This is a genomic window from Bifidobacterium xylocopae, assembly GCF_003315615.1.
GTDB lineage: Bacteria > Actinomycetota > Actinomycetes > Actinomycetales > Bifidobacteriaceae > Bombiscardovia > Bombiscardovia xylocopae.
Genome location: NZ_PDCH01000005.1, coordinates 1 through 57671 on the forward strand (window position 1 = coordinate 1; position 57671 = coordinate 57671).

Here is a 57671-nt window from a genome sequence, read left to right on the forward strand (position 1 = left end):
GGCGGTGAGGGTGGGGTGATGGTGGTGTGGGTGCCGGCCGTGTTGGCGGGGCCCTTGGTGGGGGAGAGGGTGAAGCCGTCTACGGTTTCACTGGCGGGTACTCCGCCGCGGAGGAGTGGGTTGGTCTGTGCGGGGTCAGCGTGGGCGGGACGGGCTGTTAGCAGACCCCCCCCCCCCAGGATAATCATGGATATGAGAGCTGTGAGAGCATTCACGGTATGGCAGCGGCGCATGTAACCCCTCCGGTCGGGCTATGGCGTTCGCGCACGCCATAGCCCGGCGAAATCGTTTTGTTTCCATCCCGGAGCCTACGGTTCCCCAGCCAGATGCTTCGGATTTTTCCAATAGATAGTCACCATGTTAACAGCAGGTGCCGGCCGGACCGTTGAAATGACGACACGTGTGCGCTTTGGGGCCAGGAAGGGGCGAAGCCCGGGCGGTGCGGCTAGAATTGGCATACGGGCCGTGCCCTTGGGTGCGCGGCAGGAACCAAGGAGGCTTACGATGGGTGATTTGAACTTAGGGGACGGACTGCGCAAGGTGATGCTGGCGGGTATCGGCGCCCTGGCCACTGGTATGGAGAAAGGCCAGGAAATCGTGGACCAGCTGGTCGAGAAGGGCGAGCTGACAGTCAACCAGGGTAAGGAGCTCAACACCGAGCTCAAGCGTAAGGCCGACGCCAAACGACAGGAAGCCAAGGATGCTCGTGCCAGCAGGCCGGGCGCGGGCGCGGATGGAGCCGGAAGCGCCAAGGCCGAGGCTGAGAATCATCCTGCGTCCCCGATCCCGACCCCTACACCTGGCACTGTCTACAACATAAAGACCGAGGACTGAGCCGGGCCTTTCGCTGGCCGGATGACACGGACCCGGGCGTGGCCCGCAAGTCCGGACGGGCGTGCGGGTGTCAGTCATATCGGACAGCAGAAAGCCGAAAGGGGTAGGGCGGATGGACAGCACCGATACGGACGCGGCAGGTTCCGGCCACGCCGATTCCGACCCTGCCCGGATGGAATCCGTGTGGACCGGCTCCGCCCGGACCGAATCTTCGCAGGTCCCCCCTGCCAGGCCCGGTACCAGTCAGGGCAATCCCCCTCACAGCGGATCGGGGCCGGCAGCAGGATCCGGCACTGCTTCCCCCGCCGTTTCCAGGCAAAGCCAGTTTCACGCCCGGGGGGCCGCCAGCCGGCCGGAACCCACGATCGGGCTCTTCGGGTTGAGTGGGCAGGGTCCGGACCATGAAGTGGACGGGTACCGGCCCACCAGGCGGGCGCGGATGAAGCGTCTGCACCAGATCGCGCGGATCGCGGCCCACTTCGATGCCTTGCACGGGCTCACGCCGGTGACCATGCGGCTCATGTTCGAAGCCCTGGGGCCCACCTTCGTCAAGATGGGGCAGATCCTGTCCATGCGCTCGGAGATCCTTCCCGATGCTTTTTGCCACGAGCTCTCCAAGCTGCGTGCCGATGCCGATCCCATCCCTTATGCCACGGTCATGGATACGCTGGCACAGGAGTACGACCGGCCGCTTGAGCGGATCTTCGCCTCCATTGACCCCACGCCGCTGGGTTCCGCCTCCCTGGCCCAGGTGCACCGGGCGCGGCTGGTGACCGGCGAGGACGTGGCCGTCAAGGTGCAACGGCCGGGCGTGCGCGAGACCATGGTGCAGGACATCGACATCATGCGCACCTTCGTCAAGTGGGCCGGGCGGGTGGCGCCCAAGCGGGCTCAGGTGGTGGACATCAAGGGCGTGGTCGAGGAGCTCTGGCAGACCTTCCAGACCGAGACCAATTTCGTGGCCGAGGCACATAATCTGGAGGAATTCAAGCAATTTTGCCGGCCCTACGCCTATATCGACTGCCCCAAGCCGTACCTGGACCTATGCACCGAGCATGTGGTGGTCATGGACTATGTCGAGGGCATTTCGGTCTCCAAGCCCGGACGATTGGTGGCCGCAGGCTATGACCTGGGCGAGATCGGCACCAAGCTGGTTGACAACTATGCCACGCAGATCCTGGATGCCGGCTTTTTCCATGCCGACCCCCACCCGGGGAACATCATCATCCGCGATGGCCGGATAGTCCTCATAGACCTGGGTATGGTGGGGCGGTTGGATGCCAAGACCCGAGCCGTCCTGCAGGACATGATCTTCGCCGTGGGCAAGGAGGATTCGCCGGCCCTGGCCGAGGGGCTGCTGCGCTTCACCGGCACCGCCGAGACGCGGCCCGACGACTATTCCACGCTGCTCAGCGATCTGGATGCGATCGTGCAGGAATATGGCAAGGTGGACCTGGCCGACCTGGACATCGCCGAATACATCAGTTCGATCATGCTCCTGGCCCAGAGGCACAACATCAAGGTGCCCAGTTCGGTGACCATGGTCGCCCGCTGTCTGGTCACGCTCGAAGGCCTGCTCGACGAATTCCTCCCCAATGCGAACATGGTGCAGATCATCACCCAGCATGTCACTTCCTCGGTGAGCATGGGTGACCGGCTCAAGCAGGGTGGCAGGAAGCTTGGTCTGGAGTCCGACCTGGCCGTCCACGGGCTGTTGGGGGCCCTGGCTGAGTCGCGCACCGCCGCCCGCATGCTCACACGCGGACAGCTACGGGCCAATGTGCAGATCGTCGGCTCCGAGGAGCCCCTGCGCCAACTGTCCGACATGGTCAACCGTCTGGCTATGGCCCTGATTGTGGTGGGGCTCTATGTCGGCTCCTCGATTGTCTACTTCGCCCGGATCAAGCCATTCTTCTTTGGCATCCCCCTGGTCGGGCTCTTGGGCTACGTGGTGGCTTTCATCCTCTCCGCCTGGATCGTCCTCGACATCCTGCTCAAGAACCGTGCCTCCAAACGCCGCCAGACCAGGCACAAGTCCAGCTGAGCGGCACACAGGGGCCCAGGGGCTTGCGTATGGGGGGGGGGGGTATGACCCGTCTTTTGGCTAGGATAAGTGGGCGGAGGTGCGCGATGGGGAGTATACGGCGGGTGGCCAAGGTCGGGGAAGCGCTGATAGGAGCCGGACTGGCCGCAGGGGCGGCTGGTGTCTGGGCGCTGGCACCGCGGGGCGATTCACTGCGCAGGCTGCAGTGCGCCAGCGAGATGCCTGTGGCCCACTATGCCCATCGCGGTCTGCATGATGCCGGATCGGGGATTGAGTCCGATCGGACCCGGGCCGGAGCGGATGAACGCGCATATGTGGAGGCAGCCCGAAGGGCCGCCCGGAACGAGGACGGGCACCGACATGCGGGTGCGCACGCGGCGGGTGGGCATTCGGGTGTCTGGCCTGAGGCGATCACGCAACAGGTGGCGGCAGTCGGATCGGGTCCCTCCGACATCTCCGTCGCCCCCGAGAACTCGCTCCCTGCTTTCGCGGCGGCCTGCCGGCTGGGGTACGGCATCGAATTGGATGTGCGTCTGAGCAGGGACAGGCAGGTGGTGGTTGTCCACGACGACGACCTCAATCGGGTGGCCGCGGACGGGCGGAAGGTGGCCGATCTGACCTACGAGGAACTGTGCCGGATACCGATCGCTTCCGGGCCGGGTGAAGGCGGATCGGTGGAGGCCGGGGGAGGGAGGGGCCGCCACGCCAAACGGTCCGAGGTCATCCATGTCCCCCTACTGGCGGACGTGCTGGAACTCGTGGCCGGGCGGGTGCCCCTGATTGTGGAGTACAAGATGGGCCGGGAACTGGACCGGGAGCTCATGGAGCGGGCCGACGTCCTCCTGGCCGCCTATGAGGGGCCTTATGTGATTGAATCCTTCAATCCCCTGGCCCTGGCCTGGTACCGGCGTCACCGCCCTTCGGTCCTCCGGGGGCAGCTGGCGGCGCCATACCATGGGCGCGTGCGGTCGGGCTCCGACCTGTTGGAGGCGGCGGCCGGCGCTCTCCTGCTCAACTGGCTGGGCCGGCCTGATTTCATGGCCTATGAGTGGCACGGCGGGCGCAGCCTGCCCATGCGCCTATTCCGGGCCTTGGGCGGCACCCCGGTGGCTTGGACCGTGCGCTCGCGCCAGGCCGAGCGAGAGGCGGCGTCCTCCTTCGACCTGTGCATCTTCGAGTCCTACCTGCCCGCCGTCACGTATTGAATCGGCCGCCGCAGGAGGGACTGTTGACGGGCGACATCCCCCGGGTGAGGTCTGGGCGTGGAGCCGCTCTGCATACGCCGCAAAGGCGGGACGGAGGTCTGCGCCTGCCGGTTCTTATGGACCTGGATCGATGCGGGCCGGTCTGTGCGGCCTGTACCCGGGGGAGCGCAGCGTTTGTCCTATGGATAATGCACACAATATCCACACATTCCCTTTACATTCGCCTGCGGCATGTTGACTTCCGCCCCTGTCTATAGTGAAGCTACTCCTTGAGGGTGTACGGGCCAACCAAACGTCGCTATAAGGCTGGGCGAAGATGAGTTTTCATTCGGGTGTACGGGTCGTCAAGGGCGGTATGCGCGCGCTCCATGGGGATGGAACGGGCATGGGGGGCCGTTTCCGTATGCTGCGGGCCGGCTTCGGCAAGCTCTACCGGTATGTCACCCTCTCGTTCCCCCCGAGCCTGGCCCGGATCCTGCTCCTGTGCTGTGCAGCCCTGTGGGGTGGCTCCTATCTGATGGCCAAGGTCGCCATCAGTGCAATCAGTCCGCAATGGCTCATGTTCCTACGGATGTCGGGCGCCTGCCTGCTCATGCTCGCCGCCTTCCACAAGCGGATCCTGCCCCATCTGAAGCCTTCGGTCATCCTGCCCTCGCTGGCCATCGGGGGGACCTACTACCTGCACATGTGCCTGCAGACCATAGCGCTCAGGGACGAGGAACCCGGCCGCAGCGCCTTCCTGACCGCTTCCTACTGCGTCCTGACGCCGTTCGCCATCTGGGCCATCTTCCGCCATCGGCCCCGTATGGTGAACATCATCGCCGCACTTGTCTGCCTGGTCGGAGTCGGATTCGTGGCCCTGAAACCCGGGTCGGCCTCGCTGTCCCTGTCGGGGGCGGATGTGATGACGCTGGGTTGCGCCCTGGCCTACGCTTTCAATCTGGCCCTGATGGCGCACTTCGCCCGTTCGTTCTCGCCGCTGTCCATGACCTTCATGCAGTTCGCGGTGGCCGGTGCCTGCTTCCTGGTCGGCGCCCTGCTCACCGAACCCGCGCCTTCGGCCGCCTGGTTCAGGACACCGGTTATCCTGAGCTTCCTCTACCTGGTTCTGTGCGCCACCTTCGCTGCGCAGATCATGCAGAACGTCGGGCTGGCACACGTGGCTGCGGGGACCGCTTCTATCATACTGTGCACGGAATCCCTGTTCTCAGTAGGTTTCTCCGCGATATTCATGGGTGAACGCATCACCACCACCTCCCTGATCGGGTTCGTGCTGATCTTCAGCGCCATCCTCTTGTCGGTCGTGCACTTCGGCCATCGTGTGCCCAAGCCGGTCCCCAAGCCCCAGGTCGTCTCCGTCAGCTGAGACGCGACGGAATCGTCCTCCTTAGAGATGGGGCCCCCGGATCGATGCCGAGTCGATTCGGGGGCCCCGAGCCTGAGCGTGTGTATGCTCAGTCGATGACGCCGTAGAGACGGTCGCCGGCGTCGCCCAGGCCGGGGACGATGTAGGCGTGGTCGTTGAGCTTCTCGTCGACCGCGCAGACCACGACCTTCAGGTTGATCTTGGGGTCCATCTCGGCTTTCAGCCGTTCCAGGCCCTCGGGAGCGGCCAGGATGTTGATCGAGGTCACGTCCTTGGCGCCGCGTTCGGCCAGGTAGTTGGTCGCGGCAATCAGGGTGCCACCGGTGGCCAGCATGGGGTCCAGCAGGAAGCACTGGCGGCCGGAGAGGTCCTCGGGCAGGCGGTTGGCGTAGGTGATGATGTCGAGCGTGTTCTCGTCGCGCTTCATGCCCAGGAAGCCGACCTCGGCGGTGGGCAGAAGGCGGGTCATGCCGTCAAGCATGCCCAGTCCGGCGCGCAGGACCGGCACGACCATCGGACGAGGGGAGGCCAGCTTTTTGCCGATCATCGGCGCTACGGGGGTCTCAATAGCGGCATCCTCGATATCGAGGTTGCGGGTGGCTTCATAGGCCTCGAGCATGACCAGCTCGCTGGTCAGCTCTCGGAAGGTGTTGGAGGGGGTCTTCTTGTCCCGCAGTACGGTGAGCTTGTGCTCGATGAGCGGGTGCTGTAATACGTGGAGTTCCATGCCTCCAAGCCTAGCGCAAGGTGGGGCCTCGGCTTTGCGGGCGTTCCCGCATACAGTGAGCCCCGGCCGGGATCCGCATGGGATGTACCTGCCGGGGCTGGGGGCTGACGGTTACTCTTCGCCGCCGCGCTCGTAATATTCGGAAGAGCAGACCTCACCGACGATTGAGAAACGGCCGTCCTGGTAGGTGAGCTTGGTCACCGTGGCGTTGTCCGGGTCCGAGAAGTCGGCGTGGTGGTCCACCACATACAGGAACTGGCGGATGCTCAGGCCGGAGCTTATCACCAGTACGTTGCCGCCGCCGTCCTCCACGGTCTTGCGGGCGATGCGGGTCATGGCCGCGTTCATGCGATCCTGCACCTGCGCCGATGATTCCGCCCGGTCCTTCGGGTCAAGATCGGTCTTGAGCGTGTCCGCCCGGTCCATTTCGTACAGGGCGTCCTGGATGTCCAGATGGACCTTGCTGCCTCTGTCGGCCTCGCCCTCGGCCATGGTCGTGTAACCCATGTGTTCTATCGCGGCCTGCATGGAGCCGGAGGTGCTGTGGCCTTCGAACGAGCCGAAGTTGTCCTCGCGCAGGTCGGGGTCCATCTGGATGGAAACCCCCTGGTTGCCCGAACCATCCAGCACCCCGCGGGCTGTCTGGTAGTGCCGGGGGAGGGTGCCGCAATAGGCGGCGGTGAAGTCGATCCCACGCATGCCCCGGCCGAGGCGGCGGATGATGCCGCGCCCTACCTGGGTTACCGGGAAATCGGACCAACCCTGCATGATGTCCATGATGTTGGAGGTGGTCTGCGTGTGGCGTGCCAGGTAGATCGTCACCGGCCGCTGCATGCCTTCGTCGCTCATCGTTCAGTCCTCCGTCTTCTTCGCCGCCGCGAGTTTCCTGGTGCTCCTGATCTTGCGCTCCTCGTGGACGGTCACGATGATCTGCAGCAGGAAGGAGCAGGCAATGGCCCCATACAGGAGTGCGAATGTATCGTTCCAGCCGTGGAAGACATGGCCGAACATGGTGATGCCGGAAGCGGTGGAATCGGCGATCCGGGCAAGGACCAGCTTGCCGGTGGAGTCGCCGAGCAGGTAGGCGAAGGCGCCCAGGATGCCCCCGGCCAGGGCGGCGGCTTTCTTCGGCACGACCGCGAACTGCGAAATGGCGATCAGCACCTGCGGTCCGAAAGCGAACATGCCCAGGAAGAAGAGGGAGACCATGACCGTCATCGGGGTCTTGGCGAACTGGTAGGCCACCAGCGGGATAGGTGCCAGGCCCAGATCGATCAGGGACACCAGGCCGGGGCGGCCACCGAAGGCGTCGGAGATGGCGCCCCAGATGATGCAGCCGATCATAGAGCCCATGCCGAAGTAGAAGATGGCCTGGGCGCCGACCTCATTGGAGAAGCCCAGCTGCTCGGTCACGCGCAAGGAGGACCAGTTGTCGATGCCGACCCTCAGTACGTAGGCGAACACATCGGAGAAGCACAGGACCCAGACCAGCGGGTTGGCCAGCAGGTACTTGCGGAACAGCTCCCAGGTGGAGTCGTTGCTGGATTCCTGGTCCTCGGCTTTCGGCGGCTCGTCGAAGATCTCCTCGGCGGTGCCCCAGCCGAGGTCCTCGGGCCGGTTCTTGCCTACGAAGAAGCAGACGAACGCGACGACGAACGCCACGAGCGCGGGGGCGATGAACATGCCGTACACATGGCCATGGAAGAAGGTCTGTGCGCACCACAGGGAGAAGATACCGGCCAGACCGCCGCCGATGTTATGGGAGGCGGACCAGGCGCCGTAATAGCGCCCGTAGTTCTTGGATGTCGTCCAGTTCAGGATGGTGCCGGCGCAGGCGGGTCCCGCCGCACATTGGATGACGCCGTTCACTGCCCACAGGGAGAGCAGCCAGCCGAAGGGCACCTGGCTCATGGTGAGCAGGAAGCCCACGCACATGACCACCACGGAGGCTGCCAGGAGCATGATCGAGGCGACCTTCTTGTTGTCCTTGTTGGTCACGATGTAACCGACGACGATTTTGCCTAAGCCGTATGCCACGGAGAAGGCGAAGCCCACCAGGCCCAGCTGCTGGGTGGTCAGGCCCATCTGCTGCTTCAGCAGCGGCTGCGCGGCCTTGAAATCGTCGCGCACGAAGTACATGGTGCTGTAGAGCAAGGTCACCATGATGAACGGCTTCATGAATTCCTTGAACCAGGCCTTGCGCTGGTCGGAGAGAGGCAGGTCCACTTTGGGGACATGCTTCTCGAAAGCCAGACTGAATGTGTATTTGGACACGGCGGTTGACCTCCTTGTAGAGCCGCAGCTTGGAGCGCTGACCGGTTCCGTGATGAACAGGCGCCCCCGATGCGGGGCAATCTCCCTCTCGATTGCAACCGCAACGATTCCGCATGTTTTCGCCATAGTAGGCATTACGCAGCAAGTCAGCAGGCTTAATAATAGCGCTTGCACACCGAGGGTCAAATCAGGGGATAGGCAGGTCGACGTACAGGAACGAAGGGTGATGGCGGAAGCGCGTGAATTCCCGTCGCCTCATCGCGGCATGCGAATCCATGTGTATTTTTTTTGGGGGGGGGGTCTCGCCAAGATAAGGCAAGACGAATGAAAACGCCGGACCGCGAAAGCGCCTGTCGGCGCAAACGCCGCTCGAAGCGGCAACAAACGGAGCCCGGGGCTTAAGCACGGCCCGACGCACATCCCATATTACTGCCCCCGGGCCTCCGGTTGCCAGGTATGGCCGATTTTTCGCTCAGCGCCAGCCCTCCGGGCGTGTCCAACCGGTGGGTGGCGTGGTGGCGGGGGTGGAATGGTGCATCTGGGCCTGGAGCACCCGTGTCAATTGAGACCGGGGTGTTTAAGCGGATGACTGTCGGCGTTCGCAACCGCTGTTGTGGGGCCTGCTACTCCAACCGGCCCTGCCGCCAGAGGAGGGCGGCCTTGGCGAAATCCTTGGCTGTGGCGGTCAGGGCCGAGACGGTCTTGCGGGCGGCCGCCTGGTTCTTGCCGGCCTGACCCGCGTCCTGTGAGGCCTGCAGGTGCTGGACGGCTTGTGGGGCCTGTTCGAAGGTGGGGATACCGGCCTTAAGCCCCCGGGCGATAACCTCGCAGAAGGCGGCTGCGCGGTCCAGGGCCAGCGCGAAATCACCAGTGAAGGCACCTGAGAGGATGGAATCGGCCGTGCGTGCCATGGCGGCGGCATCAGGGGCCGCATCCACGCCGGCGATGGCGGACGCAGCGGTGTCACGGGGCTCGCCGATTCGCCACAGCTCGCTGATCGCGTGGCCCTGGCGGCGCATCCAGCTGCGCAACAGGTAAAGTCTCCAGAGGATGCCGGGCAGGGTGTCGGGGGCGGCGTCGGACCAGAGTTCGGCCACAATGTCCACGCCCTCGCGGTCTACCAGAGTCACCACCCGCCGTACCACCTCCGGGTCGGTCGTGTGATGGACTTTATCAAGTAAAGAGGCCGCGGATACGTGGCTCATCTCGCTGACCTGCTGCGGGTCAGCGCCGCCGGAGATCTGCTCGATGACCGCCGGGTCCAACTGTCCAGGCCGTGAAGGGCGGGAGGGGCCGGAGGACACAAAGCCCGAGCGGGAGGAAAGGATGGAAGAGGAATCGAAGCTGTTAGTAGACAATGGGTATCGCCTTCTGTATATCGATGATGCTGGGGCCTTCCCGCCCCTGAACGAAGTGGAGGGCCAGGGCTGTGCCGGTGGGCATGTACGGGGAGCGCTTGGCCAGGAGGCGAGCCACGGACTTGGATGCGCACAGGCCGCGCAGGTGGTCGAAGACGCCGCCCAGGACTGGCCGGTGCATACACACCAGTGTAGTGGAGCGCCGGTTCAGGCAATCCTCCATCAGCGCATCCAGCCAGGCGTAGGCCAGCCCTGGTTCGTCGGCGAAGGCCGTCTCGGTCAGGCAGGCAGCCTCCTCGATCGGCTGTCCGGTCTCGGACGCATACGGGCGCACGGTCTGCAGGCAGCGGGTCCAGGGTGAGGAGAAGAGGGTATCCGGAGCCCAGCAGGCCAGTTCCCTGTTGAGGGCATAGGCGGCGGCGGCACCCCGGGGGGTGAGGGGACGTTGGGCGTCGTCCCCGCTCCACTCCTTGCGGGCCACGGATTTGCCGTGTCGCACGATAATCAGTGTCGCACCGGTCAGCGCCCCCTGCTTGGCCCGCTCCACGAACAGGTCCAGGATCTGCCGGTCGGAGGCGTGGGTGAGCCGTTTGCGGGCCTTCTTGACACTGACCCATGCCACCTCATCCACCTCGTCCGGGTCCGGGGAACCCACGCGTCCGATCACGGCCTTGAGGCGGTCCGCGCGCTCCTCACCGGCCAGGCCGGCCATCCAATAGACGATGTGCTTGCGCCTCCCATTGCCCCGGGAGGTCCGATGGCCGCCTTCGCTTGACAGTGGGTATTCGGCCTCGCCCAGGTAAGGGCCCATGCGAATCACGCGTCCGGTCTCCTCGCCGACTTCGCGGGCCGCCGCATGGGCATGGGTCTCATGGGGCTCGAGCTTGCCTTTGGGCCACGACCAGTCGTCGTATTTGGGTCGGTGGACCATGCACAGGCGTACCTGACCCAGCAGGTCGTGCGGGTCCGTGCCGGGCTTGGGGGCTTCATCCACCTGGCCCCGTCCTTGCCCCTGCCAGCGGTAGAGTATGGCGCCGGCCGCTTCGACTGTAGCGCTCATGGTGTTCCCCCTCCTATGCCCGGTGGCCCGGTCAGTGGCGCCGGCCGCCCCGTGAATGCCTGTCGATCAGGAATTCCTGGCAGTCGGTCAGCGGTCGGCCTTGGTCGTCGCGTGAGTGGCGCACATAGGAGCCGTCCGCCTGCATGTGCCAGGAGGAGGTGGAGTCGGCCATCTGCAGGTCGATGTACTTGATCAGCGTTTCCACTTCCTCGGGGGCCGATATGCGTACCAGGGCCTCCACGCGTCTGTCCAGGTTCCGGTGCATCAGATCGGCCGAACCGATCCACACCTCCGGTCCTGAGATGGGGCCTTCGCCGATTTGCGGGCCCTGGGAGTTGGCGAAGGCGAAGACCCGGGAGTGTTCCAGGAACCGTCCCAGGATCGAGCGTACGCGGATGTTTTCGCTCAGTCCCGGCACTCCGGGTTTCAGGGAGCAGATGCCGCGTTCGACGATGTCCACCTTGACGCCGGCCTGGCTGGCCCGGTAGAGCGCGTCGATGGTCTGCTCGTCCACGATTGAATTGACCTTTATCTTGATCCAAGCCTCGTGGCCGGCGCGGGCGGCCTGCTCCTCGCGCCGGATGCGCGCGATCAACCCTGTGCGTACGGTGCGTGGGGCCACCAGGAGGCGGTGGAAGCTGGATTTGGGTGCATAGCCGGACAGCTGGTTGAACAGGCGGGTCAGGTCCTGGCCGACCACAGGGTCGCAGGTCAGGAGACCGAGATCAGTATAGGAACGGGCGGTCTTGGGGTTGTAATTGCCGGTGCCCACATGGCAGTATCGTCTGAGGCCGTCGCTTTCCTGCCGCACCACCAGTGAGAGCTTGCAGTGGGTCTTGAGCCCGACGATGCCGTAGACCACATGCACGCCGGCACGCTCCAGCTTTCGGGCCCAGGCGATGTTGGCCTCCTCATCGAATCGCGCCTTGATCTCCACAAGGACCAGGACCTGCTTGCCGGCGTGGGCCGCGTCCACCAGCGCGTCGATGATCGGCGAGTTGCCGGAGGTGCGGTAGAGGGTCTGTTTGATGGCCAGCACGCGCGGGTCGGCCGCCGCCTGCGCCAGGAAGGCCTGGACGGATGTGGAGAAGGAGTCGTAGGGGTGGTGCAGGAGTATGTCACCCTCGCGGATGGAGGCGAAGATGTCCTGGGCGCGGCTGGACTCCACCTGTGCGATCTGCCGGTTGGTGGTGGGGATGAAAGGCCGGAATTTCAGGTCGGGCCGGTCTATGGACTGGAGCTCATAGAGCACGGTCATGTCCAAGGGGGCGGGCAGGCGGTAGACCTCGTCGTTGGACACGCGCAGCTTGCCGGCCAGCAGCTGGGAGAGGAAGGGGGATGCCGTGTCGGAGATCTCCAGGCGGATGGGCGGACCGAAACGGCGCTGGAGGAGTTCCTTCTCCATGGCGTTCAGCAGGTTCTCGGCATCGTCTTCCTCCACGTCGATGTCTTCGTTGCGGGTCAGGCGGAAGGAACGGGCCTCTTTGATCCGCATGCCCGGGAAGAGGGACTCCAGGTGGGCGATGACCAGGTTCTCCATGGTGATGAAGCCGTAGCGCTCTTCGCGTGCCTCCTCGTCGGTCAGGTCGTCGACCGCCACCAGTCGGGGCATGTTGTCCGGGATCTTGACCCGCGCGAAGTGGGTCTTGCCGGAAGTGGGGTTCTCCACCAGGACCGCGAGGTTGAGCGAATTACCGGAAATATAGGGGAATGGATGGGCGGGGTCCACGGCCAGCGGGGTCAGGACCGGGAAGACCTGCCGGTGGAAGAAGCGGGAAAGCCGCTCCTGCTCGCCTGCGGTCAGCTGGCTCCACTTGAGTAGGACGATATGCTCGGCGGCCAGGGCCGGCAGGATCGTGTCAATCGCATAGTGGGCGTGTTCGGATTGGAGCTTGTGGGCCTGCTCTGAGATTGCGCGCAGCTGCTGGCGGGGGCTCAGACCGCTGGCGGCGGGCACGGCGATACCTGTGTCGACACGGCGCTTCAGGCCGGCGACGCGTACCATGAAGAACTCATCCAGATTGGAAGCGAAGATCGCTGCGAAATTCGCCCGCTCCAACAGGGGGATGGACTCGTCCTGGGCCATCTGGAGCACGCGCTTGTTGAACTTGAGCCAGGAGATCTCCCGGTCGAAATAGCGGTCCTCGGGCAGGGGCCCGGCGTCGTCGGGCACGACCTGGTGGCGGTCGGGCTTCTCGCTCTCCGCTATATGCTCGGCGATTTGGCGTTTGAGGATCGCCTTGGTGGGCGCGTCGAATTTCTGAACCATAGTACCGTACTGTATGCGCTGGGCCGACGGCTTGCAAACACAAGAAAACGGCCCCTTCAGGGGCCGTTTCCACAAGGCTCGTATTCCAAAGCGGAACTCTTCACAACTTCATCGTTGCGACGGTAAGCACCTGTTCTTCACACGCCCGTCCAACGTATTGATCTTTGTGACCATACACTTTTGTGGGCTTCCGCTCTGTTCAATTCGACCTTGTGCTTCCTATTATCGCAGGCTTCTGACGCTTGGCAAGCGGGCTGTGGGCTTTGAAGGGCTGCGGTGCACAAGTGTGCGCTCGTGTGCGTTCGGACAGGACTGGCTTGGCTTGTTGTGCGTTTGGGGCCGGCGGGTGTGCGGACTTGTCGCTTTGGGGTGGCTCGGTCCAGTGGAATGGCTCCATTCGAGGCGTGTCGCGGTTTAATCCACGTTTGACCACATTGTCGGAGGGGTTTGGTGCTTATGTGGTTGGACGGGTGTAATCGGAGCATGAGCTATGCAAAGCATGAAAGCCGGCTGGGTTCGAGGCGGGATGGGCGTGCGGCGGTGGGGGGCCGTGGGGTCGCCTCCCGCCGCCCGCCCCGGCACCTGCTCTATGAGGACAGGAAGCGAAGGGTTACGCAGGCGATGGCCGCTGGTGATGGGGATAGACCGGGAAACAGCGGAAGGCAGGCCGCTGGATCGGCGGTGGTCTTCCTCTCGGCTTGCGGTGGGGCGGGGCTGTCGACCTGTCTGGCCCTGTGCGCCAAGACGCTGGCCGGACGGGGGCATGCTTGCGCGATTGTGGATGCCGACCGTGCTGCCGGTGGCATGGATGTGCTACTGGGCTTGGAATCTGACCCGGGCCTGCGCTTGAGCGAGTTGGAGGCGCCGCTGGGACGGATGGACCCGGGCGCTTTGGAACACGAGCTGCCCAAGTGGGAGGGCATGGCTGTGCTGAGCTCGGACCCCTGGACGGGGCCTGCTCCCCAGGCCTGGGACCTGGACGCGGCCCTTCGGGCGCTGGAGGAGGGGGCCGAGCTCGTGCTGGTGGATGGGGCCGATGGGCGCGGTCTGGACGAGTTGGAGTCCTTGGCGGGGCAGCCCCGCCTGGTCCTGGCTGAGATGACCGTGCTGGGTTTGGCACGCACCCGGGCCCTTCTGGCCCGTTTGGGCGCCGACCCGGTCGTCGGTGGACATGCTGACGGCCGCACCCTCCTGGTCGGTCTCGTGCCGCGTGGGATGCGACGTCCGCCGCCTGTCGACCGCGCCGAGGCCGAAGGCTTCCTGGGGCGACCCCTGGCGGCCGTTTTCAGACCTGACGGCGGTCTGGCTGCGAGCATCATGAACGGGCTGGGTGTGGATCGCATACCCAGGTCCTACCGCAAACCGTTGGAGGGTCTGGCCGATCGGATTGAGGAAGCGGCTGGACTCGAACCGGTGGGGAAGGGGCGGGCATGAGAGCGGTTGCGGAGGGCCTCCGGTCGGACGCTGGGCTTGCCTTCGGCTATCTGCGTGAGTTGGCCGAGGACCCGAAAGTGACCGACATCGCGGTAACGGGGGATGGGCGCGTCTGGGCGGATGCGGGTGCGGGGATGAAGGAGCGCCGGATCCATCCGGGTTTCACCGGGCCTGCCATGGTGCGTGAGTACGCGGTGCAATTGAGCTCACAGCTGGGCAGGCGTTTGGACGATTCCTGCCCCATCGCCGACGCTTCCACCGTCGGGGGGATTCGTATCCATGCGGTCATCCCGCCGCTCGTGGCCGAGGGCGCTTCCATATCCATCCGTCTGCCTGACCGGGCGCGGCCGGGGCTTGTCGCCCTTGCGGCGGCCGGCCTGTGTCCGGCCCCCTGGGTTGGTGTGCTCAAGAACCTGGTCGCCGGACAGGCGACGCTGATGGTCACCGGGGGTACAGGTGCCGGGAAGACCACCCTGCTCAAGGCCCTGCTGGGTGAATGCCGGACCGATGAGCGAATTGTGTCGGTGGAGGAGGTACGGGAACTGGGGGCGCTTCCAGGCCATGGAGATCACGTGTCCCTGGCAGCGCGCGAGGCAAATGTGGAGGGGGCCGGGGCCGTCGGCCTGCCCGAGCTCATCAAGGCCACGCTGCGGATGCGGCCCGACAGAATCATCCTGGGCGAATGCCGGGGTGAAGAGGTGGCGGACCTGTTGCGTGCCTTCAACTCCGGGCACCATGGAGGAATGGTCACCCTCCACGCGGACGGGGTGGGTCGGGTGCCCTCCCGCCTGGCCACGCTGGGGCTCCTGGCCGGACTGGACCCGCGGGCGCTCGCAGCGTTGACCGAAGGCGCCTTCGATGCCGTCATCCACCTGGAGCGTTCAGGCGGCCGCCGTAGGATCGCCCAGATAGGTCTGCTGGGTCTGGATGGCCAAGGACGATTGACGGGGCGGCCCGTCTGCACCTGGGATGGGTCCAGTGCCCCCCGATATGGGGATCTATGGCCCATGTTCGCCGACCGCTGGGGAATCACCGGGGTCGTCCCTTCCGCTGTCGCTGAAGGTTCGCCGGGTTTGGCCGCCCTGGCCCGGGCACCCGGTGTCGCCCGTCGGACCGGCCCGCCGCCGCGGCCGCTTGAGGCCACCGGGGGTCGCGCTGTCCGGACGGGTGCCGCAGGTTCGGTTTTCGGTGCACCGATTCGTCGCAGGCCGGTACATGCGGCGGGGGGCATATGATGACATCCATGGCCCCCTCCTCTTTCTGGGCGGCTGTCTGGGCCGCCCTGGCAGTGCTCCTTGCTTGGCCGCATTCTTCCTCCGCTTCCCGTCTCAGAGCCTTCGGGGCCCGCCGCGGCGGTGAGCTGACCCGTATTGGCATAGCGGCGGTCATCTCTTCACTTTCCGCATATATGCGCAACGGTGGGACTCTCGTCGGTGCCTTCGAGGAGCAGGCCGGCCGGACGTTCGCCACCCGCCGGGTCAGCTACGGGCGTGTCAGATCCATGCTGGAAGCCCGACGCATGCCCAAGGAGACCGTGAGCCAGGTGTCTTCGGTCGCTTACGCCTTGGAGGTCTCCTGCTGCTTGAGCGAGCGCCTGGGGTGTCAAGCCTCCCGTTGCCTTGATGCAGTCGGCGCGTCCTATCGTCGGATGGACCGATTGGCCCGGGCGCGTGGAGCAGCCTTCGCCATGCCCAAGGCCACCGTCAAACTTCTGTCGGCCCTGCCTGTGCTCACGCTGGTTTTAGGATCCCTTCTGGGCGCTCACCCCTTGGCCTTCCTGCTCAAACCGGGCGCGGGCAGCATCTGCCTGCTCCTGGGTGTGGCCTGCTATCTGCTGGGACTGCTGTGGATGCGGGCCTTGCTCAAAGACATGGATGAGCAGGCGGGTGAATGACATGACGACGGTGCTAAATGCGCTCGCCGCCCTGTTGACCGCTTGTGCGGTGGACCTGTTGCTGCGGCGGCCGGCTCGTTCCTTGGCAGGGTTGAACCCGGCTGCCGGGGATCAGGACATGCCCCTGACCCTCCTCTTGGAGATGCTGGCCGTGTGCGTGCGCCAGGGAGCCTCCGTCCCCCACGCCTTGGAGAGGATTGGCTCGGTGGTCCAGGCCGACCTGGGTGAACCCATGGCCGGCGTCGCCCGCCTGCTCAACCAAGGGACCGACTGGTACTCGGCGTGGGCCCAGGCTTGCTCCCATCCTCGCTATGGGCATCGGTTCCGGATCATGAGTGACTGCCTGGAGCCCTCCTGGCGGCATGGGATATCGCCCCTGGGCCGGATCGAGACCACAATCGAACAGGTGGACCAGGCTCAGCGACGGCGGCTGGACGAGGCTTCCGCCGCTTTGGCCGTCAAAATCCTCCTGCCGACCGGCCTGTGCATCCTCCCGGCCTTCATCCTGATCGGCGTCCTGCCATGCATCGCGGCCTTCGCCGGGGGGCTGTCCATCTGACCATGACTGTGTGAGGCTCGCCGCTCCCATCCGATTTCGGAGCTGGGGAAACTTATCCACATACGGCACGTTTGACCACATGCCTTCGCTGGGCTTCGATCCCCGACCGTTCGGCGGCAGAGTGGGATCACCGGATGGGACGGCTGGAATGAAGGGCGTCAGTCCGGGAACGGAGGCCGTACGGTCCTCCGTGGAAGTGGTCGGAGACGACCGAATACAGAGAAAATACAGAAAGCACGGTGTTCATCATGACTGTCATGCAATTCATCCCATCGGCGATTGCGACCCGGCCGTCCGAGGTTCTGACTCCCTCCCAGGAGGTCGAAAGCCCGGGCCGTTCCGTGGGATTATTCGGTTCTGGCCGGCGGTTCATGGCACGGGTGGCCCGACGTGCATGGAAGGTTGTCGGCCGCTTGCGTCGCTCATCGGCAAAGGCGGCCACGCGAGCCGTGTGCGAGATCGGGTCAAGAGTGCGTAAATTGGCCGTCGAGCCTGAGTCGGGAGCCGCCACGGCAGAATATGCGGTGGTCCTTATCGCAGCCACCGCTTTCGCCGGACTCCTCCTGGCCATCATGAAATCGGGTACGGTCCGTTCCCTCCTGCTGGCCCTGGTCCAGCGAGCCCTCAATGTGGCTTGATCATGCCGGGGCCTCACGGCGGAGTGGACGCCCCGAGCCGGCTCCTATCCTGGGCTGGGTCACGCTTGCGGGGTTGGTCTGGTTCCTGCGTCCACTGGCTTCGCCGCCAGGATCCAGGCGCCGTGACAGCCGAGTTCGCGGTGATTCTTCCTGCGGTCGTAGCGGTGGCTGCCCTGTTGCTGGGGCTCACACAGGCGGTCTGCGTATCGATGAGCTGCCAGGACGCGGCCCGAAACGCGGCTCGGGAGGTCGTCGTCCACCGGGGCGAGGGCGATCCGGCAGGGGTGGCCCAGCAGGTGGCCGGAACGGGGGCGGCCACCTCCCTCGAACGGTCCGGTCAACAGGTGAGGGTCTCCGTGACCTGTCCGGTAATCTCGACCCCCCTGGGCGTCCTTCCGGGGCGGGTGTCGGGCTCAGCGGTGGCGATGCTCAATGAGTGACGCACATCGTCCCGGCACCATCCGTCCGCGCATCCCAGGTCGTTCCGATTCCGGATCAGGCACGGCCATGGGTGTCATGCTGGTGGCCATAGTGGCCCTGGGGCTGGCCTTGACCGCTGTGTTGGGCAACATCCTGGTCTGTCAGTCCCGGGCCAGGACAGCCGCCGACGCGGCCGCTCTGGCCGCCGCCTCCGCCCTGGACGAAGGGTCTGACGCACCCTGCGCCCAGGCTGCTACGGTGGCGTCAGGGAACAAGGCCAGCCTCTCTTCCTGCCTGGTCGAGGGGGCGGATGTGAGGGTGCGGGCCCAGGTGGATACCCAGGTGCCCTTCGCGCCGCAGGCCGTCAAAGAGGCCAGGGCTGGCCCGCGGGACTGCCCGTGATGGCCGGTGGAGCAGCGTCCCCTTCAGGCCCTCAGCCGGGGACGTTGGCCCGTGTCGCAAGAAATGGATACCGTAGAACCATGGCATTAGCACTGTATCGCCGCTACCGGCCGGACACCTTTGATGGGGTAATCGGCCAGAAGCAGGTCACCGTCCCCCTTTCCCGCGCCCTCGACGGGGGGAAGCTGACCCACGCCTACCTGTTCTCGGGACCGCGCGGCTGCGGCAAGACCTCCAGTGCGCGTATCTTCGCCCGCGGCATCAACTGCGTCAAAGGCCCCACCAGCCATCCCTGCGGTGAATGCGACAGCTGTCGTGACCTGGCCACCGGCGGGCCGGGTTCGATAGACGTGGTGGAAATCGATGCGGCCAGCCACAACGGTGTCGACGACGCCCGCGAACTGCGGGAGCGTGCAGGGTTCGCGCCCGTGCGTGACCGATACAAGATCTTCATCCTGGACGAGGCCCATATGGTCACCCAGCAAGGATTCAACGCCCTGCTGAAAATCGTGGAGGAGCCGCCGGAGCATGTCATGTTCATCTTCGCCACCACGGAGCCCGAAAAGGTCATCTCCACCATCCGGTCCCGTACCCACCATTACCCCTTCCGTTTGGTCCCGCAGGAAGTGATGGGCCCCTATCTGGAGCAGATCTGCAAGGATGAGAAAATCGAGACCGAACCCGGTGTACTCAAACTGGCCATGCGGGCCGGCGGTGGTTCGGTGCGCGACACCCTCTCGGTCCTTGACCAGCTCATGGTCGGCGCCGACGAAGGCACGATCAGCTACGATTCGGCCGTGGCGCTCCTGGGCTACACCCCGGAGGCGCTGATCGGCGATGCCTTCGACGCCATGATCGACAGGGACGGCCCCAAACTCTACGACGTGATTCAGAAAGTCCTGGTCGGGGGCTTCGAACCAAAGCGCTTCGTCGAGGACCTCCTGCAGCGGGCGCGTGATCTGATCGTCATGGACCTGGCCGGTCAGCGGGCCGAAAGTGTGCTGAAAGATGATGCAGGGGCCGAGAACCCCGGTGATCTGAAACGGCAGGCCCAGGCCCTGGGTATGGGCAGGCTGACCAGGATAGCGGACATCCTCGATGAGGGGCTGGCTTCGATGTCAGGGGCCATATCGCCGAGGATGCGGCTGGAACTCCTGGCCGCCCGACTCCTGGTGCCGGACTCCGGGGCGGCGCCCGCCGCAGGCGCGGGTGTTTCGAGTGCGCATGGCGCATCCTCCTCCGGCACACCCGCACGTAGGGGTTTCATCGCGGCGGGCAAGGTGGGATCAGCGGGAGCCAATCGACCGGTTTCATCACAGCCGGCCGCCCCGGTTCAGACCGGTGCCCAGTCGCAGCAGGAGGTGCCGAAGCAGACTGCCGTAGGTCCTACTCCGTCCGCGTCCATGGGCGCGGAAGAACAAGCCGCCGTTTCGGGCCGGCCCCCGGCTTCCGCCGCCGAAGAGCAGGACGGGCGGAGTGTGGACCAGCGCTGGGATGCGGTGGTCAAGGGCCTGCCTGATGGGGTGAAGGAATATGTCGGCCGGGACAAGGTGCCCACGGTTGCTTTGGGGCGCAATGCCAAAGGGCGGGCTGTCCTGTCCATGACCTTCGACCAGCCCCTGAGTCAACATGCTTTCGCGCTCGCTGTCGCCTCCCAGACGGTGGACGGTGAGAACAAGGTGCCCAAGATCGTGATGCTGCGTGCCCGGCAGGAGTTCGGGGCCGATACGATGATCGCCCCTTCGGGTGTGGCGGCCAACGGTGAGAAAGTCGAGTCGGTGGCCCGGATGAGCCCCGAGCGTCGTTCCGAAGTCAAGAAGCAGATCGCCTTGGCCCGCGCCAACCTGTCCGCCTTGAACCTGGGCGCAGGTGTGGCCCCACACACGGCTAGCGATCAAACCGGCCAGTCCCGTGCCCGCAGCCCGCAGCATTCCGGCGATGGCGCTTCCGGGACAGCCGAGTCCGCCGGCGACGCATCCGATTCGGACGACCATCATGCCGATCCATCGGGCCCGGCATTCGAGCAGCAGGACACCGTCCGGTCGACAGCACCGGCGGAGTCGGATGTGGATGCTCCCGCAACAGGTGCCCCGGTGGAAGATGCGTCTCCCCTGCCGGCGGCTGGGTTCGCCTCGACCGAATCCTACGTCAAGCCCGATGACCTCGACGATAACGACCCTTGGGCCCATCCGACCCCGCAGACCGTGAACCTGGGCCCACAGCCGGGTGCCGAAGGCAGGCAGTCCGAGGCCCAGGAGGAGGCGGCAGCCGAACGCAAGGTCCGCAAGATGGGCCTGCCGGATCTCAGCGATGGGGAGGATCCCTGGGCGCACCCCCAGGCGCCCACAGGTCAGGGGCGGCCTCCACAGGGCGGATCCGCCGTGGACACCGCAGCTGCCGATATTGGTGCCGGCACGGTTGCTGACCGGACTGCAGCCGATACCCGGACAGTCCAAGAGCGGCAGTCCCAGGCAAGGGTGACCGAGGGTCCGGCGGTCCGGACTCAGCCCATGGAGGATGACACTGCTTCCCAGGCGCCTGAGGTGGATAATGGAGGCTTCGGGCCGGCATCAACCGAGCCTGCGCGACCCGAGGTGCCCCCCGAGGACGATGAGTATTCCCTCGATGATGCCCGGCAGGGTGAGGATTCGTTGATGGGACCCAAGGAGCTGGCTCAGATGTTCGACGTCAAGCAGGTTGAGGATCTGGCGGCGGACAATCCGGAGAACCCCCTCAATGCCGGCCGGCGAAAGCGGCAGCAAGGATTTGATGAGTAATGGCAGTGTCCTATGACGGAGCGATTCAGCAGCTGATCGACGCCTTCGCGCGCCTGCCGGGCATCGGCCCGAAAGGCGCACAACGCATCGCCTTCTACATCCTGGGCGCAGACGAGCGCGAGACCCAGGAGTTGGCGGACGCGATCGTCGCCGCAAAGGCCAAAGTGCGCTTCTGCGAGATATGCGGAAACGTGTGCGAGACCAGCCCCTGCCCCATATGCGAGGATCCCCGCCGTGACCGGTCTATCATCTGCGTGGTGGAGGAGCCCAAGGATGTGATGAGCATAGAACGCACCCGCGAGTACCGGGGCCTGTACCACGTGCTGGGCGGGGCGATCAACCCGATGGCGAACGTCGCCCCCTCGGATCTGCGTATTCCCGGCCTTTTGGATCGGCTGAGATCCGATGAGGTCAAGGAGGTCATCATGGCCCTGGATCCCAACATCGAGGGCGAGGCCACCACCACGTACCTAGGCCGTCTCCTGGGGCCGCTCGACATCAAACTCACCCGCCTGGCCTCCGGTCTGCCGGTGGGCTCCGACCTGGAGTATGCAGATGAGGTGACCCTGGGCCGCGCCTTGACGGGCCGCAGCGAGGTGTGAGAGCAAGGCCGGGGTGGGGATTCCGGCCTCCGGGAGAGAGCGGTCAGGAGGGAATCCCCGATGGGAACCAACGCCAATAACACCAATGGCATCAACACTGGGCATGCTGCCGCTGTACCCGGGCATGCACGGCCCACCGCCTACGAGCTGATCGACTCCCGGCCGTTGACAGGCCACCAGAAATCCATCATCGGTCTGGCCATCGCCGGCAACATCTCCGAGTTCTTCGACATGTTCCTGATTGGTTTTGTGGTATCCCTGCTCACCTCCGCCTGGCATCTGACCGGCACTGCTGTAGGCGTCATCCTGGCCTGTTCGGGCCTGGGTACGGTCGCCGGCTCAATCCTGTGGGGGCGCCTGGCCGACCGTTACGGTCGCAAGCGAACCTTCTGCTGGTGCGTGCTCTGCTTCGTGGCCTTCACTGTGGTTTCCGCTTTCCTGCCGGACGGGGCCTGGGTGCCGCTGGCTGTCCTGCGCGTGGGAGTGGGTGTCGGCGTAGGTGGGCTGAACGTCGTGTCCATTCCATACGTGCAGGAGTTCATGCCCGCCAAGCAACGCGGCATGCTCTCCGGCCTGGCTTCCGTGTTCATCCCCATGGGCCTGCTGCTGGGATCGGTCGCACAGTCGCTCATTGGCGGCAATTGGCGGATCCTGGTGGCCTTGGGCGCCCTGCCGGTCTTTCTGCTTGTCTGGTTGGCGGCTGTACCGGAGTCGCCCCGTTTTTGCCAGTCAGTCGGTCGCGACGACCAGGCTCGCAGCGCACTTGCCTGGGCTTTGGAGTTGCCTGCCGACGAGCTGGGCGCCCTGCCTGAAGTCAGGGAGGAGGGCACAGTGTCTTACGCCATGCTGCTCTCGAATCATCTGAAACCTGTAGTGGTCATCTCCCTGGGCACCTTTTGTTTTGTTCTTGGCTCATCCGCCATCCAAACCTGGGGCCAGACCCTGATGAAGGACGGGTTCGGCTTCTCCACCCGGATGGTCGCCTACCTCTTTATGGGCGTATCCCTGGTGGACTGCCTGGGCCGCTTCGCCTCCGCTTGGCTGGCCGACCTGATCGGGCGCCGACGGACCGTGTTCATGTTCGGCGTCATCGCAGCAGCCAGCTGCTTCTATGCCGCCCGCTTCCACTCCAACGGCTGGCAGTTCTATGCCGCCGTGCTCGTCATCATGGCTTTTGCGGACGGGGTTTTCGGCATCCTCAATGCCTTCGGCGGCGAGCAGTTCCCCAATGATGTGCGTTCCACCGGCCTGGGCCTGGGGTATGGGATCGGCGCCAGTGCCAAGATCGTCAGCCCCATTCTGATGGGTGCCTTGGTCGGTGGCGGCTACGTGTCCACCAACATCGACCTCTCGGTCATCTCCAAGGCCTTCACCTTTTTCGGCGCTTGCCTGCTGATCGGTGCCGTCATTTATCTTTTCGCCCGCGAAACCAAGGGCAAGGACCTGGAAAGTCTGTAACCCGCGTGCGCTTCCCCCCCCCCCCCCGTTTTGGATACCAGGATCACCAACCGGGGTGGCGGGTGGCCGCTCGTCCGCGAGCTCTTGAATTAGACTGGGGGCATGACTACTTCTTCGCAGGAAGCCCGGCGGCAGCTGGACCGGATCGTGGCGTTGGGATACCCGGATGTGGCGGACCTGTCCGCGGCGGCTTTTCGTTCCCTGGCCCAACCGCTTATCAGCGCCCTGGAACAAGTGGAGCTGGGTGAGAAAATCCTGCTGGTGCCCACCCGCGAACTCGTCACCCCGGAGTCCTTGATCGCCCGTACTTCGATCGGTCGTATGGCCGGCTTCACGACCATGCCCCCACGCGACATCGCATCCTTCCTGCCCCAGGACGGCTTCGAACCGCCGGAAGGCCCCTTCTACATCGTGGTCGAGCCCCACACCGGCACCCGTTACACCAACCGCGAACCCGATGTGGCCCGAAAGCTCATCGACTCCGACGACCATCTCCCGCTCACCCTGGAGGAGGGCCTGGCAATCGCCACCCAGCATCCGGATTGGCTGGTCAAAAAGAACGGTTTCAACCTTCTGGGCTCGCGCTCGGCTGACGGCCGGGTCCCTAGCATCTGGATGAGCCAGAACGCCCCCCGTCTGGGTGCGGTCTGGCCCAACTCCCGCCATACTTGGCTGGGCAACGCCTTCTGCCAGACCCGCCGTGGCGTCTCCCTCTTCCGCTAGCCTGCCGCCCTCGATCCCAAGCCCGGCCACCCTGTGCAGGGGTGGGTGCTGGCGAGACGATCAGTCCCTCCGGGGAAACCGGCCGCGCAACGGGGGTATAGCCGCAATCGTCAGGAGTTGATCCGGTAGCGCAGCCAGACAGTGCTCTTGCGTTCCTCCACGGATGTGAGGGTGAAACTGACCGGTTGGGTATCGGACAGGCCCGGTACCGCTTGGAATACGGCGGGCGTGTCGGGGGACCCGTCGGCGGCGGGGGCGAGCATGAGGCTGAGTTCGTCGCATAGGCCTTGCTTAATGAAAGACCAGTTGAGGATTCCTCCCCCTCCAAGCATGATGGTCTCCATGCCGAAGAGGTCCTTGAGCTTGCTCAGGGCCAGAGGCGCATCCAGTTCCTTCTCGCCGGCGACGAGGTAGGAGATGCCGATGCTGCGAAGGAAGGCCTTGTATGCGGCGCCGGTCCGCTCGGTGAGGATTTCGATCACGGCTGCGTGCGTTTCCCCATAGTCGATTGTCGGCCGCTCCCATCCAAGAACCCCATGGGTGTCGATGGAGATGTAGTACTTGTCGGCCGTGTCGTCCGCTATATAGTCCCCGGCCGGCACGGAGGCCGTCGGATCCAGTCGCGGCTTGCGGTGGTCGGTGAAGTTCTCCTCCGTGGTTTTGCGGCCTGAGAGCCAGCCCTGCATCCGGTAATGGCCATGCTTGCTGAAAGCTTCTTCGTAGAACCAGCCATCGTCACCGGTCCCTATGTTCATAAAGGGGCCGGTGATTTTGCCGTCCAGGGATGTTTCCATATGGCAGAACACATATGGTCTATTCATTCTTGCGTCTCCCTTGCATCTTCTCGGTCTGTCCCGTTCCTGCATGGAACGCTTATCGGGATGTGGAGGGCGGCCAGCAGCTGCTTGGCCAGTTCAAGTCCGAAGCCGGAGCTGATGCCGGTGATGAACCATGTTTGTTTGCTCATTGTCTCTCTTTGTGATTATGCGGTCGCTGATGTGCTGCTTGTCGGCACTGCGGGCCCCGTCAGGGGCCGCTCTGTCCTTTCATCGGTCGCCTGGCGGACGCATTTCAACGCGTTCCGACTTCGTGGATAACCGATGAAGGGCACGTTTTGGGAGATTATGGCGATGAGGAGGCCCTTGTCGTTGCCGATCCTCATGTTTGCGGCTGCCTGGCAGACCACTTCCTTGAGTTGTATCGGGCTTAGGCCGAAGTTCAGGGCCGCAGGAATCATGGCCTCGAACTCGTCGATGCCCTGGCAGCCTATAAGCGTGGCCAAGATGGACATGAAGCGGGTGGGGGCGTCAAGGTCCCCCTGGTGGACAGTCTCGTCGAATGCGAAGTTGTCGAAGCGTTCGATGAACTCGGGGTCCGTGCCCAGGAGGTCGGACTGGTAGCCCGGGAACATGCGCTCGTGGTAACCACGGGCGAATCGGGTTATGGGCAATGGGGCCTCCCTGGTATCTTGCGGGTGGCCTGCTGGTCTCCCGGCTCTACCCGTATGCTAGGAGTGCCGGTGCCGGCGAACAATCTCGAATTAGGACGTTATTGATAAGTTCAGCTTATGGTTTCGGGGTCGCTGAAGGTGCCGACCCGGCAGGGGAGGCAGAGGAAACCATGCGGTTCTGCACGAAGGCTTCCTTGAGCGTGAGGGCGAAAGCCTCTACATAGTAGCCGGAGTTCTCCTTGCTCCAAAAGGCGTAGTACTTTCGCAGAAGCGGTTCACCGTCGCGGGTGAGTGCCAGGGTCCTGCTCACCCGGGGGTGGAGGTTCGTGCAGGCGTTTTCGTCAAGCAGGAGGAAGCCCTTGTTGGCGGCGAGCAGCATTTGTGCGTCCTCCCTGGAGGACGCGAAAAGGTAGCGGCTGCGCACGCCCAGGATGTTCCTGTGGTATTCCTCCTCCGCTGCGCGCTGATCATCGCCGGCCACCAGTATGCAGGGCAGGTCGGCCAGTTCATGTATGTCGATGCTCCCCTTGGCTTGGGGCAGGGCTTGCTTCGCCAGGGCCGCCCGCAGGCCGGCTGATGTCAGGTGCTCGTTGACGTAGTCCTCTGACAGCGCCCGTCTCTGGTCGCTGAAAACCAGGTCCGCCTTCCCTTGTGTCAGCAGATGGTAGAGGGTTTCGTGGCTGCCGGGCTGGAGGTGGAGGTCGACTTGTGGATAGCGCTGGGAAAAGGTGGAGACGGCCTGGAGGATTTCGTTGGAACCGAAGGTCTGAAGATAGCCTACGCTCAGGCTGGTCCGGGATTGGCCCGCGATCTGGGCAGTGCGCTTGCTGGCCTGGTCGAGGGAACGCAGGATGGCCTTGCTCCTGTCGTAGAAGTACTCGCCGGCGGCGGTCAGCTCGAAGCTACGTCCCTTGCGTCGGATGAGCTGGGCGCTCAGTCTCCCTTCCAATGATTTAATCTGCTGGGAGACGGCCGACTGGGAGATGTCGCAGCGCTCGGCGGCACGCAGGAAGTTATGCTCCTCGACGACGGCTATGAAATATGCCATCTGCTGGAACATGGTTCACTTCCTTCGGTGCTCCGGCCGAAGAGTGGTGCTACTGGCCGGAGTTTGGCTGAGTGCGTGGTTGGGTGGATTGCTGGCCTTGGTTCGGCGTGACCTGCTGGCCGCCTTGGTTGCCCTGGTTGTTGTAGTTGTTGTAGTTGTAATTCCTGTATCCGTTGCCGTTGCCGTTCCCATTGCCATAGGGGCGCTGGTAGCCGTACCCGTAGCCGTAGGAGCCGCGGCCTGTGCCCCAGGTGCCGTCCGGCCCGCCGATTCTGCCCCCGTCCTTGGCCGCCGGGAACTTCTCGTCGGGTGTGTCGGCCAGTGCCTGCTTCATGTACTGGGTGAACAGGTAGGTGGGGTAGCCGGAACCGTGGGGGTAGCCGGCGAAGTTGGGCACCTTCTGGGCCGAGCCGTCCGGTCCGGGCTGCCAGATGCCGAACGTGGTCAGCACCGAGGGGGTGAAGCCGGCCATCGATGCCGCGGTGTCGTCGTTGGCGGTGCCGGTCTTGGCGGCCAGCGTCCTGCCCACCGCGCGGGCCTGGGTGCCTGTACCGTATTGGACGGTGCCGGTCATGGCCTTCTGCAGGAGGGCCACCTGGTCGGCGTTGAAGACCTGCTCGCCCCGGGTGGAGGCGGTGTAGAGCTCCTGGTCCTTGCCGTCCCTGACCTGGCTCACCAGGTGCAGGGGGATTTTCCTGCCTCCGTTGGCTATGGTCTGGTAACCCTGGGTCAGGTCCCAGTCGGTCAATGCGTCCACGCCCAGGGTATCGAAGGTGGTGGTGTCGTCGATCTTGCCTTCGATGCCGGCGGTGTGCGCCACCTGCGCGGTCTTTTGGGGGGTTACGTGCTCGTTCAGGTCCATGAAGGCCGTGTTGACCGAGTTGGCCAGGGCCGAGTACAGGTTCACGTACCCGTAGCTGATGTTCTCCGCGTTGGCCACGGATTTGCCGACCGAATGGAAGGTGCGTGGCGAGTTTCCGTTGAACACGGTGTTCAGGTTCACGCCGGACTGGATGGCTCCCAGCAGGGTGAACACCTTCATCGTGGAGCCCACCTGGAAGGTCGCCTGGTTCACGTTGTTCAACTGTTGTTTCAGATAGTCGTCACCCGCATAGAAGGAGATGACCGAACCGTCCTTGGGGTTGACCGACAGGGCGCCAACCTGCAGACCCCCTGGCAGATGCTTGCCGCCGGCTGTGGGGGAGGCCACCTCGTGCATCAGGTCCTGCTTGCCCTTGTCGATGGTCGTGACGATCCTGTAGCCGCCGGTGTCCAGCTCGTCCGCGGTGAAGGGCGCCTTCTTGCCGTTGGACAATTCGTTGTGCACCATGCGAAGGATGTACCCGTTGGGGCCCTGATAGACGTTCTGGGGTGAATAGTCTATGGTCTTCGGCGGGGCCTTGACCGCAGCGGTCCTGTCCTTGGCCGAGATGTAGCCGTCCTCCTGCATGATGGACAGCACCCGTCTGTAGCGCGACTCGGCCTGCTTGGGGTTGACGGCCGGATCCCAGGTGGAAGGCGCGGGTATGATGCCTGCCAGCATGGCCGCCTCGGGCATGGTCAGATCCTTGGCTTCCTTGCCGAAGTAGGACTGGGCCGCTGCCTGGATGCCGTAGGATCCGCGTCCCAGGTAGATGGTGTTCATGTAGTTGCACAGGACCGTGTCCTTATCCTCGGTCTGCGCGATCTTGAGTGAGAGCATGGCCTCGCGCAGCTTGCCCGAGTAGGAGGTCGTCTCGCCCAGGTAGTAGCGCTCGGCGTACTGCTGGGTGATCGTGGAGCCGCCCTGGCGGGTGCCGTGGGTCACGTTGTTGAGCAGGGCGCGGCCGATGCCCTTCAAGTCGATGCCGTTGTCGGAGTAGAAGGATCGGTTCTCCGAAGCCACGATGGCGTTACCCACGTATTTGGGCAGGGCCGAGCAGGAGATGATCTCCCGATTCTGCTCGGCGAATGACCCCACCGGTGTCGTCCCGTCGGAATAGTACACGGTCGTTTTCTGCGCCAGGGCCTGTTTTTCGGGCGGCACCACCTCGGTGGTCAGGTACAGGTAGGCGAAGGCACCCACTGCGGCCAGGATTACGGCACCCAGTATCCCCAGGAGCCACTTGAGCAGCAGGTGACGCTTGCGGGGTTTGCCGTCGGGGCCGAGTTTGGGTTGGGGGGCGCCGCGGCCGTCCCTGCGGGCACCATGCCGGCCCTTGCCGCCGCGTTTGGGGGGTTCGCCCTTCGGGAGGGGTCTTGGTTTGGTGCTTCCGGCCAGTCGGGAGGCCGTCCTTCCGGCGCCGACGGCCCTGCCGCCCGTGGAGGACGCGGAGCGTGCACTGCGCGGGGTTCTGGGCGCGGAAACCAGGAGCCGTGTCTCGAATGTCATGCCAACTACGCTAATCTCTGGCTTCGTCAAGACTGCGCTCAAAGAGTAAGATTCCATACTTTTCGTACGTTTGTCGGTTGGATCGTCGTGTACGGCGCCGCTGTGGGGTATTTGACCGCCCAAGGCCCGTCTTTCGCCACCGGAGGCTATGCTGGAATCGGTATTAGTGATTATCAGAGGAGTTTTGTATGAGCATCCGTGTGGCTATAGCCGGCGTTGGCAATTGCGCCTCGTCGCTTGTGCAGGGAGTCGAATATTACAAGGACGCGAAAGACGACGCCAAGATCCCGGGCATCATGCATGCCAACTTCGGCGGTTACCGCATCCGTGACGTTGAATTCGTGGCCGCCTTCGACGTGGACGCATTGAAGGTCGGCAAGGACCTGTCCGAAGCCATCTACGCCTCCCAGAACAACACCTATAAGTTCTGCGACGTGCCCAACAAGGGCGTCGAGGTCCTGCGCGGCCCGACGGGCGACGGACTGGGCGAGTACTACAAGCAGATGATCCAGGAGTCCGACGCCGAGCCGGTGGACGTGGCCCAGGTGCTGCGTGACAAGAAGGTCGATGTGCTGGTCTCCTACCTGCCCGTCGGCTCGGAGCAGGCGGACAAGGCCTATGCCCAGGCCGCCATGGACGCGGGCTGCGCTTTCGTCAACTGCCTGCCGGTCTTCATCGCCTCCGACCCCGAGTGGGCGCAGAAGTTCCGTGACGCCGGTCTGCCGATCGTTGGCGATGACATCAAGAGCCAGGTGGGCGCCACGATCACCCACCGCGTCATGGCCCGCCTGTTCGAGGACCGTGGTGTGCGTCTGGACCGCACCTACCAGCTGAACGTGGGCGGCAACATGGACTTCATGAACATGCTGCAGCGCACCCGCCTGGAGTCCAAGAAGGTCTCCAAGACCCGCGCCGTCACGTCGATCGTGCCCCACGAGATGGATCCGCACAACGTGCATATCGGCCCCTCGGACTACGTGGCCTGGCTGGACGACCGCAAGTTCGCCTTCGTGCGTCTGGAGGGCACCACCTTCGGTGATGTGCCGCTGAACCTGGAGTACAAGCTCGAGGTGTGGGATTCGCCCAACTCCGCCGGCATCGTGATTGACGCTGTGCGCGCCGCCAAGATCGCCCTGGACCGCCACCTGGCCGGCCCGATCCTGGCCCCCTCCTCCTACTTCATGAAGTCCCCGGCCGTACAGCACGAGGACAATGAGGCCCGCAAGCTGGTCGAGGATTACATCGCCGGCAAGGTAGAAGCCGATGAGGCCTCTCTGGATGCCGACGTGAAGGCCGCCCAGGACGGCGGCAAGGACGTCTGGCACGCCTGAGTGGTCGGATCGTGGTCGGTTTGATGCCGTCCTGATGTAAGCCGAAGGGCCGCCCCCCACAGTACTGGGGGGCGGCCCTTCGTTGTGGCGCCGCAGGTTCCGGTCCGACGGGGTCAGACCAAGGACAGGGTCAGGGTGTTGACCGAAGCCGGTTCCAGGTGCACGGTAAACTCGCGGCCTGTCGGGGCGTCAAGCGCCACCTGCCGGGAGCGCACCGCGTCGGGGTCCGCCTTGTCGTTGAACCGGTGGGGGTCGTCGCTGGTCAGGCAGCGGAAGTCCTCCACCCGGGCGTCGACGGGCAGGGTCAGGGTCTGGTCGACCGACTGGTCCATGCTGGCGTTGGTCAGGTCGACGAGGACATGGCCGTCCTTGACGGAGGCGAAGGTGTAGACGCCGGTCTGCGCGTCCTGGCGGTCCAGTCCGAGGGCCCGGGCGCCCCGGTGGCCCTGGTACATCATGAAGACGTCATAGTTGGGCGTCAGGATGGTGGCATCACCCTCGGTCAGGATCAGCGAGTTGAGCACGTTGATGGTCTGCGCGTTGCAGGCCATGCTGATCTTGTCGCAGGACCGCTGGAGGATGTCGAGCGTCAGGGCGGTCGTGACGGCGTCGCGCATGGTGACCTGCTGGCGCAGGGCGGGGCGAACCTCGAAAGCGTCCAGATGCCAGTTGCCCCACTCGCCGATGACCAGGTCAACCGACTCCAGCCTGGGATCCTTGGCCGCCTCGGGATGAGGCATGGCGGCCAGTCCGGCCTGCATCAGACCCCACTGCTCGCCGATGATGTCCTCAAGCTCCAGGCAGCCTTCGACCACACGCGTCCAACCTGCCTGGTCGAATTCGGTGGAGGTGTCCTCCGGGTGCTCGATGTTCCAGTTGTAGAAGTGGAGGTCGTAGGCGGAGATGGGGGGCTGGCGGAAGGAAGCCAGCTCCTGGAAGAGCTGCCGCGTCCACTCCACTCGCTCCACCGGCTTGTTGCCGTCCGGGCCGCAGGCGATGGGATACATCATGCTGGGCTCGTCGTTGGAGTGGGTGAAGGAGGGCATGGCCGAGGCGTAGAGCCGGTAAAGGTCCATGTATGTCGACGGTGTCATATTGCCGCCGCCGCACCAGGGTTCATTGCCCAGTCCCCAGTAGCGCACGCCGTAGGGCTCGGAGTGGCCGTTGGCCGACCGCAGCCGGGCCAGGTCGGTCGGCTCCGCCCGGTTGCAGTACTCCATCCAGTCGCGCATCTCGCGCACGGAGCCGGAGAGCATGTTCACGTTCATCCAGGGCTGGGCGCCGAGGGCCTCGCACAGGCGCAGGTACTCGTCGGTGCCGAAGCCGTGGTGGTCCAGCTCGAAGGTTCCGAAGTTCTCATTGTAGGTCGTGGGGCGCTGGTCCCGGGGGCCTATGCCGTCCTGCCAGTGGTAGGTGTCGGCGTAGCAGCCGCCGGGCCATCGCAGGAGCGGGGGGGCCAGGCGCTTGAGCGCCTCCAGGGCCGCGCTGCGGATGCCGTCGGTGTTGGGGATGGGGGAGTCGGGCCCCACCCACAGGCCCTCGTCGATGCATTCGCCCAGAAACTCGATGAACTGGCCGTGCAGGAGGGGGCTGACGGTGCCCTTCGCGGCGCTGGGATCAATACGGATGGTCATGTATCACCTCGTGTGTGTGTATGTTACTTGACGGACTTGATGCGGCCGATGAAGATGCAGGCCAGGATGACCAGGATGATGGCCGTTGGGAAGACCAGCTGGTAGGAGTGCGTCATCGAAACAATAAGGGAGGTGGCCAGGGGGCCGACCATCTGGCCCAGGGTGGTGGCGATGTTGAGGATGCCCAGGTCCTTGCCGGCCTCCTTGGCGGAGGGCAGCACGTCCACGTTCAGGGCCTGGTCCACGGAGCCGTACATGCCGTAACCGAAGCCGCCGATGGCGGTGAAGAGGATCATGCCCAGCGCGCTGTGGAGGATCCAGGGCATGGCGTAGCCGACGGCCAGGAGCAGGGAGGCGATGACGACCGGTATCTTCCTGCGGCCGATCTTGTCGGAGATGGGGCCGGCGCCCAGGGAGGCGATCATGGAGACCACGATCAGCACCATGGACATGGTCGACATGGTGGCGGCGGACTCAGCCACGGATTGACCGACATAGTCCTGCAGGATGAAGAGCTGGTAGTTGAGCACCATGTAGTAGGAGAAGAGCAGGAGGGAGCGGCCTGCGAAGGCCAGCCAGAAGTCGGGCGCCTTGCGGGGCGGGCGGAAGGACTCGAGCAGGGACTTGAAGGAGGCCTCCACCTTGGGAAGGTCCTTGGCCGAGGGCTCCTTGGGCCAGATGATGACGGTCACCAGGCCGGAGATGCCCATGACGACTCCTGAGAGAATCCAGCCGGGCACCTGCATGGTGATGAAGTGGGCGCCTACGAGCGTGCCGAGGGAGTTGCCCACCATGTTGCCGGCGGAGATGAAGGCGGACATGGTGGCGCGCTGGTTGTCAGGCACGCGGTCGGACAGGGATGCCACCACCGGCGAGATCATCATGTTCAGTCCCACCATGGCCAGGCAGTAGACCACGCCGATGGCCCAGATGGGTGTGAATACGCCCATCAGGAAGAGGGAGATGCCGGCCAGTATGCCGCCGGAGACGATCCATGGGGTGCGGCGGCCGAAGATGGAACGGGTGCGGTCGGAGAGGTTGCCGACGATGAGGTTTGAGAACAGGGATGTCAGTGCGGTGGTGGCGTTGAAGACACCGGAGATGGCCACTTTCGAGCCGGGGGCGATGTCGGTCAGTCGCTGGGGCAGCAGGACCGAGGCGACGATGGACAGGGCCATCATCCAGAAGAGGTTGAAGATGAAGAAGGCCGCGCAATAGCGGTATTTGCCGAGGGTGTTGGGCCGGGGCCGTCCTTCCGTTGGACTGGCTTGTGCCATGGTTGACTCCTTTGTGTACCACCGGGCTTCTGCGTCCGGGGGAAGCGCCTTGCTTCGGTCTATTTTATATCTTATAAATACTAAATAAGCAAGTCGGAGCCGTTTCCTTTCCTGCTCCTGAGGCGCGGTCTGCGCAGGCCCATGCGATACGATAGGGGGCGATGAGCATGTCAAGCAAGGGTCGTCGGCCCCCCATTCACACCGGAGCCGCCGGCAGGCCGATCAACCACCATGAGCGGTTGGCGCCGCAGAAACGGCGAGCAAGGATCGCCAAAGAGGCGGCACGGCTCATCGCCCGCTACGGCAGCTACGGGGTTTCCATGCAGGCCATCGCCGATGCCGTCGGTCTGACCCTGCCCGGCCTCTACCATTACGTGCGCAACCGCGAGGAACTGCTTTCGCTGATTATTGAGACCTACTACGATGACGGGGCCTTCTCCTTTGAATCCAGCCTGCCGCCGGAGGAGCTGCGCGGCCTGGAGGTCGGACGCGACGAACAGGGCCGCAAGCTGTACAGCCTGCCCCGCTATCTGAACGGCATCGTCAAGCGCAACGCCCAGCGTATGGAACTGGTCATGCTCTTCATGCGTCTGGCCGTCGAGGCCCATGATCCACAGCATCCGGCCTACGGGTACTACCGGGGCCGGCACGCCAAGATGATTGGCTTCATGGATGGCATCCGTTGGAAACTACCCGACGGTTACCGGGGCCAAGAGGCCTTCCATGGGCTGGTGCGCACCGCATACTGCGCCATGGACGGCGTGCAGGTCCAGGCGTTGACGAATCCGGACGATGGCATCATCGAGCTGTGGGCCAAGGCCGACCGGGTGCTGTTCCCGTCGCCCGAGTGGGACGGCTGCCGTTAGGGTTCCGACTGGCCGCCGGTGTGCTCCAAGCCTGGACGCTCCCCGGAGCGGGCTTCAGCCGTCGGTGCTTCGGCCCATTCGCCGGAGGTGTGGCCGATACGGGGGTGTGGGAGGTTACCTGGCCAGCAGCGGGTGAATCTGCTTGTCGAAGGCGACCAGGGCGGAGTTGATCACCTGGTGCATGTCATAGTAGGCATAGGTGCCCAGGCGGCCGCCGAACACGACCTGCGGCTGCTCGGACGCGAGCTCCTTGTACTGGGTGTATAGGCTGCGATCCTCGGCTGTGTTGATGGGGTAGTAGGGTTCCTCGCCCCTGGCGGCGAAGCGGGAGTATTCCTCCCAGACCACAGTGGAGTCGTGGGACTGCCGGTCGTGGCGCTCGGGATTGAAGTTCTTGAACTCGATGGCGCGTGTATAGGGCACGTCAGGGTCGGAGAAGTTCATGACGGGGCAGCCGAAGTGGTCGTCCTCGGCGTAGCGGCGCTCCTTGAACTCCACCGTGCGCCACTTGAGCTCACCCAGCCGGTAGTCGAAGTAGCGGTCCACCGGGCCGGTGTAGACCACCGGCAGCTGTCCCACGAGTGCGTCGCGGTTCCAGGGCTGCGAGCCGTCGAAGAAGTCGGTGGAGAGCGAGACGGTGATGCGCGGGTCGTCGATCATACGCTCGAACCAGGCGGTGTAGCCGTCCTTGGGCAGCCCCTCCCAGGTGTCCTTGAAGTAGCGGTTGTCGTAGTTGAACCGCACAGGCAGACGCTTGATGATGGAGGCCGGCAGCTCGCTCGGGTCGGTCTGCCACTGCTTGGCCGTGTAGTTCTTGATGAAGGCCTCGTACAGGGGGCGGCCGATCAGGGAGATGCCCTGTTCATTCAGGTTCTCCGGATCGGTGCCGGCCAGCTCGCCGGCCTGCTCACGGATGAGCTCCTGGGCCTGCGCCGGCGTGTAGTGGGCGTGGAAGAACTGGTTGATGGTGCCCAGGTTGATCGGCAGCGGGAAGACCTCGCCCTTGTGGGTGGTGTAGACACGGTGGGTGTAGTCGGTGAACTCGGTGAAGCGGTTCACGTACTCCCAGACCCGCTGGTTGGAGGTGTGGAAGAGGTGGGCGCCGTACTTGTGGATCTCGGCACCGGTCTCCTCGTCCTTGTAGGAGTAGGCGTTGCCGCCGATATGGTCGCGCACGTCGATGATCTGCACCCGCGCCCCGGTCTGCTCGACCGCCTGCTGGGCCACCGTGAGCCCAAAGAGCCCTGCCCCCACAATAACCAAATCCGCGTCCATTCCCTGTCCTTCCACTTTGGGTTCCGGTCTGCCGTGCGCTCGTCGCAGGCCCTGCCCCTCCGGATTCGGGGCGGGTCGTATCAACCTTACCGTCCAGCACCAACGCACGGACCGAATTCGGCAACCCTCTTGCTAGGCTGTAGCCACGGACGGCTGGGCCGGAGCCCGGCCGACGTACGAAAGGGCAGGGGGCCATGATCCCTTCGGAAGTCTTCGATTACGACGACGTGCAGCTCATCCCGAACAAGTGCATCATCGCGAGCCGGTCCGAGGCCGACACCTCCGTGCAGTTCGGGCCGCGCAGCTTCAAGATCCCGGTCGTGCCGGCCAACATGGAGACTGTGATTAATGAGGAGCTGGCACAATGGCTGGCCGCCAACGGTTACTTCTATGTGATGCACCGTTTCGAGCCTGAGGACCGTGGCGACTTTGTGCGCCGTATGCACGGGCGGGGTCTGTATGCCTCAATATCAGTGGGAGTCAAGCAGGGGGAGCATGACTTCGTGGACGAGCTTGCCGCTGCGGGGCTGACCCCGGAATACGTGACCATCGACATAGCCCACGGGCACGCCGACTCCGTGATCCGTATGATCCGGCATCTGAAGGAGGCCCTTCCCGGCGCTTTCGTGATCGCCGGCAACGTGGGTACGCCCGAGGCGGTGCGTGAGCTGGAGAACGCGGGAGCGGACGCCACCAAGGTGGGAATCGGGCCGGGCAAGGCCTGCATCACCAAGCTCAAGACCGGTTTCGGCACCGGCGGCTGGCAGCTGGCTGCTGTGCGCCTGTGCGCCAAGGCCGCACGCAAGCCCCTCATCGCCGACGGTGGCATCCGCTACAACGGCGACATCGCCAAGTCCATCCGCTTCGGCGCCACGATGGTCATGGTGGGCTCCCTCCTGGCAGGCCACGACGAGTCGCCCGGCGGGAAGATCACCATCGACGGCAAGACCTACAAGCAGTACTGGGGCTCGGCCTCGGAGCGGCAGAAGGGTGCCTACCGCAACGTGGAGGGCAAGCAGATGCTGGTGCCCTACCGGGGTTCGATTTCCGATACCCTGCGCGAGATAGAGCAGGACCTCCAGTCCTCCATCTCATACGCCGGCGGCCGCAAGCTCACCGACATCCGACACGTTGATTACGTAGTGGTCAACAACTCCGTCCTCAACGGCGACAACTACTAGAACGGCGGGAAGCGGGGCCGACTGCCGCCGTTCCCGGTCGGTGGGCTCCGACTGGTGCCGTGCCGGGCGTACGGACATACGCGGGCTGCGTAAATCCATGCAATCGGTTAGAATGGAACTCGCTCTCACGTGGCGTTATGTCACCCAATCCCCCCAGGGCAGGAATGCAGCAAGGGTAAGTGGCCTCTGACGGGTGCGTGGGAGTTTTCTTATGTCCGCGACGTGCTTGGGGCTTACCTGTGTTGTTGTCTGGCGTTCGCTCTGCCGTCCATGGACCGGAGCCTACCCCCCCCCCCGCTCTCATCGCAGTCTTGATATTCACAGGCTGTGATTGAATGGTGAAGAGTTTGCCCCGGGACGATTGGCGGCCTGGGGGAGGGGGATGAGCCAGAGGAGAGTGACGGGCCATGAAGGTATGTGCCTCATGCCAGACAGAGAATCCAGACAGTGCGAAATTCTGCCGTAAGTGTGGCACACCATTCGCGAAACAGGGGCAGGACGCCCAGCAGGCCGAGCAGCCGCAAGGGCAGGTGACCGAGCCCACCCAGGCGTCCCAGGTTTCGGCACCGCAGCAGGCAATGCCGGTTCAGCCGCAGCAGAATCCTCAGACCCAGCAGCCGCTGGCCGCCGGCCAGCCTACGCCGCTCCAGGGGCAGCCTGTGCCGGGCGCACAGTCGGTCGACGGTCCTCGGACGCAGCCGACCCAACCCATGCAGATGCCCGTTCCCGGTGCGGTTCCAGGAGCTGCGCCGGGCGTGGTCCCCGGCATGGCGCCGGTCCAGCCGGCTGCCCCCAGCCAGTCCAGGGTCTTTTTCAACTGGGTCCTTGCTGCGTTGAAAAAGCCCACCCTGCGCATGGCCAAGCCTGCCTGGTACGCCTGCATCCCCATGTTCGTGGAGGCGATGATCATCTCCCTGTTGGTCACCATCTGGGCCTCCCAGGCCGTCTCCGCCGCCTCGCGCGCCTTAGGCCCTTGGAGCTCGATGATGGGTGGTTCAATCGGGTCGGTGTCGGTCAGTTCGTCGGATGGCTTCGCGCTCTTCTTCCGCGGTTTCATCGCGGTTGCCGTGGTGCTCTACGCCATGGTCCTGATCGTATTCCTGGGCAAGAAGATCTTTGGTGACCCCGACGGCTTCAGCCAGGTGCACGACGCCTTCGCGCAGATCATGATCCCGTTCGCGGTCCTCCACCTGGTGCTGGTCCTGCTGTCCCTGGTCGGCGCCTCGCTCATGGCCGGCGTCATCTTCCTGTTCAGCTTCGGTTTCCTGATGCTGATCCCTTCCTATCTGATCGCCACATCCGCCAACCATCGCAAGCTCGACTCCTTCTGGCTCTGGATGATTTCCATGGTCGTGGCCTTCCTGATCTTCCTGCTGATGATGGTCATCTTCGCCAGTATCGCCGGCGCGGCCTTCATGAGCGCGATGTTCGGCATGCGCTGACGGCTGCCTCGGCGGACGGGAAACGGTCGGTAGATCAGTAAGGAAAGGTGAGGAATCGTGTTTTGCACCAAGTGCGGGGTCCGGAATGAGCCCGATGCCCGCTTCTGCGTCTCTTGCGGGCAGCCACTGCTGCCTGCCGACGAGGTGTCCGAGGTGGAGGAGGAGAAGATCCAGGCTGCTGGGGGCGCTCCTGATGAAGCGGCCACTGATGGAGTTGCCGGCAGTGACGGCAATGAACCCGACTCCGAACCTGAGCCCGAACAAGGGCTGGAGCCTGGGGACGAAGCGGGCGCTGAGAATCAGCCGACGACTGTTCTTCCCCAGGCTGAGCAATTCGTAACCGCCGATTCCGAGCCTGAGGCCGACGGCATCCACCCGGTCCAGCCGGCAGAAGCGGTTCCGGTCGCTCATTCCCTGCATCGCCGGACAGTCATCATCTGGGGCGTGCTGATTGGCCTGGTAGTGGTCCTGGCCGGGGCCTACCTAATCCTGAAAAACACGGTGTTCACGCCCAAAGGGCAGATCAACGCCTATGTATCCGCCGTATCCAGCGGCAACTTCAAGCGGGCCAACCAGATGGTGGACCCGGGCGTGGCCAACGAATCTCGCGTCCTGCTGACCAACGAGTACGCCAAGGACGAGGGCTCGCGCATGAAGGACGTTGTGGTCGGCCCCTTGGTCCGTAAGCCGAACGGTCCGGGTTACCAGGTGAGGGTCGCATACTCGGCCAACGGGGTGCAGCAGTCCAAACAGCTGAGCGTGGAACCGTCCGGCAAGCAGTTCCTCATCTTTGACTCCTGGCGGATCGTCAGTCCGTTGACCACGTCCATAAAGGTGGCCGCCCCCAAGACCGTGGATAACGTGCTGGTCAACGGCATCGATGTCACACTGGCGAAGGCGGGCACGGACAAGCAGGTAGTCAGTCCGCCCGCCGACCAGGCTCCCTCGGAGGACGGCGACAGGACGCACTACACCTCCATGGACCAGTACACGCTGCCGGTCTACCCGGGTGTGGCCAAGGTGGAGCTGCCCAAGTCCAAGTATGTCAAAGCCGAGCCCGTCAAGCTCAACGATTCCGATAAGGTGGCCTATGTGGCCCCGCAGGCCACCGACGCCCTGGAACAGGGAATCCTGGAGCAGGTGCAGAAGCGGATCGACGAGTGCACGGCCTCCAGCGAGTTGCGCAAGACCGGCTGCAACTTCTCCAACGGGTCCTTCAGCGACGGCGGCCGCCCGGCCTACACGAACATCCGGCGGCGGGTCAATGGTTCGCCTTCATTGGACAAGCTGGACCTGGGGACGGGCGAGTTCAAAACCGATCTGATCCATACCGGCATCAGTTACCAGTACCGGTTCTATTCGGATGACGATTGGTTGGATGACACGTCCTCCGCGTCCGGCTATCTGGTCGGAAGCTTCTCAATCAGGAACGGCGAGCTGACCGTCAAGATCGACGACTCCGTCAAATCCTACTACTGATAGCCGCCGGGACGGCGCACTACGCAGCGCAGGCAAGGGCCTCTGCATCGTTTGGAGACGATGTCAGGGGCTCTCGCTTTACGTTCTTTACGCTTCCTGCGGTCGCGCCGGCCAGCGGCTCAGCTGTTCTTCCTGATGAAGACGATGCCGTCGGCCCGGAGCGCGTCCTCTTTGGCAGTGGGGCCGTCCTGGTTGCCATCATAGTTCTGAATGGCACCGCGCATACTGTCGTCCATACCCGGGATGGACTGTCCGGCAGGTACGAAGGTGTATGTCGTTTTGGACACGCCGGATTTGTCGCGCATGGCATCCGAGACCCCCTGGATGGATTCGGGGTCCAGGGTCAGGGTTTTGGTGCCGTCCTTGTTGCTGACGATTTTGGTGAAACGGCCGCTGAAGTTCTCTGTCTCGCCGTCCAGGAAGTTGGGCTCGTCGGTACGGTGGTAGGTACCGCCGGTGAAACTGCCGTCCGACTGGATGGTCATGGTGCTGAGCAGGGAGCCGTCCCCGGACTCTGTCCATTGCCACTGGCCGGCCAGAGCGCTGAAGTCCTGACTGGCCTTTCCGCTCGCTCCAGCAGCGGATGGTCCGGATGCGCTGCTGCCGCCCAGGGCCTTCCAGTCGATCGAATCCTCCACCAGGTAGTAGACGTTCGTCTTGTTCGGCGCCTCCTGGAAGGGCTCGGCCTTGCCGTACTGGGTGGGCGTGTAAGGATCGTTGCCCATGCGGTCATCAGCCGGGCGGTCCTGGTACTTGCTGTTGTCGCGCTTGATCAGATAGGGGCGGTCCTGGTCCGGTTTGAAACCGGGCTTGCCGGCGAAGTAGCCGTCCGATTCCAGCTGGTCCAGTTTGGCACCCACCGGCATGTAGACGAAGAAGTCCTTGGCCTTCCACTTGATGCCGGAACTTGTCAGGCTTGGGTTGCCCGCCAGTTCGTCGATGGACCTATAGCTGATGTGGCCGTTCTCGCAGAGACCTCCCTGGAAGGGCGTGGTGCCGCAGTTGGGCAGCCCCATGCCCGCATACAGTTCAAATGCTCCGCTCTGGCCGGAGATCAGGTGGTTTTTCATGTATCCGGCGCCCTCGTCCAGGCTCGTGTTGGGAGGGATGCAGCCGGAGGGGTCTTGGGAGAAGGTGCACAAACTCAAGTAATCGCGCCAGTTGTCGGGGGGAATCGTCTCGCCGCGCACTTTGAGGTATTCGGTGGATACGCCGAAACTGCTGCCGGCCTCGTCTTTGCTGATCGCGTCCAGGCTCAGGCAGTCGCCACCCTCGGTGCAGTACTGCCCGGCCAGGTTCTGCGGCTTGTCGAGGAGGTAGGCGGACTGGTTGCCCGCGTTCTCTATGCTGGCGACCACATCCAGCTTCTTGCTGGCGTCCACGCCGTAGTACAGGCTGACGGTCCTGGTGTCGGTGGGCAGGCCGATCGAGGGGTTGGCGCCCACGATCTTGCCCAGGTTCCTGCGACTGGAGAAGCGCGGCTCCATGCTGACCGTGTAGCCTTTGGCCTCCAGTTGGCTACGCGCCTGGGCTTGGTCCAAGCCGGCGATCTCGATGGGGATGCCCGCCTTGTCGGAGGCGACGCCAACGTGGATGCCTTCCTTGGGGTCGGACACGGCCTGCCCATCCGCTGGGTAGGAGGCCACGACCTTGCCTGCGTCGCCTGGCTTGGAGGAGACCACGTCGGCCACAGTGAGGGGCACCTCCATGGCTTTCAGGCTGGTCACGGCCTTGTCCTTGGCCTGGCCGACCGTGCCTTTGGGCACGCCGGGGCCGGCGGATTCGGTCACCGTGACGCCCCTGCCCTTGGGCAGGTGACCGTCCTTGTCAGCGCCCGCCAGGCGGACGAAGGAGCCCTTGCGTTTGGGGCTGAACTGGAGCTCGGTCTTGGCTGGGATGCCGGCCCTCTTGAGCTGGTCCACTGCCTCCTTGGCGGTCTTGGCCTGCACCTGGGGCACACTCTTGGGGGCGAACTGCCGGTAGGCGACGAATCCACCTGTGGCAACCAGCGCCGCTGCCACGATGGCGGCCAGCAGGATGTAGAGCTTCTTGCGGGAGACAACCGCCGTGGCCGAGGGGTCGTCGCCGTCGGCCGGAGGAATCGCGGGCGCCGGCCCGGAGCCGGAGCCTGGCCCGCCGGAGGGAGGTATGGCAGCTGCATCGCTAGTGCCAATCTCAGCCGCGCTCGCGGGCTTGTCCTGGCCGCTTTCGTTGGTTTCGGCGGGATCAGCCGCTTTCGCCGGCCCGCTGTCTTTACCGGATTCGCTGGCCTTGCCCTCCCCGGCGGCATGATTGTCGGCCTGCTTGATCTGTTCGGCGGTTTGCTTGCCGCTCTGCTCAGCCTGTGTGCCGATCGCCCCCGGAACTTCCAGCGGTTGTCCGCACTGGTTGCAGAACCGGTCGTCGTCCCCATTGGCCGTCCCGCACTGGGTACAGTACTTCATGCTCGCTTCCTCTCTCCGCCCCCGCGCGGTGACAATATTCGCCCTCAGCACAAACCTATCATCCACCATGCGCCCTATCGGAGAAGGGGTGGTCGGGCCGGGGTGGCCGTCTGGCCCACCTGTAAACGTAGTGCGATTCTTGGGGCTTGGGTGCGCGGCGGACCGGGGGAGTCGATAGAGTTTGGAGCTATGACGGATCAGCAAGTGCAGGATTGGGGCGAGGGGACGGGGACCCCGCGCAAGCAAGGGTATGACGGTGGCCAAGACCCCGTCTTTCCGTCGGTCGGCGCGCCTGACCCCGGCTTGGCCGGCCTGGCGGGCGGACAGGCTTTCCCCGACCCGGCGACGGCCGTCGACCCCACCCGGTCCTCCCCCTTGGGCCGGCCCGGGTATTCGCCTTTCTCGCCCCAAGCCGACGACCCGGCCACGCTGGCATCCCTGCAGGATTTGCAGGGACTGGCCCGGCGTGACGACCAGGCGGCGGCCGATGATCCGGAGCAGCTGGAACGGATGGACCCGCTGACAGTGCGACCCCATACCTCCTCCTGGATTGCCTGCCTGGCCCTGGGGATCGCCTTCCTGCTGGCAGCGGCGGGTGTCTGGTGGCTGGGCGTGCGCACCGCGACCGGGCAGCAGTACGATGACGAGGTCTACCGGAACTTCGCCGGATACCTGGCTCGCGCCCCCTGGCTTGCCGCCGCTCTGAACCCCTTCCACTCCAACGGTTTCGTGCTGCCGCTGTGCGTGGTCATCGCTGTGGCGGGCGGCGCGGTCGCGGCCCTGCGCAAGCGTTGGTGGCTGCTGGGGCAGCTGGCGGTCTTCATGGCCATATGCCTCCCGACGGGCCACCTGCTCAAGCGAATCCTGCCCCGCCCCTACCTGATCAACGTGGAGTCCATGCGCGCCAACACGGCCCCCTCGGGGCACACACTGCTGATGGCCACGGTATGCATTGTGCTGGTCTGCTCGGTGCCGCGTACGTGGCGTGCCCTGTGTGCGCTGCTGGGCTGTCTGCTCACGACGGCCATGGCCTGCTCCCTGATCTTTGCCCACTGGCACCGGCCCATCGACGTGATCGTGTCCATCCTGTTGGCTGGCGGCCTGGCCCTGATCATGCTGGCCCTGACCCGCGGCTCGGGTATGGACGCGCCCGGCACCCGAGCCTCCTCCGCCTCGGTGCAGATTCTCTCCACGGTCATGCTCACCGCCGGTGTCCTGGGACTGCTTTATGGCTGCTACCTGGTTTGGCAGATGGCCTCAGGTCTGGAACTGGGGGAGAGCTGGACCTTCTATGGTGCGCATGTCTCGGCGGTGGTCTTCATCGCCTCGGTGGCCGCGATCGTATTCGGCGCGGTGTTGGCCATGCGGCAGGTCACGGCTTCGCCGCTGTCCAAGATCGGGTTGCTGGGGGCACCGCCCACGCCGCCCGACCGGGGTTGAAAAGATGCGGAAGAGGGGATTCCGGAGGTTGTTTACGGTATCCCGACCCTCGCGGTCGTGCATGTTGTGTCGGCATGACGCCGGGGGATTCCAGGACTCTCGGTGCATGTTCGATGGCTGTCCGCTGGGTGCCGGATCGGCCTATGGCGAATTCGGCTGTCAGCTGTGCGGGTGAACCGCCGGGACCGTTCTCCCCGCCGGCACGTTGGACCACATACCCCGGCGTTCCTTGCACGATGACGACGGCTGGTGGGTAAGATGGCGGCGAGTAGCGCATATATAAGGAGAGGCCATGGCACACGGCAATAAGCTGGTCATCGTGGAGTCGCCCACCAAAGCCAAGAAGATAGGCGGATACCTGGGGCCGGGCTACACTGTCATGGCCTCGGTGGGGCACATCCGTGACCTGGCCAAGCCCTCGCAGATCCCCGCTTCACAGAAGGAGCGCTTCGGCAGGTTCGGCGTGGACGTGGACCACGACTTCAAGCCCTATTACATCGTCGACGATCGGAAGAAAAAGACCGTATCCGGTCTGAAGCAGGCGCTCAAGGGCGCCGACGAGCTGTACCTGGCCACTGATGAGGACCGGGAGGGCGAGGCCATCGCCTGGCACCTGGTGCAGACCCTCAAGCCAAAGGTACCGGTCAAGCGTATGGTCTTCCACGAGATAACGCCCGAGGCCATCAAGGACTCGCTGAACCATACGCGCGACGTGGACTCGAACATGGTGACCGCCCAGGAGACCCGGCGTGTGCTTGACCGCCTCTACGGCTATGAGCTCTCTCCGGTCCTGTGGCGCAAGGTGGGGCCGGGGCTCTCGGCCGGGCGCGTGCAGTCCGTGGCCACCCGGCTGATCGTCGAGCGTGAGCGCGAGCGCATCGCCTTCGTCCGCGCCCCCTACTGGGACCTGGTGGCCGACCTGGCCGCCCAGAGCGCCCTGAGCGAGTCCGGCTCCGAACGTTTCCAGGCGCGGATGGTGGAGCTGGGCGGCCGGCGGCTGGCCGGTTCCAAGGACTTCTCCTCGGACGGGCAGCTGACCGCCGGCGCCAGGAAGGACCAGGCCCGGCAGCTGGACCAGGCCACGGCCGAGCGCCTGGCCGGAGAGCTCAAGGCCGCGGAATTCACGGTGACCTCGCTGGAGACCAAGCCCTACCACCGCCGCCCGCAGCCGCCCTTCACGACGTCGACCATGCAGCAGACCGCCGGCAACCGGCTAGGCATGAGCTCGCGCGCCTCCATGCGCGCCGCCCAGAGCCTGTACGAGAACGGTTACATCACCTACATGCGTACCGACTCGGTCACCCTCTCCCAGCAGGCCATCTCGGCCGCCCGCAAGAGCGTGGAGGAGGTCTACGGCAAGCAGTACCTGGCCTCCGGTCCCAAGCAGTACGTGACCAAGACCGCCGGCGCCCAGGAGGCCCACGAGTGCATCCGCCCGGCCGGCTCGCGCTTCCGCAGCCCCCAGGAGCTGGCCTCGTCACTGCCGCCCGACCAGTTGAAGCTCTACACGCTGATTTGGCGGCGAACCCTGGCCTCGCAGATGGCCGACGCGACCGGATCGACCGCCACGGTGCGGCTGAGCGCGCCCACGCAGACCGAGGGCGAGTCCGTCTTCCAGGCCTCCGGCACCGTGATCGAGTTCCCCGGTTTCATGAAGGCCATGGGCTTCACGGCCGAACCCGGCAAGGGTGGCAAGAACGGCAAGGCCGAGGGCGACGGCTCCCTGCCGCCGATGGACAAGGGGCAGCGACTCAAGGCCGACTCGGTCGAGCCCGAGGGTCACGAGACCCAGCCGCCGGCCCGTTACACCGAAGCCTCACTGGTCAAGACCCTGGAGGCCAAGGAGATAGGCCGGCCCTCGACCTACGCCTCAATCATCTCGACGATCATCGACCGTGGGTATGTGTACGAGCGTGGCCGGGCGCTCATCCCCTCCTGGTTGGCGTTCTCCGTCATCAAACTCCTTGAGACGAACTTCCCCCAGTATGTGGATTACCGGTTCACGGCGTTGATGGAAAACGGTCTGGATCAGATCGCACACGGGGCGGAATCCGGCAAGGATTGGCTCACCCGCTTCTACTTCGGTTCGGGGCCGGGTGCCGCCAAGTCAGCGGAGGAAGCCCACGAGGGCCTGCAGGAGCAGGTGGCGCAATTGGGCGACATCGACGCCCACCAGGTGAACACCATCCAGATCGGTGACGGGCTTCAGGTGCGTGTGGGCCGCTACGGCCCCTACCTTGAGGATACGGACCACAAGGACGACAAAGGTGACCCCAAGCGGGCTTCCCTGCCGGAAACACTGGCACCTGACGAGCTTACCGTGGCCAAGGCGCGCGAGCTGATCGAGACCAACTCCGGCGGGCCTCGCGTGCTGGGCACCGACCCGGCCACCGGCGGGCGCGTGGAGCTGCGCAAGGGCCGCTTCGGACCATACCTGGCCCTGATCACACCGGAGGTGGAGGCCGGTATCAAGGAAGCTGCGGAGAAGAAGGCCGCAGGAAAGAAAGCGACCGAACCCAAACCCAGGATGGCTTCCCTCTTCAAGACCATGGATCCGGACACCGTGGGTCTGGATGATGCTCTGAAGCTGCTGGGCCTGCCGCGCGAAGTCGGCGAGGTCGAACTGACCGATGCCAAGACCGGTGAAATGAGCAGAGCCACGGTGACCGCCAGCAACGGCCGCTACGGTCCTTACCTGACCGCCAGCAAGGCGGACGGCTCCAGCGAGACCCGCTCGCTGGCCTCCGAGGATCAGATCTTCACCGTGGACCAGGTCACGGCCCAGGAGCTTTTCAACCAGCCCAAGTACGGGCGTAGGAGCCGGGGCGCCGCCAAGCCGCCCCTGCGCGAACTCGGCCCCGATCCGGACAACGGGAAGCCCGTGACCATCAAGGATGGCTTCTACGGGGCATACATCACCGACGGCGAAACCAACCGCACGCTGCCCAAGCAGTACACCCCGGCCTCCATCGAACCCGAAGTGGCCTTCCGCCTGCTGGCGGAAAAACGTGCCGCCGGACCGACCAAGCGGCGGAAGAGGACCAGCGCCCGCAAGGGCTCGACCGGCTCAGCCAGGAAGGGGACGGCTCGCAAGAGCGCATCCAAGTCGGGGTCCGGCGCGAAGGCGGCCACCCGAAAGGCTCCAAAGGCGAAAACCGCGTCTACGCGCAAGGCTAGTGTGTCCAAATCGGCCGCGAAGACCAAATCGGTCAGGGGCACCAGTCGCAAGACCAGTGAGGATCATTCATGAGTCAGGGATTGTTCATATCGTTCGAGGGTGTTGACGGAGCGGGTAAGACCACACAGGCCCAGCGCGCCCGCGATTACCTGCAGGGCAAGGGGCTGCGCTCGATGGTGACCCGGGAACCGGGCGGCACCCCGGCGGGTCTTGCCATCAGGGAACTGGTCCTGCACGGTATGTGTGCTTTCCCCTCTTTCGCGGTGACCGGCGGCACCGACGTGGTGGATTCCTCCGACGACCTGGATTCGCGCACTGAGGCCCTCCTGTATGCGGCGGACCGGGCCGAGCATGTGGCCCAGGTTATTCGGCCGGCACTCGAGCGTGGCGACATCGTACTGTGCGACCGCTACTCCGACTCCACGATCGCCTACCAGGCTGGTGGGCGTAAGTTGGACGAAGGCTCCATAGCACGTTTGAGCGCCTGGGCTTCAGACGGGTTGATCCCCAAGCGCACCTATCTGTTGGACGTAGACCCCGCCCAATCCCACGACCGGGTGAACGATGAGCCCGACCGTTTGGAGGCCGCAGGTGACGCCTTCCAGGAGCAGGTGCGGGAGAAGTTCCTGGAGCTGGCCGAGCAGGAACCTGACCGCTTCCGGGTGATCGATGCCTCGTTGCCGCTCGATGAGGTCTGGCGCTTGATCCAGGAGGATCTGGAAGCCCTGACCGCTGACATGATTCCCAACCTTCCCGACCAGGATGACGACGAGGACGGTGATGACGCGGCCGACGGCGATGACCCGGCGGATCCGGATGCCCAGGAAGACGACCTGGACGATGATGCGGGCGATGCCGGATATGACGCGGATGAGGATGACGACGAGCTGGACGATGGGGGCGATGATGAGGACAGCGACGCCGCCTTGGACGGCGACGGTGATGTGGAGCCCGCAGCCAGTCTCACCGATTCCGCCGAAGACGACCGGATGGGTCAGGGGCGGTGAGCGTCTGGGACTCCATGGTCGGTCAGGATAATGCGGTCGACCTGCTGAAGCGGGTGGTCGCCTCGCAGGACCAGGCCAGGGATGACATGACCCAGTCCTGGCTGTTCTGCGGCCCCCCTGGATCCGGGCGTTCCAACCTGGCCAAGGCCTTTGCGGCGGCCCTGATCAGCCCTGATCACGGCCTTGGTGACGAGCCAACCAGCCAAACCCGGCAGGTATTGGCCGGCAGCCATCCCGATGTGACCTACCTTGCCACAGAGAGGGTGACAATCGGCATCAAGGAGGTCCGCCGGTTGATCATGGCCTCCGAGCAGATGCCGTCCACCGCCCCGTGGCGGGTGATCGTGATCGAGGATGTGGACCGGATGATGGAGCGCACCACCAATGTGCTCCTCAAGGAGATCGAGGAGCCGGCCGAACATACGGTCTGGATTCTGTGCGCACCCAGCGCCCAGGACGTGCTGCCCACCATCCGCTCGCGCACACGCATCGTGAGCCTTGCGGTACCCACCGACAAGGCCGTGGCCGATTTCCTCCAGACCAGCATGGGAACGGAGCGTCACCTGGCGGCACGCGCCGCCCGCCTGGCCCAAGGGCACATCGGTGTGGCCAAGCTCTACGCCAGCGACCCTCAGGTGCTGAAGGAGCGCGATGATCTGGTTGTCGGCCTGTTGGACATGCACCGTGCTTCCCAGGCGATTCTGCTTGGTGTCAGGATGGCCGACCAGGCCCAGGAGCAGGCCAAGCGATACGCGGAAAAGCAGGTGGCGGCGGACGAGGCCGACTTCCGGCGTATCAATGGCTTGAAGCCGGGCGATCCGGTGCCTCGTCAGATCCTGGGAGCCTACCATGAGCTCATCGGAAAGGACGAGCTGCGTCGCCGGACCATCAGGCGCTCCCGCGACGTGCTTGACCGCGACCTGAATACGATCGCCTCCGTCTACCGGGACGTGTGCGTCATACAGAACGGCGCCGAAGCGCAGGTTGGCCTGGTCAACCTGGAGAACCGTGCCGCCATCACCGAACTGTCCGTACGTCTGAGCCGCCAGGGCGCCATAGAGCGCATCCGCCAGATCGGAGTGGCCCGTCGGAGGATCGAAGGCAACGGTTCCCAGCTGTTGGATCTGGAGGCCATGATGTGTGACCTCCTGGTCTGAGGCCTGGGCCAGGAATCCCGCTCGTTCCCGTGCGAACGGCCCGGGTTTGACTGCTGGCGGCAGGGCGGGAGAATGAACGTATGAGAATCGCAACCGATTTCGACATCATTCCCGACGAATACGCCAAGCGGGCCGGCGGCGACCGCAGTCTGGACGATACACCGGTCGTCTCCTTCCCCTTCATGCTGGAGGACCTGCCAGAGGGAGCAGCCTTCCTGAGCTGGGAGCTGGTCGACCCCGATTCCATCCCGGTCTGTGGCTTCCAGTGGATCCACTGGTCATTGGCCAACCTGCCCTTGGGCCGGCTGGTGGAAGATCCGGCATCCGGTGCGGTGCACGTCCCCGCCGACCTTTCGCGTCGCCTGTCGGACCTGGCTCCTGGCGCGACCCAGGGCCGGACCTCGCAGGCATCCAAGTTCGTAGGGGGCACCAACCCTGCCCTGACATGCCGTTACAACGGACCCACTCCGCCGGACACGACCCATGACTATGTCCTGCGCGTCTGGGCCACTGGCATGCCCCTGCCCGGCCTGGAGGAGGGCTTCTGGCTCAATGCCCTGGAGCGCGCCGTCCATGACAACCCGGCTGTATTGGCCCAGGCCGAGGCCTGGTTGCCTGCCGAAGCCTGAGCCGGCGTCGGTGAGCCTTGGGCTTCCGCCCGTTACTTGGGGACGGTAGAGTGGGAGCCACGCAAGACGGTCCTGGTGTGTTTGGCGCGCTCCGGGAGCGTCCGGCGGTTCGTCCACGCAAGCCGTTCGGCCGCGTCGTCGGCCACGGGAAAAGGAAGGCGCACCATGCCCTGTACAACGCTCCTAGTCGGCAAGAAGGCAAGCTATGATGGCTCCACCATCATCGCCCGCAATGAGGATTCGGCCAACGGTCAGTTCAGGCCCAAACGCTTCATCGTTGTCCGCCCGGATGAGCAGCCCAGGCACTATCGCAGCGTTCTGAGTCACGTCGAGATAGACCTGCCCGACGATCCCATGCGGTACACGGCGGTGCCCAACTCCATCCTGAACAAGGGCATCTGGGGACAGAACGGGGTAAACGAGGCGAATGTGGCCATGACCGCCACGGAGACGATCACCACCAACGAGCGCATCCTGGGTGCCGACCCGCTGGTCGAGCTTGTGCCCGCCGTGGGCAGGTCGGGGGACGTGGATTATGTGCCTGAGCAGGCCGGCGGCATCGGCGAGGAGGATCTGGTCACCATCGTCCTGCCATACATCCGCTCGGCCAGGGAGGGTGTCGAGCGCTTGGGAGCCCTGCTGGAGGAGTACGGCACCTACGAGATGAACGGAGTGGCCTTCTCCGACTCCGACGAAATCTGGTGGATGGAGACCGTGGGCGGACACCACTGGATCGCCCGCCGCGTGCCCGATGACTGCTACGTGACCATGCCCAATCAGCTTGGCATCGACGAGCTGGACCTGGATGACGCCCTGGGCGCACAGGAAGAGTGCATGTGCTCCGCCGACCTGCGTGAGTTCATCGATACGAACCACCTGGACCTGTCCATCGAGTCGGTCTCACCATTCAATCCGCGCACAGCCTTCGGCTCCCACTCGGATTCCGACCATGTCTACAACACGCCGCGCGCCTGGTACATGCAGCGCTTCCTGAACCCCTACGACGAAGTCTGGGACGGCCCGGACGCCGACCATACGCCCATGAGCGACGACATACCATGGTGCCGCCAGCCCGAACGCAAAATCACGATTGAGGATGTCAAGTACCTGCTGAGCTCCCACTACCAGGGCACCGTATACGATCCCTATGCGATCATCGGTGATGAGCACTCCAAGGGCCTCTACCGCCCCATCGGCATCAACCGTACCGACCAGCTGGCCGTCATCCAGCTGCGCCCCTATGCACCGGCCGGCTGCATGGCCGTCCAGTGGATGGCTTTCGGTTCCAACCCCTTCAATGCCCTGATCCCCTTCTACACGAACGTGGATGAAACGCCGGCATACCTGGCAGATGCGGGCGAACGGGTGACCACCGACACCCTGTATTGGTCCGATCGCATCATCGCGGCGCTGTCCGACTCGGCCTATGCGGACACGGCGAACGCCAACGAGCGCTACCAGCAGAGGATCGGTGGTCTGGCACACCGGATGATCGCCGCCGGCGACGATCAGGTGGCCCGCCTGCAGGGTGCAGAAGACGGCACCGACAACGAGGAGGTGCGCGAGGTGTTGCGCGCCGCCAACGAGGCCATGGCCGACCAAGTGCGCAGGGAGACCGATGACCTGCTGGGCAAGGTGCTCTACACGGTCAGCCTGAAGATGCGCAACGCCTACCACATGTCCGACCACTGAGCGGCATTCCTCCGTCGGCTTGGCGGTCTGGAACAGGGCCCTGCCGGCGGATAGCGTGTATCCATATCAGTATCGGCTTCGTCGCGCACGGGTAAGTCGGCGCGGGAACGGGAGGGCGGCATGGCCTCATTCGATGATTTCGTGAAACCATACGGTCTGGTCGACAAGGTGGACGCCTTCGGCTACCTGGATTATCTGCGGACCCAGCCTGATGGGCGGGCCAAGCGGGGCCAGGTGATCCTGGTCACCGCCGACACCCCGCTGAAAGCCTCGCGCGGCGAAGGCAAGACCACCACGACGATCGCATTGATCGATGCCTTGCGCGAGCGGGGAGTGGACGCCGCGGCGGTCCTGCGCCAACCAAGCATGGGCATTACGGCCGCCGGGTCCAAGGGCGGCGCCTCGGGCGGCGGCAAATCCTCCCTGGCTCATCCGGAGCTGGTGGACTGGGGTCTGTGCGGGGAAATGGCGGCCATCGAGAACGCCCAGAACCTCCTGGTCTCCTTTGCCGAAAAGGCCGTGGATGAGGGGGTCCTCGACACCATACTGCTGCCGCGTGTCTCCGAGGTGCCTTCGCGTGCCCTGCGTCAGATCATGGTGGACCGGGGCAAGGCCGACATTCCCGAACGGGTGGTGCTCACCCCCACTTGTGAACTCATGCAGATTGTTGTGCTTTCGCGTTCCATGGAGGAGGTGTCCCGGCGGGTGGCGGCCATGACGGCAGGCACCAAGGACGGCCGGCCGGTCCTGTTTGGCTCCTTCGTCGACCTGTGGCGAATCACGAACATGCTGTCCGATGCGGTGAAACCGGCCATGACGACCACCCAGGCGGGTTCACCGGTCTATGTGCACTGCGGGCCTTTCGCCAATGTATCCCTGGGAATCCCCAGCCTGGTTTCGGTCCAGATGGCCTGCGCCCGGCACGACCTGGTCGTGGTCGAGGCAGGGTATGGCGCCGATGCGGGCGCCCAGAAGTGGCTGGACATCGCCGCGCGGGAGTTCGGCGCCCAGTGGCCGGCGGCAGCGGTTGTGGTCACCCGCGCCACCACCTGGCGTGACGACCCGGCACTGCGCTGGCGTTACCCCTTCCATGTCAGGCGTATGGAGGGCCTGGGAATCCCGGCTTTCCCGCTCGTCAACCTGTGGGAGGGGGAGGACGGCGAAGTGGACGACCTGCGGCGAACCACCGATCAGCTGGGTTTGCGGCGGCCCATCATAGGCAACCTTTTCCGCGACGGCGGATCGGCTCTGGCCGCCCAGCTGGATGACTTCATCGAGGTCCTGCAGGAGGGGCGGTCCCATGGCGCACAGGCTCCGGCGGAGGCCCTGCGCTCCCACAAGGGCATGGACCTGGTCGATCAGTTGCGGTGGATAGCATCCTCGGCCTATGGGGTGCCTGCCGGGCGCGTGGTATGCGGCCCTGATTTCATGGACTCCTTGGCCGCCGCCCGTGCCTTGTGCAAGGGGCAGGGGCTGGACCTGAACGACCTGGTGCCCGTCGCGGTCAAATCCCCGGCCACGATGACCGATGACGATTCGGCCCCCGAGGCCGAGCGGACCGTGACCCTGAAAAAAGTCGAGGCCCATACCGGTGCAGGACTGATCCAGGTGAACCTGACGAAGTCCCTGACCACGCCCATGCCCAAGATCGTATGAGCGCTTGAGGGTGCCGAGGAGACGCTGAGGATACCGGCCTACCGGGTTGCATCTTCCGTCTCCTCTGCCGCCCGGTCCGACCATCCGGCGGATGGCGGCCGACGGCACGCCGTAAGCTGAGGGCCTTGCGCCCGAGCGAAAAAGCGGTATAGTTGCTTCTTGGCTCTTGAATGTGCTACGCCCCTGTAGCTCAGTTGGCTAGAGCAGCTGACTCTTAATCAGCGTGTCCGGGGTTCGAGCCCCCGCGGGGGCACAGAGAGCAAATGGTCCGAGGCGGCAAGCCCCGGGCCATTGTCGTATGGAAGGGGTCCCGGACAAGGGAGGGGAGTCGCCCATGGAATCCGCTGTAGGTAGGAAAGCCCGTGAGCCCTTCGCACTTGAACATGCGAATGTGGCCAGTGGGGATGCCGATGGACAGGTTGTACGCGACATGACGGTTGTCGTGGGTGCGGAAGGGCGGATAGAAGGGATGGCGCCGTCCGGGCAGGTCTCCGTTCCACGGGGCTATCACAGGATCGATGCCACTGGCAAAGTGGTAGCGCCAGGGCTCATCAATGCCCATACCCACCTGTTCGCCGATGGCAAACCGCTTGCCGTCGGCGCAGGCGGACCGCGCAAGCAGCAGGCTGTCATGGCCCTGATCCACGGACCGATCGGCAAGGCGTACCTGGCGGCCAGGGCGCAGGCCTCCGCCAAGGCACTGCTCAACTCCGGCGTCACGACCATCCGAACCTTGGGTGACGCGGGCTATGAGGTGGTGGCCCTGCGCGACCGGATTGATTCAGACCAGACCCTGGGCCCCCGCATCCTGGCTTCCGGTCCCATGCTGTCAATTCCCGGCGGGCACGGAGACCCATACATCGCGTTGACGTCCAGCAGCCCTGAAGAGGCCCGGCTCAACGCCCGGACCAATCTGGAGCACGGGGTCAACGCCCTGAAAGTTGCGGCGACCGGCGGTGTGACCGATGCCAGGGAGCTTGGCGTGGCCGGCAGTCCGCAGATGGATGAGGAATCCATGGCTGCCGTGTGCGAGGAGGCACACGAGGCCGGTGTCATCGTCGCGGCCCATGCCCAGAGTACCGAGGGGGTGCGTGCGGCTCTGCGGGCGGGTGTGGACACCATCGAGCACGGCAGCCGCATGGATGATGAGATCATCGACCTCTTCCGCCACAACCCCCGTTCCCTGAGGGGGTTTTCGGGGCTGAACCCAACCCTGTCGGCCGGACTGCCGCTGGTCAAGGTCAGCCAGGAGGAGCTCGGCGTCTCCGACATCGTGCGGGCGAACTCCGAGCAAGTGGTAAAGGGGATGCTGGAGGGCGCCAGCCAGGCGCGCGAGGCAGGCATCGCCGAGGGCGTCGGCACCGACACCGGCATGACCCTGGTAACCCAGTACAACACCTGGCGGGAGCTGGACCTGCTGGTCCGCTTCGCCGGTTATACGCCCGCCCAGGCCTTCCATGCAGCCACGCAGGTGAATGCGCGGAATCTGGGGGTGGACGATGTGACCGGCTCGATCGCCCTTGGCAAGGACGCAGACCTGCTGGTTCTGGACGGGGACCCGGCCCAGGACCTTTCAGTGCTGGCCGCTCCCAAGCTGGTCATCGCGCGCGGTTGGCCGGTCTGGCGACCCAGGATCAAGCGCATCGGCAGCGTCGAGCGCTTGCTCTCTGAGTTCTGAAGCTTTATCGCTTTCAGCCCCTCCATTTACCCGTGTACTGGCGGGGGGGGGGGGGCTTGCGTTGACTGTCTCGGCATTGACGTAAGTACATGGCATATGAATGCGCAATCATCTGAAGTTTGCAATAAATGAGTTGTGTTTGCGCGGAAGACTTGTTAATATGTGAAATGAAAGCGCAATCACATAAGCGTGATTGCGGATTTTAAATGGAAGGCTCAATGATGAGTAAAAGATCACAAGGGAAGCGCGCCCTGGCAGTAGCAATGGCTGCCACTGCACTGGTGGCGATGTCAGGATGCGGTAAGGTGGACAGCTCGAAGGGGAGTGGCACGGTCTCGATAGCGTGCTCCCAGCAGGAAGACTTCTGCCAAGCTGTGACCAAGGCTTTTGCGAAGGATACTGGTATCAAAACGACTTATGTGCGGCTCGGTGCCGGCGAGGTGCTTGCAAGGCTCGCGACGAATCCTGGAGAGTTCGACGTGTGGGCGGGTGGACAGGCCGAGAACCATCTGCTGGCCGACGATAAGGGCATGATTGAGCATTATGCGCCTAAAGGAGCAGGTGATCTCGCGGCAGACTATAAAGACGACAAAGGCGCTTGGACCGGTTTCTATACAGATTCGATAGCATTCTGCTCAAATACCGCCGAATTGGGTAAGAAAGGTGTGAAGCCTCCCGTTTCGTGGGCGGATTTACTGGACAACAAGCTCAAGGGTGCAGTCGCGATGCCCCATCCGGCCACGGCCGGTGTCGGCTATATGGCCATGTTCACTCAGGCGGTGCTGCATAATGGGGACAAGGGAGCGGCCATCGATTACTTCAAACAACTCAATCCCAATGTTATGCAGTACTCCAAGTCAGCCGCAACGGGTACGGAACAGGCGGGAAGGGGCGAGGTCAGCGTCGCCATCGCATTGGATTCGGATTGTCAGAAGGCGATAAAGGCGGGCTATCCGGATTTGAAAACCACCTACCCAACGGAGGGCACTGGTTACGAGGTGGGTGCGATTTCCGTCCTGAAAGGTGCCCGTAGCATCAAGAACGCCAAGGCATTCGCCGATTGGATGATGACCACGCAGGCACAGAACCTGTATGCGGAAGTGCCTTCCTATGCGGCGCCGACGAACCCTAAGGCGAAGATCGGTGACGGTGTGCCTCGGCAGGACAAGGTCAAGAAGGTTGATTGGAATGTGCGTCAGGCTGCAGATGCGCGTGATGCTTTCATCAAATCGTTTGAAAGCGACATCGCTTCCTCTTCCAGTGCGAAGTGAGGGTGACGGGCGTAAAAGCGCCATCGATGCTTGAAAGAACGGATTTGTGGAAAGGGGATGGGTATATATGGCAAATGCTGTGATTGCTGCCGTCGCCGCGCCGTCTGGTGCAGATGGGGCTCCGGTGAGGGGTAAGGACCCCTCCCGCCATAGCGGGAGTAACCGATCCAAACCGCGTGAAAGCGCTTCTGTCTGGGTAATTCTGGCCGGAGTCGTCGTAGTGTTGACGTTGGTCTTGGGACTACCGGTCGTCAAATTATTGGTATCGGCTTTCAGCCCGGCCGGACGGACGGCGATGGCCGGTGCTTTCGCTAATCATGCGGAGACATTCTGGCACAGCATAGTTCTGGGTTTGCTGGTTGGCCTTATTGGGACGTTCATAGGGTTCGTTTGTGCTTATGTGGAAACATTCATCCAAATGCCTGGCAAGAAGGCCATGCATTGGTTGACCCTGTTGCCCACCATTTCTCCTCCTTTTGCGGCGGCGACAGCAATCATCACCCTGTTCGGCAAGCGGGGGATGGTCACCAACGGCCTTTTTGGGCTGGAGTTCAATATATATGGGTTGCCTGGTCTGGTCACAGTGCTGACCATGACGTTTACGCCAGTTGCATACCTGAACATCAAGGGGATGTTTGAGAATCTGGATCCGGCGACGTTTGAGGCCGCCTCTAGCTTGGGGGCGTCCGAGTTCAAGACCCTTTTCAAGGTAACCGTCCCCATGGTGCTGCCAGCAATGCTCTCCTCTTTTTTGGTGCTCTTTGTCGAGGGTATCGCCGACCTGGCCAACCCTCTGGTCATTGGTGGTGACTATCGGGTGCTAGCCAGTCAGATCTATTTCGCTGTAGCTGGTTCGGGTGACATTTCTGGGGCCGCTGGAGTAGCGTTGGTGCTCCTAGTGCCGGCGTTAACGGTGTTCTTCATACAAAAGTACTGGGCCAACAAGAAATCCGTGGTGACCGTTACGGGCAAACCGACTGGGTCCCTCAAGCCAGTCACGTCGAAGACGGTGACTGTGCCCATGCTGGTCATCGCCTGTCTATGGATTGCCTTGGTCCTGATGGTCTATCTCTCTCTCTTTGTAGGTGGTTTTGTCAAGATTCTGGGAGTGGACAACGGTTTTACTTGGGAGCATTTCATTTTTGTGCACCGATTGGGATCAGACGCAATTGGAACAACTCTTTTGCTGACGCTGCTAGCCGCACCCATAGCGGCCTTGTTGGCACTGGCAATCGCATGGCTGGTGGTCCGTCATTTTCCCCGCTTCGGCCGGATTTTGGATTTGTGGGGCATGCTGGGTATCGCCATCCCCGGTACGGTGCTGGGTCTGGGGTTCGCCCTGGCGTACTCGGAGAGCACAGTTCTCTTTGATTATGAGGTACTGCCGCCATTGGCAGGAGGTTTGGCGGTCGGAGGTGGCGCCATCGCCATCGTCATGGTGTTCATCGCGCGTGGAGATCCTACTGGTCAGCAGGCGTTCATATCCGCCTTGCAACAAATCAATCCCCAAGTCGAGGAGGCGTCCACCTCCTTGGGTGCCAGTCCCCTCCAAACAGTGAGGAAGGTGACGCTCCCCCTGATGAGCTCGGCTCTGGTGACTTCAATCACCTATGCAATCACGAAATCCATGACGACAATCACAGCAATCATCTTCATTACCACCCCGCAGACCAAGGTCATGACTTCGCAAATCCTGGATGAGGTGGATGCCGGCCGCTTCGGCAACGCATTCGCGTATTCCAGCCTGCTTATCATCCTGGTCCTGGTCGTCCTGGGACTGGCTAACATTCTTCTTCGTCAACTCAACCATTCCAAGAGGTCCTAACTATGACACAGATGCATATGTCGGATAACAGTGGCAAGCCCGCCTCACCCGCTCCTTTGGCTTCCGTCCAGGCAGGTGCTTTGGAGCTGAAAGGAATCACCAAAGTCTATCGTTCAAAAAAGGGTGATTTCCGTGCAGTGGATGATACCAATCTGGTCATCGAGCCAGGAACATTCGTCACGCTGCTCGGTCCGTCCGGTTGCGGCAAGACCACGACGCTGAGGATGATTGCGGGCTTTGAGCAGCCTACTGAGGGTGATGTCCTTCTTGATGGTCAAAGCATTCTGGACGTGACC

At 64.0% G+C, this 57671-nt stretch carries 45 protein-coding genes, 1 tRNA gene, 1 other RNA gene and 2 pseudogenes (1 of these 49 running past the window's edge); 33 read left to right on the forward strand and 16 right to left on the reverse strand.

Annotated features, from left to right (window positions below):
- Positions 1-188: hypothetical protein (locus CRD59_RS08155; protein ID WP_236632698.1), on the reverse strand; the 188-nt coding region annotated here is incomplete at its 3' end.
- 316 nt (positions 189-504) lie between these two features.
- Between CRD59_RS08155 and CRD59_RS03405 the strand changes: the two genes are divergently transcribed.
- The 4 genes from CRD59_RS03405 to CRD59_RS03420 all read left to right on the forward strand — a co-directional run bounded on the left by CRD59_RS03405 (position 505) and on the right by CRD59_RS03420 (position 5449).
- Positions 505-834, forward strand: coding sequence for a phasin family protein (locus CRD59_RS03405; protein ID WP_113853202.1), 330 nt, complete (start codon positions 505-507; stop codon positions 832-834).
- 172 nt (positions 835-1006) lie between these two features.
- Positions 1007-2878, forward strand: a complete 1872-nt coding sequence (locus tag CRD59_RS03410) for an ABC1 kinase family protein (RefSeq protein ID WP_113853271.1) — start codon at positions 1007-1009, stop codon at positions 2876-2878.
- An 86-nt stretch (positions 2879-2964) separates the two neighbouring features.
- Positions 2965-4083: a glycerophosphodiester phosphodiesterase family protein gene (locus tag CRD59_RS03415; RefSeq protein WP_113853203.1), complete on the forward strand. Its 1119-nt coding sequence runs from the start codon at positions 2965-2967 to the stop codon at positions 4081-4083.
- 316 nt (positions 4084-4399) lie between these two features.
- The gene (locus tag CRD59_RS03420) at positions 4400-5449 is read left to right on the forward strand and encodes a DMT family transporter (protein ID WP_236632700.1); all 1050 of its coding nucleotides are present in this window, start codon (positions 4400-4402) and stop codon (positions 5447-5449) included.
- An 88-nt stretch (positions 5450-5537) separates the two neighbouring features.
- Here the strand turns inward: CRD59_RS03420 and upp are convergent, their stop codons facing one another.
- From upp to CRD59_RS03450, 6 genes are all read right to left on the reverse strand, one after another.
- On the reverse strand, positions 5538-6176 hold the full coding sequence (upp, locus tag CRD59_RS03425) for a uracil phosphoribosyltransferase (RefSeq protein ID WP_113853204.1): 639 nt from the start codon (positions 6174-6176) through the stop codon (positions 5538-5540).
- 111 nt (positions 6177-6287) lie between these two features.
- Positions 6288-7025 (reverse strand): histidine phosphatase family protein, encoded by a 738-nt coding sequence (locus tag CRD59_RS03430; protein ID WP_113853205.1) that lies wholly within the window; start codon positions 7023-7025, stop codon positions 6288-6290.
- Positions 7026-7028: 3 nt separating this feature from the next.
- Positions 7029-8450, reverse strand: coding sequence for a hexose-6-phosphate:phosphate antiporter (gene uhpT / locus CRD59_RS03435; protein ID WP_201736540.1), 1422 nt, complete (start codon positions 8448-8450; stop codon positions 7029-7031).
- A gap of 623 nt (positions 8451-9073) precedes the next feature.
- Complete coding sequence (locus CRD59_RS03440) at positions 9074-9808, reverse strand: thymidine phosphorylase (RefSeq protein WP_113853207.1); 735 nt, start codon at positions 9806-9808, stop codon at positions 9074-9076.
- Positions 9798-10868 (reverse strand): NUDIX hydrolase, encoded by a 1071-nt coding sequence (locus CRD59_RS03445; RefSeq protein WP_113853208.1) that lies wholly within the window; start codon positions 10866-10868, stop codon positions 9798-9800. Before CRD59_RS03445 ends, CRD59_RS03440 begins: the two co-directional genes overlap by 11 nt.
- Before the next feature lie 31 nt (positions 10869-10899).
- Entirely contained in the window at positions 10900-13137 is a 2238-nt protein-coding gene (locus CRD59_RS03450) for an RNA degradosome polyphosphate kinase (protein WP_113853209.1), read from the reverse strand.
- Positions 13138-13620: 483 nt separating this feature from the next.
- On the opposite strand from CRD59_RS03450, the gene CRD59_RS03455 reads away from it, so the two are divergent.
- The 11 genes and pseudogenes from CRD59_RS03455 (at position 13621) to CRD59_RS03505 (ending at position 24044) form a co-directional block, all read left to right on the forward strand.
- Entirely contained in the window at positions 13621-14571 is a 951-nt protein-coding gene (locus CRD59_RS03455) for a hypothetical protein (RefSeq protein ID WP_127920933.1), read from the forward strand.
- Positions 14568-15602, forward strand: a pseudogene (locus CRD59_RS03460) (CpaF family protein); the annotation flags it as partial. The gene CRD59_RS03455 and the pseudogene CRD59_RS03460, both read left to right, overlap by 4 nt.
- 212 nt (positions 15603-15814) lie before the next feature.
- Entirely contained in the window at positions 15815-16465 is a 651-nt protein-coding gene (locus CRD59_RS03465) for a pilus assembly protein (protein WP_201736541.1), read from the forward strand.
- Position 16466: 1 nt separating this feature from the next.
- The gene (locus CRD59_RS03470) at positions 16467-17024 is read left to right on the forward strand and encodes a type II secretion system F family protein (RefSeq protein WP_161522269.1); all 558 of its coding nucleotides are present in this window, start codon (positions 16467-16469) and stop codon (positions 17022-17024) included.
- A 248-nt stretch (positions 17025-17272) separates the two neighbouring features.
- The gene (locus tag CRD59_RS03475; protein WP_236632701.1) at positions 17273-17662 is read left to right on the forward strand and encodes a DUF4244 domain-containing protein; all 390 of its coding nucleotides are present in this window, start codon (positions 17273-17275) and stop codon (positions 17660-17662) included.
- Positions 17663-17784: 122 nt separating this feature from the next.
- Positions 17785-18102, forward strand: coding sequence for a TadE family type IV pilus minor pilin (locus CRD59_RS03480; RefSeq protein ID WP_236632702.1), 318 nt, complete (start codon positions 17785-17787; stop codon positions 18100-18102).
- Positions 18095-18484 carry an Rv3654c family TadE-like protein gene (locus CRD59_RS03485; RefSeq protein WP_113853215.1) on the forward strand — a complete coding sequence of 130 codons (390 nt, stop codon included), beginning with the start codon at positions 18095-18097 and terminating at the stop codon, positions 18482-18484. The genes CRD59_RS03480 and CRD59_RS03485 overlap by 8 nt, the downstream gene beginning before the upstream one ends.
- An 80-nt stretch (positions 18485-18564) precedes the next feature.
- Entirely contained in the window at positions 18565-21261 is a 2697-nt protein-coding gene (gene dnaX / locus CRD59_RS03490; protein WP_113853216.1) for a DNA polymerase III subunit gamma/tau, read from the forward strand.
- A complete protein-coding gene (gene recR / locus CRD59_RS03495) occupies positions 21261-21863 on the forward strand; it encodes a recombination mediator RecR (protein WP_113853217.1) in 603 nt (200 codons plus the stop codon). The genes dnaX and recR overlap by 1 nt, the downstream gene beginning before the upstream one ends.
- Before the next feature lie 60 nt (positions 21864-21923).
- On the forward strand, positions 21924-23321 hold the full coding sequence (locus CRD59_RS03500; RefSeq protein ID WP_113853218.1) for an MFS transporter: 1398 nt from the start codon (positions 21924-21926) through the stop codon (positions 23319-23321).
- 102 nt (positions 23322-23423) lie between these two features.
- Complete coding sequence (locus CRD59_RS03505) at positions 23424-24044, forward strand: DUF5701 family protein (protein ID WP_113853219.1); 621 nt, start codon at positions 23424-23426, stop codon at positions 24042-24044.
- 110 nt (positions 24045-24154) lie between these two features.
- Here CRD59_RS03505 and CRD59_RS03510 read toward each other — a convergent pair whose 3' ends face one another.
- From CRD59_RS03510 to CRD59_RS03525, 5 genes are all read right to left on the reverse strand, one after another.
- Entirely contained in the window at positions 24155-24910 is a 756-nt protein-coding gene (locus CRD59_RS03510; protein ID WP_330849130.1) for a RibD family protein, read from the reverse strand.
- A complete protein-coding gene (locus tag CRD59_RS07950) occupies positions 24862-25011 on the reverse strand; it encodes a hypothetical protein (protein ID WP_161522270.1) in 150 nt (49 codons plus the stop codon). Before CRD59_RS07950 ends, CRD59_RS03510 begins: the two co-directional genes overlap by 49 nt.
- Before the next feature lie 15 nt (positions 25012-25026).
- A complete protein-coding gene (locus CRD59_RS03515) occupies positions 25027-25494 on the reverse strand; it encodes a carboxymuconolactone decarboxylase family protein (protein ID WP_113853221.1) in 468 nt (155 codons plus the stop codon).
- Positions 25495-25609: 115 nt separating this feature from the next.
- The gene (locus CRD59_RS03520; protein ID WP_113853222.1) at positions 25610-26554 is read right to left on the reverse strand and encodes a LysR family transcriptional regulator; all 945 of its coding nucleotides are present in this window, start codon (positions 26552-26554) and stop codon (positions 25610-25612) included.
- A gap of 37 nt (positions 26555-26591) precedes the next feature.
- Positions 26592-28913 (reverse strand): transglycosylase domain-containing protein, encoded by a 2322-nt coding sequence (locus tag CRD59_RS03525; RefSeq protein ID WP_113853223.1) that lies wholly within the window; start codon positions 28911-28913, stop codon positions 26592-26594.
- Positions 28914-29101: 188 nt separating this feature from the next.
- On the opposite strand from CRD59_RS03525, the gene CRD59_RS03530 reads away from it, so the two are divergent.
- Positions 29102-30244, forward strand: coding sequence for an inositol-3-phosphate synthase (locus CRD59_RS03530; RefSeq protein ID WP_113853224.1), 1143 nt, complete (start codon positions 29102-29104; stop codon positions 30242-30244).
- Between the two features lie 113 nt (positions 30245-30357).
- Here CRD59_RS03530 and CRD59_RS03535 read toward each other — a convergent pair whose 3' ends face one another.
- Complete coding sequence (locus CRD59_RS03535; protein ID WP_113853225.1) at positions 30358-31878, reverse strand: alpha-N-arabinofuranosidase; 1521 nt, start codon at positions 31876-31878, stop codon at positions 30358-30360.
- Positions 31879-31901: 23 nt separating this feature from the next.
- Entirely contained in the window at positions 31902-33155 is a 1254-nt protein-coding gene (locus tag CRD59_RS03540) for an MFS transporter (protein ID WP_113853226.1), read from the reverse strand.
- 161 nt (positions 33156-33316) lie between these two features.
- Here CRD59_RS03540 and CRD59_RS03545 point away from each other — a divergent pair, with 161 nt between their 5' ends.
- Positions 33317-34021 carry a TetR/AcrR family transcriptional regulator gene (locus tag CRD59_RS03545; RefSeq protein ID WP_113853227.1) on the forward strand — a complete coding sequence of 235 codons (705 nt, stop codon included), beginning with the start codon at positions 33317-33319 and terminating at the stop codon, positions 34019-34021.
- A 114-nt stretch (positions 34022-34135) separates the two neighbouring features.
- Here the strand turns inward: CRD59_RS03545 and glf are convergent, their stop codons facing one another.
- Positions 34136-35296 (reverse strand): UDP-galactopyranose mutase, encoded by a 1161-nt coding sequence (glf, locus tag CRD59_RS03550; protein ID WP_113853228.1) that lies wholly within the window; start codon positions 35294-35296, stop codon positions 34136-34138.
- Between the two features lie 194 nt (positions 35297-35490).
- On the opposite strand from glf, the gene CRD59_RS03555 reads away from it, so the two are divergent.
- The 4 genes from CRD59_RS03555 (at position 35491) to CRD59_RS03570 (ending at position 39398) form a co-directional block, all read left to right on the forward strand.
- A complete protein-coding gene (locus CRD59_RS03555) occupies positions 35491-36477 on the forward strand; it encodes a GMP reductase (RefSeq protein ID WP_113853229.1) in 987 nt (328 codons plus the stop codon).
- 119 nt (positions 36478-36596) lie between these two features.
- Positions 36597-36687, forward strand: an RNA gene (gene ffs, locus CRD59_RS03560) — signal recognition particle sRNA small type.
- Between the two features lie 197 nt (positions 36688-36884).
- A complete protein-coding gene (locus tag CRD59_RS03565) occupies positions 36885-37919 on the forward strand; it encodes a zinc ribbon domain-containing protein (protein ID WP_113853230.1) in 1035 nt (344 codons plus the stop codon).
- A gap of 57 nt (positions 37920-37976) precedes the next feature.
- Positions 37977-39398, forward strand: a complete 1422-nt coding sequence (locus CRD59_RS03570) for a zinc-ribbon domain-containing protein (protein ID WP_161522271.1) — start codon at positions 37977-37979, stop codon at positions 39396-39398.
- A 119-nt stretch (positions 39399-39517) separates the two neighbouring features.
- Here CRD59_RS03570 and CRD59_RS07955 read toward each other — a convergent pair whose 3' ends face one another.
- A complete protein-coding gene (locus CRD59_RS07955; protein WP_161522272.1) occupies positions 39518-41842 on the reverse strand; it encodes a PASTA domain-containing protein in 2325 nt (774 codons plus the stop codon).
- Positions 41843-42031: 189 nt separating this feature from the next.
- Between CRD59_RS07955 and CRD59_RS03580 the strand changes: the two genes are divergently transcribed.
- From CRD59_RS03580 to CRD59_RS03635, 12 genes and pseudogenes are all read left to right on the forward strand, one after another.
- Positions 42032-43282 (forward strand): phosphatase PAP2 family protein, encoded by a 1251-nt coding sequence (locus CRD59_RS03580; RefSeq protein ID WP_161522273.1) that lies wholly within the window; start codon positions 42032-42034, stop codon positions 43280-43282.
- A 292-nt stretch (positions 43283-43574) separates the two neighbouring features.
- Positions 43575-46532, forward strand: coding sequence for a type I DNA topoisomerase (gene topA, locus CRD59_RS03585; protein WP_113853234.1), 2958 nt, complete (start codon positions 43575-43577; stop codon positions 46530-46532).
- Positions 46529-47197, forward strand: a pseudogene (gene tmk / locus CRD59_RS03590) (dTMP kinase); the annotation flags it as partial. The gene topA and the pseudogene tmk, both read left to right, overlap by 4 nt.
- Positions 47198-47463: 266 nt before the next feature.
- A complete protein-coding gene (locus CRD59_RS03595) occupies positions 47464-48624 on the forward strand; it encodes a DNA polymerase III subunit delta' (protein WP_113853235.1) in 1161 nt (386 codons plus the stop codon).
- An 80-nt stretch (positions 48625-48704) separates the two neighbouring features.
- Positions 48705-49253, forward strand: coding sequence for a YbhB/YbcL family Raf kinase inhibitor-like protein (locus CRD59_RS03600; protein WP_113853236.1), 549 nt, complete (start codon positions 48705-48707; stop codon positions 49251-49253).
- A 165-nt stretch (positions 49254-49418) separates the two neighbouring features.
- A complete protein-coding gene (locus CRD59_RS03605) occupies positions 49419-50945 on the forward strand; it encodes a C69 family dipeptidase (RefSeq protein ID WP_113853237.1) in 1527 nt (508 codons plus the stop codon).
- 120 nt (positions 50946-51065) lie between these two features.
- A complete protein-coding gene (locus CRD59_RS03610) occupies positions 51066-52601 on the forward strand; it encodes a formate--tetrahydrofolate ligase (RefSeq protein ID WP_113853238.1) in 1536 nt (511 codons plus the stop codon).
- 179 nt (positions 52602-52780) lie between these two features.
- Positions 52781-52854: transfer RNA gene (locus tag CRD59_RS03615), tRNA-Lys, on the forward strand.
- A gap of 81 nt (positions 52855-52935) precedes the next feature.
- A complete protein-coding gene (locus tag CRD59_RS03620; RefSeq protein ID WP_113853239.1) occupies positions 52936-54279 on the forward strand; it encodes a metal-dependent hydrolase family protein in 1344 nt (447 codons plus the stop codon).
- A gap of 218 nt (positions 54280-54497) precedes the next feature.
- Positions 54498-55550 carry an ABC transporter substrate-binding protein gene (locus CRD59_RS03625; protein ID WP_236632703.1) on the forward strand — a complete coding sequence of 351 codons (1053 nt, stop codon included), beginning with the start codon at positions 54498-54500 and terminating at the stop codon, positions 55548-55550.
- A 67-nt stretch (positions 55551-55617) separates the two neighbouring features.
- Positions 55618-57375 carry an ABC transporter permease gene (locus CRD59_RS03630; RefSeq protein WP_113853240.1) on the forward strand — a complete coding sequence of 586 codons (1758 nt, stop codon included), beginning with the start codon at positions 55618-55620 and terminating at the stop codon, positions 57373-57375.
- Between the two features lie 2 nt (positions 57376-57377).
- Positions 57378-57671, forward strand: the 5' portion of a protein-coding gene (locus tag CRD59_RS03635) for an ABC transporter ATP-binding protein (protein WP_201736544.1). The gene runs 912 nt beyond the window's last position; only the first 294 of its 1206 coding nucleotides appear in the window; it begins with the start codon at positions 57378-57380; its stop codon lies off the right edge, out of view.

Bases quoted from the DNA above. Each gene is read 5' to 3' on its own strand.
- CRD59_RS03610 (WP_113853238.1), top strand. From the start codon at position 51,066: ATGGCCTCATTCGATGATTTCGTGAAACCATACGGTCTGGTCGACAAG.
- CRD59_RS03625 (WP_236632703.1), top strand. From the start codon at position 54,498: ATGATGAGTAAAAGATCACAAGGGAAGCGCGCCCTGGCAGTAGCAATG.
- CRD59_RS03510 (WP_330849130.1), bottom strand. From the start codon at position 24,910: ATGCAGGAACGGGACAGACCGAGAAGATGCAAGGGAGACGCAAGAATG.
- CRD59_RS03450 (WP_113853209.1), bottom strand. From the start codon at position 13,137: ATGGTTCAGAAATTCGACGCGCCCACCAAGGCGATCCTCAAACGCCAA.
- CRD59_RS03520 (WP_113853222.1), bottom strand. From the start codon at position 26,554: ATGTTCCAGCAGATGGCATATTTCATAGCCGTCGTCGAGGAGCATAAC.
- upp (WP_113853204.1), bottom strand. From the start codon at position 6,176: ATGGAACTCCACGTATTACAGCACCCGCTCATCGAGCACAAGCTCACC.
- CRD59_RS03525 (WP_113853223.1), bottom strand. From the start codon at position 28,913: ATGACATTCGAGACACGGCTCCTGGTTTCCGCGCCCAGAACCCCGCGC.
- recR (WP_113853217.1), top strand. From the start codon at position 21,261: ATGGCAGTGTCCTATGACGGAGCGATTCAGCAGCTGATCGACGCCTTC.
- CRD59_RS03505 (WP_113853219.1), top strand. From the start codon at position 23,424: ATGACTACTTCTTCGCAGGAAGCCCGGCGGCAGCTGGACCGGATCGTG.
- CRD59_RS03465 (WP_201736541.1), top strand. From the start codon at position 15,815: ATGGCCCCCTCCTCTTTCTGGGCGGCTGTCTGGGCCGCCCTGGCAGTG.
- CRD59_RS03580 (WP_161522273.1), top strand. From the start codon at position 42,032: ATGACGGATCAGCAAGTGCAGGATTGGGGCGAGGGGACGGGGACCCCG.
- CRD59_RS03445 (WP_113853208.1), bottom strand. From the start codon at position 10,868: ATGAGCGCTACAGTCGAAGCGGCCGGCGCCATACTCTACCGCTGGCAG.
- CRD59_RS03565 (WP_113853230.1), top strand. From the start codon at position 36,885: ATGAAGGTATGTGCCTCATGCCAGACAGAGAATCCAGACAGTGCGAAA.
- CRD59_RS03620 (WP_113853239.1), top strand. From the start codon at position 52,936: ATGGAATCCGCTGTAGGTAGGAAAGCCCGTGAGCCCTTCGCACTTGAA.
- CRD59_RS03485 (WP_113853215.1), top strand. From the start codon at position 18,095: ATGAGTGACGCACATCGTCCCGGCACCATCCGTCCGCGCATCCCAGGT.
- CRD59_RS03555 (WP_113853229.1), top strand. From the start codon at position 35,491: ATGATCCCTTCGGAAGTCTTCGATTACGACGACGTGCAGCTCATCCCG.
- CRD59_RS03470 (WP_161522269.1), top strand. From the start codon at position 16,467: ATGACGACGGTGCTAAATGCGCTCGCCGCCCTGTTGACCGCTTGTGCG.
- CRD59_RS03600 (WP_113853236.1), top strand. From the start codon at position 48,705: ATGAGAATCGCAACCGATTTCGACATCATTCCCGACGAATACGCCAAG.
- CRD59_RS03415 (WP_113853203.1), top strand. From the start codon at position 2,965: ATGGGGAGTATACGGCGGGTGGCCAAGGTCGGGGAAGCGCTGATAGGA.
- CRD59_RS03535 (WP_113853225.1), bottom strand. From the start codon at position 31,878: ATGACCATCCGTATTGATCCCAGCGCCGCGAAGGGCACCGTCAGCCCC.
- CRD59_RS03430 (WP_113853205.1), bottom strand. From the start codon at position 7,025: ATGAGCGACGAAGGCATGCAGCGGCCGGTGACGATCTACCTGGCACGC.
- CRD59_RS03410 (WP_113853271.1), top strand. From the start codon at position 1,007: ATGGAATCCGTGTGGACCGGCTCCGCCCGGACCGAATCTTCGCAGGTC.
- CRD59_RS03405 (WP_113853202.1), top strand. From the start codon at position 505: ATGGGTGATTTGAACTTAGGGGACGGACTGCGCAAGGTGATGCTGGCG.
- CRD59_RS03455 (WP_127920933.1), top strand. From the start codon at position 13,621: ATGAGCTATGCAAAGCATGAAAGCCGGCTGGGTTCGAGGCGGGATGGG.
- dnaX (WP_113853216.1), top strand. From the start codon at position 18,565: ATGGCATTAGCACTGTATCGCCGCTACCGGCCGGACACCTTTGATGGG.
- CRD59_RS07950 (WP_161522270.1), bottom strand. From the start codon at position 25,011: ATGAGCAAACAAACATGGTTCATCACCGGCATCAGCTCCGGCTTCGGA.
- topA (WP_113853234.1), top strand. From the start codon at position 43,575: ATGGCACACGGCAATAAGCTGGTCATCGTGGAGTCGCCCACCAAAGCC.
- CRD59_RS03500 (WP_113853218.1), top strand. From the start codon at position 21,924: ATGGGAACCAACGCCAATAACACCAATGGCATCAACACTGGGCATGCT.
- CRD59_RS03545 (WP_113853227.1), top strand. From the start codon at position 33,317: ATGAGCATGTCAAGCAAGGGTCGTCGGCCCCCCATTCACACCGGAGCC.
- CRD59_RS03420 (WP_236632700.1), top strand. From the start codon at position 4,400: ATGAGTTTTCATTCGGGTGTACGGGTCGTCAAGGGCGGTATGCGCGCG.
- CRD59_RS03540 (WP_113853226.1), bottom strand. From the start codon at position 33,155: ATGGCACAAGCCAGTCCAACGGAAGGACGGCCCCGGCCCAACACCCTC.
- CRD59_RS03530 (WP_113853224.1), top strand. From the start codon at position 29,102: ATGAGCATCCGTGTGGCTATAGCCGGCGTTGGCAATTGCGCCTCGTCG.
- CRD59_RS07955 (WP_161522272.1), bottom strand. From the start codon at position 41,842: ATGAAGTACTGTACCCAGTGCGGGACGGCCAATGGGGACGACGACCGG.
- CRD59_RS03630 (WP_113853240.1), top strand. From the start codon at position 55,618: ATGGCAAATGCTGTGATTGCTGCCGTCGCCGCGCCGTCTGGTGCAGAT.
- CRD59_RS03475 (WP_236632701.1), top strand. From the start codon at position 17,273: ATGACTGTCATGCAATTCATCCCATCGGCGATTGCGACCCGGCCGTCC.
- CRD59_RS03605 (WP_113853237.1), top strand. From the start codon at position 49,419: ATGCCCTGTACAACGCTCCTAGTCGGCAAGAAGGCAAGCTATGATGGC.
- glf (WP_113853228.1), bottom strand. From the start codon at position 35,296: ATGGACGCGGATTTGGTTATTGTGGGGGCAGGGCTCTTTGGGCTCACG.